Genomic DNA, 57,449 nt, shown 5'->3' with positions numbered 1-57,449 from the left:
CGGATGATGTCCAGGGCATTGCGCGGACCGCCCAGCGGCGCAGCCTTGACCACGATCAAGTCGGCCGCCCCCTCCTCCGCAACCCTCAACGGGTCTGATTCTTTACGCACGGATTCGTCCGCCGCGATCCGTACGCCAAGACCTTCGTGAGCAATCGCCCGGCGTAATCTCGCGAGGCCGTCGATCGTGGGCACGGGTTGTTCGATGTATGCAGGAGCGAATTCCGCGAGCGCGCGGATGGCATCCAACGCGGACTCGTGGTTCCATCCGCCATTCGCATCCATCTTCAGAACGGCCCCGGGAACGGCTCGGTGGACCGCACGCACTCGGGCGACATCGTCGTCAAGAGACTGTCCTCGCTCGGCCACTTTGATTTTGACTTCACGCACGTGACCGCGGGACCGAGAGAGCACCTCGGGGACGCGTTCCGGCCCGATCGCGGGAACGGTTGCATTGACGGGCACCTTGTTCCGGCGCGCGACGGGGAATGGTTCCCACGCGGACTCTATGGCGGATGCCAGCCAACGGGAAGCCTCGGTCGGTCCGTACTCGAGAAAAGGACAGAATTCGCCCCAGCCTTCCGGCCCCTGGAAAAGCAGAGCTTCCCGGTGATCGACGCCGCGGAACCGCACGTTGAGCGGCACGGAAACTACCGTTGCTGTGTCTTCCAATTGTTCAAGGCTGGGCCAGTCTCGCTCGGTCATGCCTCCACTGTGCACCTTTTCCTCGCGCAAGACTATGCAATGACATGGCGCTCAGGAAACGTTCAGGGAAATTCCGACGAATGGGCAGGTGATGCTGGCATCCTGAACTGAAATGGGGTGGATTGATGAGCAGAAAGGGGGCCCGAGCCGTATGAGTACCGAGCCAACGCGACAATTGGGCAACGGCCCTGAACGCGATTGGCCGTCGACGCATCGGAGACCGTTTCAGCCACCGACTTTCGGAATCGTCTTCAAACACCTGGTCGTGGTCGCGGTCATGATCGCAGGTTTGTGCGCGACGATCTGGACTTTCCTCTACAGCTATTCGGGCCAGTGGATCGACCAAACCGCACTCTCGGAGGTCAGCAACAACTTCCGTCAGTACAGCAAAGGTTCGGACGATCTTCTCAGCGCCCTACCGGTGATCTCCGGAGTGCTCGCGGTGATCGGCATCGTCCTGGTTCTCGTGCGCCGACACCGGTTCCTTCCGGCGTTGATCGGCCTTCTGATGGCGGTCGGGGCGAATGCCACCACGCAAGTTCTGAAATCTTTAATCCTGGACAAGCCCAATTTGGGGGTCCAGGAAGCGACCATGAATTCCCTGCCTTCGGGTCACACGACGTTCGCCGCCGCGGCCGGGGCCGCGCTTTTCCTGGCCGCGCCCAAGAAGTGGCGGCCGTTCCTCTCGCTGATCATGTTCCTGTTCGGCACACTCACCGGCGTTGCGACTGTCATCAATGAGTGGCACCGCCCGGCCGATGTGGTGGCCGCGCTCTTCGTGGTGGGCGCGTGGACGGGACTCGGCTTGCTGGTTCTGCGATTCATCCCGGCCGAGGACCACGACACGTCGAGTACACGCCACACGGGGATGCTCATCATCCCCCTCATGGTCATCTCGGGCCTTTTCCTGGCTTTCTGTGCAATGGCTACCTACATGATCGCCGCCCAGCAACACTTCACAGGAGCAGCCCTCTTGGGAAGCTTGTGCCTGATCTTTTCCGTAGGATTGCTGACCACCGCGCTGAACGTTTGGCTCCTGCGCCGCAAGCAACCCGCGGACGAACGCCCCTATACCAAGGTCTGGACCTACTAGAGGCATGTTCGTGCAGACAACATGACGAAAAAGCGGCGGGCCCCGTGCCCGCCGCTTTTTCGTCGTGGAACCACAAACCTACTGGGCGTGCTCTCCCGTGGTGATGGGACCGGTAACTCCGGTGGGTGTGTCCTCCACGGACAGGTCCTCACCCATCATTCCCTTTTCCTCCAGCCATGCCAGCCGGTCCAGGAGGATACGCGTGACCCCTGCATCGTATGGCAGCTTGTACATGGCCGCCGTCGTCGGGCCAGCCTCCGGGTTGGAGGTGGAAGCCGCGATGCGATCGATAGCCTCACGCATGGTCTCCGACTGGCGCTGCACGAATGTTCGTTCGACCGGAGTACCGTGCCCCGGGACGAATACGTGGTACCGGTCCAGGCCGGCAACTGTTGCCAGGGTTTGGACCCACACCTCGGGGAAGGAGTCGTCGAATGCGGGGTCCGCACCCTGTTCGACGATATCGCCCGTGAACAGGATTTCGTCCACACCTGCCAGGACATCGTTGTCGGTGTGCCCCAAGCCCAGGTAGAACAGCGTCACGGCGCGCTCTCCGAGATCGACTCTTGTGAAAGAGGCACGCCCGCCATCCCCCGGGAGCAAACGCGTCGGCGGGACGATGTCGGTGTTGGGACCCTGGTGATGAGCCATCTCCGGCTCGAGAGTCTCTACATAACCGCGCTGACGGTCCGCGTAACGTTCCATCGCCCTTTCCGCGTTCGGATGCGCCCAGAAATCGGTGGCCCCATCCGCCGCAAACACGGCGTTACCGAAGAAGTGGTCGTAGTGCGCGTGGGTGTTGACGACCACGAAGGGAAGGTCCGTAATCTTGCGGGCAGCACGGAAGATTTCTGCGCCTTGCCGCGGTCCCGCACCGGTATCGATGACCATGGCCTTGTCCGCGCCAAGGATCAATCCGGTGTTCAAACGGTAGTCATCCGTCGTTATGACATAGATCCCGTCGGCAATTTCCTGTGTTCGAGCCATATACATACGGTACTTGATCCGGAGTGATTCGCGAGGCATCCTGGCGGGAAACTCGTCAGCTCGACGCGATCGACTACTTGCCCCTCTCGTTACTATGGGAGCATGTTCACCCCATCCGGCCAGCACATTTCCGCCCAAGGAACGGGGCGTTACGCACCGTCGCCTTCCGGAGATTTGCATCTCGGCAACCTCCGGACCGCCCTATACGCGTGGCTCCTTGCGCGGTCGACCGGTCGCCGCTTCGTCCTGCGCATCGAAGACTTGGATCGCGTGCAAGAAGGATCCGCGCGGCGCCAGTTGGACGATCTGGCGTCCCTCGGCATCGATTGGGATGATGAACCGCTCGTGCAGTCGAAGCGCACACATGCCTATGACGAGGCTGTTCGTGAACTTCGTGCCAAGGGTTTGGTCTACGAATGCTTCTGCACGCGTCGGGAGATCCAGGAAGCGGCCTCGGCGCCACACGGGGCTCCGGGTGCCTACCCCGGAACTTGTAGGCAACTGACGGACGAGCAACGAGCCGAAAAAGCACTGGACCGGCCCGCCGCTTTGCGCCTCCGGGCCGAAGTCAGCCAGTGGACGGTATGCGACCTCTTCGCCGGTCGGTACACTGATGCCGTCGACGACATGGTGCTTGTTCGCAACGACGGACGGGCGGCATACAATCTCGCGGTGGTCGTCGACGATGCGCACCAGGGCATCGACCAGGTCGTCAGAGGCGACGACCTTCTTTCATCGACGCCTCGGCAATCTTATCTTGCCCATTTGCTCGGCCTCGGCGACATCGAGTATGCCCATGTTCCGCTCGCCCTCAACCGCGACGGCAAACGGCTGGCCAAACGCGACGGCGCCGTTACGATGGCCAGACTTCGGGATGCAGGGCTTTCCTGCGCCGATATCGCGCGGTTGATCGCCCAGTCGATGCCGCTCCGACCCGTACGCACCTCCACCGGGCCGCACCTGCCGGAAACAGCGCAACAGATGCTCGAGGTCTTCTCGCCGGATGCGATATCCCATGACCCCTGGACCGTCCTCGATCCCTTGATGGAGTCTTCCTGTGCCGCTTGTTGACCGCATCTCGCCTCGTCACAAAGGCACCACGGCGTTGCTCGCGGTGCTCGTGGGTTCGACCGGCATCCAGATCACAGCCGCCGTCGCTTCGACGCTCTTCGAAAAGTTCAACCCCGTTTCGGTCTCGGGCCTGCGCATGACGACGGCCGCGGTCGTTCTCCTCGCGATAGCCCGGCCCCGCTTCTGGCGGTTCACCCGGAAAGACTGGCTATCGGTCGTGGCCTACGGAGTCGTTTCCTCTTTGATGAATGTGTTCTTCTACCTTGCGGTCGATCGCATTCCGCTGGGCGTCGCCGTCACCATCGAATATCTGGGTGCATTCACCGTGGCCATGTTGGGCGTCCGCAAGATCAAGGACGGTCTGTTCGCCCTCGGAGCCCTCGCTGGTGTCGTTCTCATCGCCGGGCCGACTTTCGGCAACACCGATTTGCTGGGCTACGCCTTTGCTTTCATGGCCGCCGCATCCATGACCGGATACACCTTCCTGTCGGGCAAGATCGGCAACGGCACCGAGGCGACCTCCGGGATCCGCGGACTCTCAGTGTCCATCGCCATCGGAGCGATCCTGTGGGCGCCGGCCACCGCGCTCGCCGTGCCGAGAATGAACCTGGGAGATTGGGGAATCGCAATATTCATCGGTGCCGTGGGGCTTGCATTGGCTTTCTCTTGCGATGCCTTCGCCGCGACGCTCACCAATCCCGCCGTTGTGGGCGTATTCTTCTCCCTGGACCCAGTGGTTTCCTCACTGGTTGGTCTTGTGCTGCTCGGTGAGTTGCTGACCATTCCGGCCTACGTCGGTATTGCGCTGATCGTCATTTCGGGCGCGGCCGTGACCTGGCGAGCTAACCGCTCCGCGGCGATAATCACGACGCATACCGAAGCCCTCCAGGTTCTGCATACCTCTCAAATGCCCAAGGCTACCCGGAAATAGCGCTGACGCCCGTAACGTAATGCCGCGCGCTCATCTATCTCATATTTAATACAGACCTTGTGATCTGGCATACTAAACGAGTCAAAGTCCACCCCGAATCCCTTGGGGGCGGACTGCGATACTTATCAATCCAGTCGCACCGGAGATTTTTGATGTCAGACCAGACATTTCAGTACATAGCCTTGGGGATATATTTTCTGGGGATGATCGTGATCGGCCTCTGGGCCAGCACCAAGAACACTGACAACGAAGACTACATGCTCGGCGGTCGTTCCCTCAGACCAGGGGTCGCCGCCTTGTCCGCAGGTGCGTCCGATATGTCCGGCTGGCTCGTGATGGGCCTTCCCGGGGCGATCTACGTCTCCGGCTTGCTGGACGCATGGATCGCTGTTGGCCTGACCGTCGGGGCGTGGGTCAATTGGAAGCTCGTCGCCCCACGCCTGCGCGCCTATTCGGAGGTCGCAGGCAATGCGATTACCATTCCGTCCTTTTTCGACAACCGCCTCAAAGCCGACGGTCTTTCAAGCCGCGTGCTGCGCGTAACGTGCGGAATCATTATTCTCGTATTCTTCATTTTCTACGTCTCCTCCGGCATGGTGGCCGGAGGAAAGTTTTACCAGACCACGTTCGGCGGAAACTATCTGCTGGGCATGATCGTCATTGCCGCGATCACGGTACTTTACACGTTCTTCGGCGGATTCCTCGGGGCTACATTCACGGACGTGGCGCAAGGTTTGCTGATGCTGATCGCGCTCATCATGGTCCCGGTCGTCGCCGTCATTCAGTTCGGCGGCCCGTCGAATGTTCTCCATGCCGTCTCGGAGGCGAATCCGAACGCTCTGTCGCTCGTCAGCGGGGCCACAGCCATCGGTGTCGTCTCCTCGTTGGCCTGGGGTCTCGGATACTTTGGTCAGCCCCACATCGTGATCCGTTTCATGGCCCTCCGGGCACCCAAGGACGCACCGACCGCCCGACGTATCGGAATTTCCTGGATGGTCCTCTCCGTGTTGGGCACCATCGCCACGGCGCTGACAGGTATCGCGTATTTCTCGACGCACCCGGAGGCGAGTCTCACGGACACCAAGTCCGCCGAAACCGTGTTCTTGGATCTGTCCCAAATCCTGTTCCACCCTCTGGCAGCAGGATTCGTCCTGGCGGCGGTGCTCGCCGCGATCATGTCCACGGTTTCCTCTCAGCTCGTGGTTTCGTCGTCGGCCGCGGTCGAAGACCTGGCCATGTTGATCATCAAGCGCAAGCCCTCCCCCAAGGTCCAGCTGTGGATGTCCCGAGGCGCTGTCCTGACGGTTTCGGTCATCGCGGCCCTGATCGCTCTCGACTCGGATTCCGCTGTGCTCGAACTTGTGGCCTTCGCCTGGGCCGGCTTCGGTGCGGCCTTCGGACCGCTGATGCTGATGTCCCTGTTCTGGAAGAAGCTCACCGCAACTGGTGGGCTGTGCTCGATGATTGTGGGCGCCGTCGTGACGATCGTGTGGCGGTATGTGTTCCAGGACCCCGAGTCCACGGGCATCCTCGCACTGTACGAAATCGTCCCCGGTTTCTTGGCCGCGCTCGTCGTCGGCATCGTCGTGTCCTTGATGACCCACAAGCAGTCTGAACGCGTCGAGCATGAATTCGAGGAGGCCAAGGAACTGGCCTCGGCTCGCTGACCTGCACCGCATCCGACGTCCTGCCCGCTCGGTCATCCCGGCGGGCAGGACGCGTCGAACACGATTAGAATCGCAGAGATGACTACGCCCGAGAACTTCCCAGTGCCCCAGTCCGTATCCGACACCTTCGATCCTCACCGGTGGCGTGCGGTCGAAGGCTTCGACGACTTCCAGGACATCACGTATCACCGTCAGGTCGAGCGGGACGCCTCGGGCCGCGTGGTTCGGGATCTCCCTTGCGTCCGCATCGCCTTCGACCGACCCGAAGTTCGCAATGCTTTCCGACCCGGAACCGTGGACGAGCTGTACCGGGCCCTGGACCACGCACGCATGACCAGTGACGTGGGAACCGTATTGCTGACGGGCAACGGCCCTTCGCCAAAGGACGGCGGCTGGGCCTTCTGCTCGGGCGGTGACCAGCGCATCCGGGGACGCGACGGATACCGTTACGCCGAAGGCGACACCGCCGACTCCATCGACCCGGCCAGAGCGGGGCGTCTCCACATCCTGGAGGTTCAGCGGCTGATTCGCACCATGCCCAAAGTCGTCGTTGCAGTGGTCTCGGGCTGGGCGGCCGGGGGCGGGCACTCTCTCCACGTGGTATGCGATCTGACCATCGCTTCTCGCGAATTCGGCAAGTTCAAACAGACCGATGCAACGGTCGGCTCCTTCGACGCCGGTTACGGTTCGGCCCTTCTGGCTCGCCAGGTCGGTCAGAAGGCTGCGCGCGAAATTTTCTTCCTGGCCAGGGAATACGATGCCCAGCGCATGTACGAGATGGGCGCGGTCAATGAGGTCGTTGCCCACGCCGACTTGGAAGAGACCGCGCTTCGATACGCCGCCGACATTGCGGGCCAATCACCACAAGCGATACGTATGCTGAAATTCGCGTTCAACCTGCCCGACGACGGAATGGTCGGCCAGCAGGTCTTCGCGGGCGAGGCAACCCGCATGGGGTACATGACGGATGAGGCAGTGGAAGGGCGAGACGCCTTCTTGGGCAAGCGTGATCCCGACTGGTCGGCCTTCCCGTACTACTTCTAGCCACGAGGTGCCCCCCCCCGGCGCGCAGGACTAGGCTGGAGGGGTCATGGATTTTTCTTCGCTCTCCCCTGTGCCCTCACCCTCTGCGGTCTCCGATGCCGCTCTCCACCTCGACGGCCCCGGATCCATCGGTCCGGAAGAGTTGTACAGAGGCCTCGGTGCGACCATCACCCGAGAGACCCGAGTCGGTGAAGAGGTCGCCGCGTTGGTCGTCGGCACCTCGGGCTCCACGGGACGCCCCAAAAAGACCGTGCTGAGCGCCCGGGCTCTGCGCTCCTCCGGACTTGCGACCGAAGTGGCCACGAGAACCGATGGTGGGGCCCACTGGTTGCTTGCGCTTCCGGTTCACTACGTGGCCGGGGCACAGGTCGTGGCCCGTTCGATTCTGGCGGGAACACGACCGGTAACGACCGAATCCATAGTTTCCGGAGGCCATTTCACCGCCCGGGACTTCCTCGACGCGGTTGACCGTCTCGGTGCGGGCCGCCGAATGACCTCATTGGTACCCACACAAGTTCATGCTTTGCTCGAAGAGATAGAATCCGGGGCAATCCCGGAAGCAGACGTACTCGAAGCGCTACGCAGTTTTGATGCGATCCTGCTGGGCGGAGCCCCCGCGTCGTCCATGCTCCTGAACCGTTGCGACGAACTGCGGATTCCCCTCGTGCTGACCTACGGCAGCGCGGAGACGGCCGGCGGATGTGTCTACGATTCCCACCCACTGCCCGGAACCCGTATTGCCATCGAGCCCTCCGTAGATCAGAGCGGTGCCGGACGAATCTGGCTGGGTGGACCAACCTTGGCCTCCGGGTACCTGGAGGACAGCGAGCGCACGGCCGAGTCATTCCGTCGTGATCCGGAGGGGGTCTGGTGGTACCGGACCGACGATCTTGGAACGTACAACCCGGAGTCCGGCCTGCGCGTCATGGGTCGAGCGGACGACGTCATGATGACCGGTGGTGTCAAAGTCTCCGCTCGTGCAGTCGCGCGTGTCCTTGAGGACGATCCCGCGGTACGCGAGGCAATAGTCGTCGGGGTGGAGAGCCCCCAATGGGGCCAGGAGATTCGTGCCGCTGTCTCCCGCAGGCCGGGGCATGACCCCGACGCCAAAGAACTGATCGAACTCGTACGTCGACGATTGGGTCCTGCGGCGGCACCCAAGGAAATCGTCATACTGGACCAGTTGCCGCAGGCCAGTACCGGAAAGCCTGACCAAGCAGCGGTCCGGCGACTACTTGAGGGCTCCTCCGTCCAGTAACGATTCTCGCTCGGCTGGCGCGTTCCTGGCTCAGTGAGACAATGAATTGTCATCCCATGCATCCAGCCTGGCGCTTGTGTGCCCGGCTCGTCCGAGAGGAACCATCGTGGCAACCGTTGCACAATGGGTCGAAGGCGCTCGTATGCGCACTCTTCCCCTGGCCGTCGCCCCCGTGATCGCGGGGACCGCAGCCGCGATCGAGCTGAGAGAATTCCGCCCGGTCTGCGCCGTCTTGGCGTTGCTCGTGGCCTTCTTCCTGCAGATCGGCGTCAACTATGCCAATGATTACTCGGACGGCATCAAGGGCACCGACGATGCGCGGGTCGGACCAATGCGCCTGACCGGTTCAGGCGCGGCACCCGCCAACCACGTCAAATTCGCGGCCTTCGGATGTTTCGCCGCAGCCATGATTTCTGGGCTGGCCCTCGTCGTAATCACGGGTCAATGGTGGTTTCTGCTCATCGGGCTGTCGGCGGTCTTTGCCGCGTGGGGGTATACCGGCGGAAAACACCCGTATGGGTATATGGGGTTGGGCGATGTTTTCGTCTTCCTGTACTTCGGGCTCGTCGCGACGATGGGAACGACCTTCGTGCAGGCTTCGCAACTGTCCATGACAGCTGTGGTCGCCTCGGTCTCCATGGGTCTCATAGCCTGTGGTTTGCTGATGGCAAACAATATTCGGGATATTCCCACGGACGCCGAGGCAGGCAAACGTACCCTTGCAGTCCGACTGGGCGATTCCCGGGCACGGCTGGCCTACGCGATCGAACTCGGCTTGGCTTTTGCACTCATGCTCTTCACCATCCCTGAAAACCCGTGGAACCTTTTGGTTCTGCTGGCCATACCCCTAGTCTTGCCCGCCACGCGAACCGTCCTGTCCGCGACGGACATGAAAAAACTGATCCCTGTCCTCAAGCAGACTGGCTTGCTCAGCGTGCTTTTCGCGCTTCTGCTCCTGGTCGCTTCAACCATCGGAGCCTGACTCATTGACCAATACTCCCGAGAATTCTCCTTCGGAACCAAGTGACGGCGCCGACCTGTACGGCTCCGGTGCAATGGCGAGAATGCCTGGTGCTCACCGGGTCACGGCCGCCTGGTGCATCGTCGTCCTGCTGATCGCATCGTGCCTGAGGCCCGCGCTGACCACGGTTGGGCCGGTTCTGACACAGATCGGTGACGACACAGGCTTGGGCTCGGGCGGTTTGGGCCTCATCGGCGCGCTTCCTCTCTTGGCCTTCGCGGTTCTGTCCCCCATCATCTCGATACCGGCACAAAGAGTCGGCATTGAGAGGGTCGTGCTTGTCGCCCTCGTGGTTCTGAGCTTGGGGATTCTTCTGCGGTCAACGCCCGGTATTGCGTGGCTCTGGGTCGGGACCCTACTGGTGGGCGTCGGCATCGCCATAGGCAATGTTCTGGTGCCCGTCATCGTCAAGCGCGATTTTGCGAAGCACGTGTCGCTAATGACGGGACTGTACACGGCGGTTCTGTCGGTGGGTGCTGCTACGGCCTCGGGAATCACTGCTCCCCTGTCACACAGCCTTCCCGGTTCGTGGCGCTCGGCTTTGGCCCTCTGGGCTATCATTCCGGCAGTCTGCGCGGCATGGTGGTTCTACCTGACGCGGAAGGCTCGCAGGAGCGAATACGAGCGCTCGGGTTCGCTGGCCAAGGCGATCACGGGCTCGATACCCGCAGTGCCTTCCGCAGTCGAGCCCAACGCTTCGAGGAAGGTATCGCTCTGGAAGTCTCCCATCGCGTGGCAGGTCACGATGTTCATGGGATTCCAGTCGCTCATCTTCTACACGGCGGCGAATTGGCTCCCGACGGTCGAATCGACGATCGGCATCGGCCCGGCCACCGCAGGCTTCCATCTCTTCTTGCTGCAGCTCCTCGGGATCCTGGGCAATTTGAGCGTGAGCTTCCTGGCCGAACGCGGCGCGTCGCAGAGCTGGCTCGCGATGGTTCTCGCGGCATTCCTCATCGTCGCTTTGGCCGGAGCACTCGTTGCCCCTCAAGCGGCAGCGTTGTGGGCCAGCTTCATCGGCATCGGCTGCGGCGGCAGCTTCTCACTGTCCCTGGCCATGATCGGCCTCCGGACCAGCAGCTACGCCCAGACCATGAAACTCTCCGGAATGGCCCAGTGCTTGGGTTATCTGATGGCCGCTCTCGGTCCGTTGCTTGCGGGTTGGTTCGCCGAAGCCTTGGGCGGGTGGGAGGTCGTCCTGGTGATCCTATTGGTACTTATGGTCGTTCATTTCATCGCAGGGGCATTGGCCGGGCGCAACCGCAAGATCGGTACCGTCAAGAAATAACGCACGGGGCACCGGGACGTGTGCCGGTCGCTGACCGACGAACCTTGCGGCCCCGGTATTCTCTCGGGACTGTCACCTCCAATACGGGTTCTCTTCTGCACACGGTAGGGCCTCGCTCGAATCCATGGGACGTGGCTCCCCCGGTGGGGACAACCCGCCCGGCAGCAAACACAGACCACGCCATACGCTCGCGCAGGCACCCGGTAATCCCAGCTTTCTCAGGGGAATTCTCTCGTTGCGTTCAATGACGATCCAGCCGCATAAGAAGGCAACGACCAGGGCAAGAAGTACGAGAATCGCCGACACCCCCGGCGAGAATCAGTAATGCGATGAGCTGATCCATGATGGCCCTTGATTCTTCTCACAACGTTTGTCGGTATCAGCTTCCGATGTCCGCGCTCGGTGGACCATAGTCAATTCCCGCACAATCATTCGGATGGCCCGAACCATGACGCCCCGGCCAGCATACGGTCTCTTACAGTAAGGACCGTCCAACCGTTCGCGAGCACCTGGAGCATACAGATGAGCCTGTCGCCCGATCTCCACCGGCTGGGCCCATTTCTAACCGTGCTCGACTCAGGCTCCGTCACCCTGCCAGCCCGGAATCTGGGGTTCGCCCCGCCAACCGTGAGCGAGCAAATGCGTATTCTGAGCCGTGAAGCGGGAGGTGAGCTGTTTCGGCGAGACGGAACAGGCATTGTCGCGACCGAACTCGCACGGGTCCTGGAACCACATGCGCGGGCTCTGCTCGACCGTTTCACCCGAGCCAACGCCGAGCTCCGGGTTCATCACCAGCAGGCCACCTCGAGAGTCAGCGTCGAGTTCACATCCAGCGTGGGAAGCTCAATACTGAGCCCAGCTGCTGCGGCGTTTTCCCGGATTCATCCCGAGGTGAAGCTCGAACTCACTCTGCAGACGGGTGCTCTCGCGTCTGCGGACAAGGTTCGCCACGGAGAATTGGATCTGTCCTTCTCATTCGTCCGGTTAGAAGACCTTGGCCCCGGACTTGCCGCGCAGGAGGTTTTGTTTGATCCTTTTGTTGCGGTGGTTCCCGCGGACGATCCTTTGGCGGAAAGAAATGACGTCACCCTCGAAGAGCTCGGTTGCAGACCGTAGATAAGTCATGACCATCCGCTCGGCTCGTGCTCCCAAGGCCTCGTCGAACAGTGCCAACGCGCGGGCTTCGAGCTTCCCTACGAGATCGCAACCGACACGTTCGAAAACGGCCCTGGACCTCGTCGGCGCCGGACTCGGTATCGCGGTCATCCTGCCCTTGCGCTGGCCCGGCCGCGCGAGGACGTCCAACACATCATGATCAGAAGGAGCCATTCCGAGACCCAAGTCCCGGGACGTTGCATGGTGATCCTCCATCGGCCCGATGCGTCTCAGCACGCCATGGAATTACATGATCTACTGCTGCGCACGGGGCAAGAGTTCCTTACTGACCGGCATTATCTCTGAGGGCAGAAGTTCAGACGTCTCTGTCTTCCTGGCGGAGCCGCTCGTCGACGTACTGGTCCTCAACCTCGACGTCCTCGTCCCCAACCGTCTTCTTCGTGCGCTTGCCACGAATCTTCTTCCAGAACCGGCCGAAATCGCGACTGGCCGCATTATGAAGCTTGGGGAAGGCCAAATAGGACACGGCAAAGGCAATCAGAATTGCAAACACCCCGGCCAGGACCACACCGGTCTTCAGGAAAAGGCAGACCACGAAGACCACGGTCATCATACCGAAGCGAAGCAGGGTGTAGTACAAGAAATTCACGGTGTATAACTCTACTCTCCGGACCTGAAGGTCCGCTCGGTGTCACATGGTCCAGCCGCCGGTAAGCTGTATTCATGCGAGCAGTTCTGATCATCGTCGCGGCAGCCGTTGTCCTCGGCATGACCATTTACGCCCTTTTGGATATCTCCCGCACGGAGAAGCACCATATCGTGGCTTTGCCCAAGCCCATATGGTTCGTGATCGCGCTGGTGTTTCCGGTCCTTGGGCCCGGCCTCTGGTTGATATTCGGCTACAGACGGCGGCATCCGACACGCGGTGAGGGCCCGGCGCCCTCGGGCCCACGCCCTGGAGCCGCCCCGGATGACGACGAGGCCTACCTCCGATTCCTTGACCAGCAGACCGAGCGGCGCAAACGCGATGAAGACCGGCGCCGCCGTGAGCAAGGTCGCGAACAGGACGGCAACGAGGGCACCGGCTGAGACGGGTCCCTTACACATTCAAAAATAGCGCTGCGTGAAAAAGACCCCACAGTGGACGGTCTTTTTCACGCAGCACTGTTTTACGGACGGGTTCTACAGCCCCGAGTAGGAGTGCAACCCGTTGAAGACCACATTGACCGCAGTGAAGTTGAAAATAATGCACCCATAGCCGATGATCGACAGCCACGCAGAACGCGGGCCTGTCCAGCCACGGGTCGCACGCGCGTGCAGGTAAGCCGCGTAGACCACCCAGATGACGAACGTCCATACTTCCTTGGTGTCCCAGCCCCAGTAACGACCCCAGGCTTTGTTGGCCCAGATCGCACCCATCGCCAAAGTGAACGTCCACATCACGAAGCCCACGGTGTTGAGTCGGAAGGCAAAGTTCTCCAGGGCCTGAGAAGAGGGAACGAGGCGCATGAATCCGAGCCCGGTCTTCTCCCCTTCGATCAGTTTGCGTTCGCGCCGGGACTGGATGAGCTGGAGCACGGCCATGGCGAAGGTAATCGTGAACACTCCCGAAGCCATGACTGCAACAGACACGTGGATGACGAGCCAATAGGATTGGAGAGCAGGCTTGAGGTGCCCGACCGGTGTGGGGAAGCCGATGGTTGCCGCAACCATCATGATCAACGCGAGACCCGTAACCAGCGAACCGATAAAGCGAAGGTCACGGAAAATCAAGGCAATCAGGAAAACGATCGAGACCACGAGCGCGCCGGTGGTACAGAATTCGTACATATTTCCCCACGGCACGCGACCTGCCGCCAGGCCGCGCGTCACGACACCCACGACGTGGATCACACAGCCGATGATCATCACGGCCACCGCAACGTTTGCGGCTGGGCGACGCTCGCCCGTGTAGGTCATGGAATCGTCGGCGACGTGGGAACTCAACTTGGCCCGCGTCTGGGCGTTGTAGGCACGTCCGCGGCTTCCGCCACCGCCGCCTTCGATGAGAGCCGTCGAGACACCGGATTTGGAACCGGTACCCGATGGCACCGCCCCACTCGCGGTTGCACCCACGCCGGCTCCGGCCATGACCGGTGCCTCCTCAGGGGCTCGTAACGCCGCCGCCTCCGCCTTGCGTGTGGCCCTCGAGTGGGACGCCAGGTCCCATGTGAAGGCCACGAAAGACACCAGATAGGTCACCGCGGCCAGGAGCATGAACGTCTCGCTCCACTGGCCCAGGTTCTCGTTGATGGTCATGCTTCCCTTTCTGGGCCGGTATGTCGTGCCGAGCGCCGATACGGGTGCTCGCGCGGTTGTTCGGCCCGATGCGAGAAAATTACCCCTCGCTGAATTCTAGTCCCCATTCCTGGGCGAAAATCTCCGTCAATTTGTCGGCTTCTGATGCGAGCCTCGGGTCTTCACCGCGCGCCAGGAGTCCGTATTCGACGACGACGGCTTTGCTTCCGTCGTCGAGCTGTGTCTCATGGGCCTTGACCCACAGGCGGCGCCTTGCCACGAACAACGAGATGATCAGACCGCTGAAGGCCAAGAGGAACGACACCAGGACCACGGGCTTGCCCGGGTCGTAGTGGATGTCCAGTCCCGCATAGCGTTTGACGCCTTCGAATTCGATGCTGCCCTTTCCATCGGGAAGATCGAATTTGTTGTTGTCCTCGGTCAACACGATGCCACCGTGCTCCGACTTCATCGAGTTGAGCTCGTTCAATTTGTTCGTGTCGAGCACGTAGACGTTCTGCGGGTCGCCTTTGTCCAGTCCCAAGTCGCCGGAGTACGAGGACAGGACGAGCGCGGGATTCGCCGGAGCGGCGTCGGCAGAATACGGCATCTGACCTGATTGGATGACGGCGGTGGGCAGGAACATGCCCACGAATCCGAGTTGGTCGGGACCGGCGTCGGGAACCTTGAGGACCATGGACGAGGTGAAGACCTTGTCCGTGGGCAACGTGACCACTGGGCCTTCGTATGCGACCTCGCCGTTTCCACCGGTGACCTTGACGACCGGAGCGTATCCGTTGCCCGAGAGGTAAACGTTGTTGCCGTCGATATTGAGCGGCTCATTGACCTTGAGGGATTCCTTTTTCGCTTCCGCGTTCGGGCTGTCCTTGACGGTCATCTGGGCGTCGTAGCTGAGGTCCTGTCCGTAGGTCGACGATGTCTTGTCGCGGTCGTAGGTCACGTTCAATTTGTCCAACGAGACCGAGAAATTGCGGAGCCAGTCCGGGTTGTAGTTGGTTCCGGGTTTGAACGAGTCGTAGCTGATCAAGGTGTTCACATGGGAATCTCCCTCGGTCACGATCTTCTGCCCGCTGTAACCGAACTGGCCACCAATGGCGACGCCGACCAGGACGCCGATCATCGCGGCGTGAAAGATAAGGTTTCCGATTTCCCGGACGTAGCCCCGCTCGGCCCCGACGCTCGGGTAGGACCCATCCTCCCGAATTTCCGTGCGGTAGTGGCGCTTGCGAAGGATTTTGTTGGCCGTGCGAACCGCGGTGTCGGCGGTGAGTCCGCCTTCGACGGAGTCGACCGGGATCGTCAGAACACGGTGTTGAGGCAGTCGTTTCAGATTGCGTGGGGTTCTAGGCGGCTTCGCCCCATAGGCTTTGGCGTGCTTGATCGCGCGAGGTATTACGCACCCGATCAGCGAAATGAACAAAAGAATATAGATTGCCGAGAACCAAGCCGAGGAGAAGACGTCGAAGAGCTGGAGTTTCTCCGCGATGGGCCCCCACGTCTTGTGCGAATCCATGTACTCCTGGACCTTCTGAGGGTCCTGGATGTTCTGCGGGAACATTGATCCGGGCACCGCCGCAACCGCAAGCAGCAGCAAGAGGAACAACGCAGTGTTCATCTTGGTCAGCTGGGTCCACGCCCACCTGAGCATGCCAATGGGCCCCAGTACCGGAGCGTCTTTCTTGGCTGCCTTCTTCTTTTTACTCATGCCATCCATTTTCGGTAGCGGGTTTCTGCCGTAGTGAACTCGGGCCCTTCCCGAGTCCGCTCACACCGGGAGCTCATATCCGGGACTGGTTGCCTGGAGCCAGGACATCATGTCGGCCCACAAACCGGTCGCCATGAGCACCCCGACGACGACGAGCGCAAGGCCGCCGATCACCTGCAACGACCGGCGGTGCCGTTTCAGGAAGTCGAACATGTCCGCCGACTTCCGGAAGCCAAGGGCGATGACCAGGAACGGGATCCCGAGGCCCAGACAATACGACAGCGTGAGGCCGATGGCCTTCAGGCTGTTCGGACCTTCGATGAAGACCAGGGCCTGAACGGCCGCAAAGGTCGGCCCGATGCAGGGCGCCCAACCGAGTCCGAAGGTGATCCCGAGGATCGGGGCACCCCACAGCCCGGCAGGGGGTTTGGTATGAATTTTCCGGTCCCTCTGGAACCACGAGAAACCGCCCATAAAGACGATCCCCAGGACGATGACCATGAGCCCCAGAATCACCTGGATCCACGTTTGTCCGCGTAGCCACGGGGCCGCTCCCAGCTGCGCCAGGACCACTGACATCAGCACAAACACGGCGGAGAATCCCAGGATGAACAGCGCGGTTCCGGCGAACATGCGTCCGCGACGTTTCCGTTGCAGGTCGGTCCCGGTCAGGCCCGTGACGTAGGCCAGGTAGCCCGGAACCAGGGGAAGTACGCAGGGCGAGGCGAAAGAGATCAGTCCGGCGAGTGCGGCCAGCGGGATGGAGGCCCAGAGGGACCCCTCCAGCACGACGGAGCCAAAGGACGAGGATTCGGCGGCTAAATCCAATGCTCAACCTAAGAGTTCTTCGAGGACGAGGAGTCTTTTCCGTCGACCTGGTCCTGGAGCAAAGTACGGACCACGGATTCGTCGATCTGTCCGAGCACCCGGGCAGCGACTCGGCCCCGCGAGTCCAGGATGAGAGTCGTCGGAACGGCTTGCGCCGGAACGTACTGGGACAAAGCCATCAGAACGCCGCCCGAGCGGTCCTCCACCGACTGGTACTTCACTCCGAAATTGCGTTCAAAAGCTTCGGCAGTGCCTTGCTCGTCGCGCAGGTTGATGCCGTAGAAATTGGCCTTGTCACCGAACTGGTCGAACAATTTCTGCAGATGAGGCGCCTCGGCCCGGCAGGGCGCGCATCCGGCGTACCAAAAGTTCAGCAGACTCGGTTTGCCGGTCAGGTCCGAGCCTTTGAGGGTGGTGCCGCCGAAGAGCTTGCCTTCGAAGTCCACGGGATCGCCACGGTCCGCTTCTTTGAATTCCGTGACCGAACCATCGCCCGAAACATATCCCTTGCCGTCGGCCGAATTCGCTTGGTTCGCCAGATCGGAGTTGTCGTTGTTCGAACACGCGGTCAGGGCGGCCAGCCCAAGCACCGAGGCTGCCGACAGCAGGCCCCGGCGAGTCAGCGGGTTGGGATGAGAACTGGACATGGTGACTCTCTGAAAGATTGAGCGATGTTGTTATCGGCTCCGACCAACAGATCTGCCGGTCGGGCTCTGGACAGTTCGGACCTGCGCAAATTCACGCGACGAAGTACAAGTCCAACCGTTAGATTATGATCCGGGAAGCTGAACGACCCCTGAATACAGCTCCGAAGCCGGTTCGCAATACGCGATGCTCGGACGCCGCCCGACGCCGATGTCGTCGAAGGTGAAGGAGGTCAGAGAGGCGAGATTGCACTGTCGCGTTCGGGGGTCATGAGGCAGCATTCGTCCCTCAACGCTGGACCTTGCCATCCAGATGGGAAGCTGATGCGAAACGATGACCGCTTCCGCGCCGTCTCCTCCTCGGGCGACGGCTTGGACTGCGGCATCCTTCACCGCTGCGGACATCCGCTCAACTTGTTCCCGATACGGTTCTCCCCACGAGGGCCGCAGCGGATTCAACAATTTCGGCCAGTGTCGGGGGTTACGTATCAGTTCGGACTTGTTGACGTGCAGGCCCTCGAAATAATTTCCGGCTTCGATGACCCGCTCCTCCGGATGGATCGGCAGACCGAGCTTCTCCGAGATCGGGCGCGCCGTCTCCTGCGTCCGAGTCAAGGGTGACGCCGCCAAGTAAACGATCTCGGCACCGTTCTCGGCCCTGCGCGCGAGTTCGCGAGCCGCCAGTTCCGCCATGGCGCGGCCGGTTTCGGACAAGTGGAATTCCGGGAGGCAACCGTAGACGATGCGGTCCGGGTTGTGAACTTCACCGTGCCTCAATAGGTGAACAGTTGCGCTAGCACTCATGTCTTCAGTCTTGCAGATCCGGCATCCGGCGGCCATTCGATTGCGGGTTTGTGGAAGGAGCTTTCCCTCATATGTCTTCCGGATCGGATCCGGCAATCAGCCCGCGGAGAATGCGGTCAAGGCGCCGCTTGTCCACGCGCCAGAAATCACGCGGAATCCCGTTGACCCTGACAACAGGGATGTCCTGTGCATGTTGTTTGAGAAGATCCAAGTGCTCCTCGACGTTGATCTGCGTCCATTCGATGCCGAGCGGCTCGGTCACTTCCGTGAGGTCGGATTTCGCCGCCTCGCAAAGATGGCATCCAGGGCTCGTGAGGAGTTCAACCGAGATTTCCCGGGCGGCCTGCGCGGCGTCGTCGTGTTCTGCGGACATACGGTGACCTCCAGTCGTGTCGATGGGAGTGCCCGGATATGCATTCGGCCGCCCCTCACGCTATGGAGGTGGCGGCCGAAGATGCTGGGCACAAAAAGTGTCTACTTCTTGTTGCGGCGCTGGTGGCGGGTCTTGCGAAGCAGCTTACGGTGCTTCTTCTTCGCCATGCGCTTGCGGCGCTTCTTAATAACTGAACCCATAGGATCCCTACCTTGATAGTCGTACATCGATGGCAGACACGCTCAAGCGCGGCAAAGCCACCGGATGGCGTCCTTGTCCCCCGTACCGAGGACGGCGGAGGCTTGCGGTCAAAACGTTCGCTCACAAAGTTTCGTGCGGGCAAAGACAAGCCCAATTATGCGAAAACGTTCCTCCCATACCCTACAAGGTCGAGTCAAATTTCTTCGAATCGTCCGAACGCCTGCCGTTGACCGTCGGAGGACTAGAGGAGGAGCCTTCGTTCTGTCCGTTATTCTCGACCGGTTCCATGGAATTCAAGGTTTCCGCGACCGTCGGAGCGGTATCGGGCATATCCACGTCCCGTTCCTTGGTGTCCGCGACACTGTGCGCCAAAGTCGAAGAAGGCTCTAAAGGATGCACTTCCCCGTCTTCACCGGTCTCCGGCTGAACGAAAACTGAGCCCGAAGACCTTTGCTTACGGTCCGGGTCCACACCGGCCTCGAGGTAATGCCCCTCGATGTGTTCGGCGACCATTCGCGCGGCGAGTTCGTTGTCGCCCGCCTCGATTGCTGCGTAGATCGCCCGATGTTCCGCACACAGCCGTGTGGCGGTCGTCGACCACAACGGAACGTAGCCCACGAGCGACAACGTGTACTCGTAAATCGAGTCCCTCAACGAGGTGATGAGACCTGTTACCAACGAATTGCCGGCCAACCGGGTCAGTGCGACGTGAAAGGAGACTTCGAGATGATGAAAGTCCTTGAGCGACAGATCGTCTCGGGCCATCTCGTCCATGATCTTGACGAGTTCCCGCATTGCCGGGTGTTCTCGGTCCGCCCGGCGAAGGGCCCACGTCTCGAGTAGTACCCGAGTGTGAACGATGTCCCGCAAGGGGTATTCGGCCGTAGCCATGTGAAGTTTGAGGGCAGGACCTGCGCTTGCGGCGGGTTCACGAACCAGCTGAGCAATCATCTGGTGTCTCTTGCCTTCGTAAAGCCGGACGATGCCCATCGATTCGAGATTTTTCAGCGCCTCGTGCGTCGCGTTGCGGGAGGCCCCGACGGCATCAGAAATTCTGCGTTCGCTCGGCAGCTCTTGCCCAAGGACAAGGTTCCCGTCGAACAGCTCGTTCTCCAGCCATTGGAGGATCTTACGGTCGGTAGCCATGCGGTGATGAGTCTTTCACTGTCGTCAACGATGAGGTTCCAGGACGGAGAGGTCACCCCTCCTATCGCCCACGCTTTCTAGCAAACAGATTAGCCAAAAAACCTGATTGTTTGTTCTCTACGGCCACGTGTTGAGCGCTCGAGACCCCTTTGGTGCGGCGCACTTCGGGATCCAGGGGCTCCCACCTCGTGGATTGCGTCGGGTCCTCCGTTTCCTTCTCCGATGAGGGTTCGCCCCCGGGCAGTTCCGCGGTCGTCTCCTCGGTCTCGTGGTTGATAACGGCCGGTGCCAGGTCCGAAGTGAACTCCTCGATGTCGTCGCCGCCCGCGGGCTGAGCACTCCCACTCAGCGGCGCAAGAGGGGTAAAGACAACCCCGTGGCGCTTCCCGACAGCCGCAGGCTTTGCGGCCTCATGGGCGTCCACGGAGTCGGGTTCCGCCGGGGTGGCTTGCGAAGAAGTTCTTACGGGATCGAGGTCACGGTATTCCGGCACCTCGGAAGAAACATTCTCCGGTGCCTGCACTTCGGGATCTTCGGTGAGGGTCGATTCGGCGGTCGGCCCGGTGGCTTCGGTGCTGTGTTCTTCTTCTGTAGGTGCCTTGGTCTCCGGCCGCACGGCGTCGACCCCTTCAGCGATCAGCTCCTCGGTCCATTCGCAAAGGTCCCGAAGCGGCTCGGGGTTCAGCGAGTAAAGCCTCCTCTGCCCTTGCGCCTTCATCGTCACCAAACCCGCCTCCCGAAGGACTTTGAGGTGCTTCGACACGGTCGGTTGGCTCACACCCAGTTCCGTGACGACGTCGTTGACCGGGTGCGGCCCATTCTTCACGACTGTCAGAATCCGCCGGCGGGTAGGGTCTGCTACCACAGCAAACACGTCATTGCTCATGCCTCCACCATAACGGTGTATGCCCTATGACGTATGCATACACGCCCGCTTCGGTCGATTGCGAACTCTTGAGTCGGTTCGGGGACAGCCGATTCCTCAGTCAAACCAAGGGTCCAGTCCCCAGATCGGGAAGACTTCCTTGCGGGTCGCCATGACCGATCTGTCGAGGACATCGGCCGGGTCGAACCCGATCTCCCACGAACGCCACCAGATGTCAGCCTCGTCACCCATCATATGGGCCGCACGGACGCCGTACTTCCCCGTGATGTAGGACCGCCAGCTCTCCGGAGTAGGCGTCGTGGTCTCAACCGGATGATTGGCCACGATCCCGATCAGGTGCGCCCAAGCCCGGGGCACGGCGTCGAGGCAGTTGTATCCGCCGCCGCCGGTTGCGATCCACCGGTCTTCGCAGAGCTCATTCGCCAGGTCGGCAATCGACAAGGCCGCTTCACGCTGGGCATCGACGCTCAACCTCATATGCGTCATGTCGTCCTTGAAATGCGAATCGCAGCCGTGTTGCGACACGATGATTTCGGGGTCGAAAGCGCGTGCCAGCTGGGGCACGATCGCATGGAAAGCTCGCAGCCAGTCGGCATCGGCCACAGTCGTCGGCAGGGCCACGTTGACCGCGCTTCCCGTCGCCGGGCCGTCGGCCCCGATCTCTGCGGCGAAGCCCGTACCCGGGAACAGGGACATCCCAGTTTCATGCAGCGAGATGGTCAGCACGCGCGGGTCGTCCCAAAAGATGCTCTGGGTCCCGTCCCCGTGGTGCGCATCCACGTCGATGTAGAGAACACGCTGGACGCCGTGGTCCAGCAGGTACTGAATTCCCACGGCACAGTCGTTGTACACGCAGAACCCGCTCGCGTGATCACGGTGCGCGTGGTGCATTCCGCCGCCGAAATTGACGGCGCGCGTGACCTCTTGGGCCATCACCGCCGACGCCGACCGCAGCGTCCCGCCCACGAGCCTGGCCGCGGCCTCGTGGACGCCCGAGAACCCGGGCGTTTCTTCTCCGTCGAGCCCGCTCCCCGGAACCTTGAGAGCCGGGTCCGCGCTGACTGCCTTGACCGTGTCCACATACTCACGCGAGTGAGCAGTCAACAGTGCGGCGTCATCGGCGATCTCGGGTTTTTCGATGTGAAGATGAGGGAGGTCGAAAAGTCCCAGATCCTGGGCCAATCGCGCGGTCGCATCGAGGCGACAGGGGTTCATGGGATGATAATCGCCGAAGAAATACGAGATCATGGCGGGATCCCACGTCACCATCGCCGTCGGGTCCGCTCCTTGCCCACTTTCCTGAAAGTTTGTAAGTGACGTCACAAGGATATTGTGGCACGGGAGCAGGCACGTCACGTACTCGAGCCGGCCAGATATCATGCCTACCGCTACGCTAGGTAGGGTCAAACATTCGTCGTCAGGAGTTCGCGTGCTGAGCAAGGACACGACCCTGACCGCGGAGCCTCGCCGGCCCGTGGATCAGGTGAAAGACCTGGTCAACCGAATCTTCGGGACCACGCCCGCACGGATTTCGATCACGTTGTTCTTCCTCGTGATCGTGTTGTGCTCGCTTCTGCTCATGTTGCCCGTCTCGAGCACATCCGGCCATCCCCCGGCCCTGGAGCAGGCAACGTTCACGGCGACGTCAGCAGTCACGGTCACGGGCCTGACGACTCTCACGACCTCGTCCCAGTGGACCCTGTTCGGGCAGTTCGTCATTCTTCTCGGCGTTCAGATCGGCGGTTTGGGCACGCTCACCATGACGTCTTTGCTGTCGATGGCGCTGGGACGCAAGTTGGGTCTGCGCACGAAGCTATTTGCCCAAGAGGGACTCAGCATTACGAGCAAGCAAGGGAAGCTCGGAGAGGTCGGATCTCTCCTGCGCACCGTGGTCCTGACGTCGGCCAGCATCGAGGCGACGATTGCCGCCATCCTGACTCTGAGGCTGATGACCCTCGGGGAAAACCTTCAGCAGGCTCTGTGGCACGGAATCTTCTACGGTATTTCCTCGTTCAACAACGCCGGTTTCACACCGCACACAGATGGCCTCGTACCCTACGGCAACGACTGGTGGATTCTTCTTCCGCTCTGCGCGGGCGTCTGGGTCGGATCCCTCGGATTCCCCGTGATCCTCGTCGTCAGGATGTTCGGCCTGCGGTTGAGACACTGGAACCTCAATGCTCGCATCACGGTCTTCGGATCCCTGTTGCTCGTCGTCTTCGGGTCGATTCTCTGGGGTGCTTCGGAGTGGAACAACCGGGACACCATTGGCAACGAAGGCGTCGGCGAACGCCTCCTTCACTCGTTCTTTGCCTCGGTCATGACGCGTTCGGGCGGATTCAACCTCGTCGACATGGACCAGACGCACTCGATCACCAAACTCCTCAGCGACCTGTTGATGTTCGTCGGAGGCGGGTCGGGTTCGACCGCAGGCGGCGTCAAGATCACCACAATGGCCGTCATTTTCATCGCGATCGTCGCCGAAGCACGAGGAGACCAGCATGTGATCGCCTTCCGTCGCACTATTCCCGATACGGTTCTGCGTATTGCCATTTCGGTGGTCATGATGAGCGCGACGATCGTCATGCTCGGCACGGCGGCCCTGATGCTGATCTCGGATCATCCGCTGGACGAGATCCTCTTCGAGGTCATCTCTGCCTACGCAACATGCGGTCTGTCCGTAGGATTGTCCTCGGAGTTACCGGCCGCGGGATTGTACGTTCTGTCCATCCTGATGTTCATCGGCCGTCTCGGAACCATTACCGTGGCCACGGGTTTGGCGCTGAGGACTCGCAGCCGTCTGTACAAGTATCCGGAAGAGAGGCCCATCATTGGCTGATCGTTCACCTCACAACGCCCCGGTTCTGGTCATCGGGCTGGGACGTTTCGGCGCCGCTACGGCGCAGCAGCTCAGGCGTCAGAACAAAGAGGTTCTGGCCATCGAGCGGGACCCGGATATGGTCCAGCGCTGGTCCGGACTTCTTACCCACGTGATCCAGGCGGACGCCTCGGACATCGATGCTCTGCGTCAGGTCGGAGCCGGCGACTTCACCTCGGCCGTCGTGGGTGTAGGAACCTCGATCGAGTCGAGCGTTCTCATTACTGCGAACCTGGTGGACCTCGGTATAGAAAGAATCTGGGCCAAGGCCATCACCCCGGCTCACGGCAAGATCCTCTCCCGGATCGGAGCCCACTACGTGATTTTCCCCGAAGCCGACGCGGGTCGGCGTACCGCACACCTCGTGTCCGGCCGCTTGCTGGATTACATCGAATTCGACGACGATTTCGCGATCGTCAAAATGTACCCACCCAAGGAAACCCACGGATTCACGCTCCAGGAATCGGATGTCCGGAACCGTTACGGGGTGACCATTGTCGGCGTGAAATCGCCCGGCGAGGAATTCACGTATGCGACGGCACGCACCAAAGTCACATCGCGAGATGTGCTGATCGTCTCGGGCCAAGTCGATTTGATCGAACGCTTCGCGGCTCGCCCTTAGCTTCCCGTTCGATCCACGCCGCCCCGGCCCGTGAGACCAAGGCGGCCTGGGCATCAGAACGCGGAAGAGGTCATCGACGGAACTCCTCAACCATTTCGGCGTTTCGGTGTGCCGAGGCCTTTGCGGCCTTCTCCGTCAACTCGATCAGTCCTCCCTGCGCGAAGACATCGATGGCGCGCTCCGTGGTTCCGTTGGGGCTGCACACTGCCTTGCGGAGCACTTCGGGGTCGGCATCGTCGGCATGAAGCAATTCACCGGCACCGGAGACCGTCTCCTTGGCGAGGAGTCGAGCGGTTTCCGCGTCGAGACCCATCGCCTCACCGGCCTTCTGCATCGCTTCGGCGAGGAAGAAGGCGTAAGCCGGACCGGAACCCGAGACGCCGGTGACCGCGTCGATCTGGTCTTCCTCGACGTCGATCACGGTTCCGGAGTTCTTGAGAACTTCGTGGGCCAGATTGAGCTGCTCCGCGGTGCAGTGTGTGCCGGGGGCGAGGGCGATCACACCGCGTCCCACACGAGAAGGGGTGTTCGGCATGGAGCGGATGACCGGCTGGCCATCTCGCAACTGGCCTTCCAGCATCGACAGGTCGATGCCTCCCGCGACGGAGATGACCAAGGCCTCGTCTTTGAGGGCGTCCTTGATTTCGGCCGCCAGATCCAGAATGCCCTTCGGCTTGACGCCGAGCAGGACGACGTCGGCGTTCTCGACGGCGTCGAGGTTGGCGGAATCGCTGTCCTCACCCGAGTAGATGGCGACTGCCCTCTGATCTTCCGGAAGAGAATCCTCGAGCTTGCGAGCGCTCTCGGCGGAACGGGTGGTCGCACGGACCCGCTTCGGGTCGGTGCCACCGGCGAGCAACCCGGACATGATTGAGCCGTTCATGGATCCTGTTCCCAAGAAGGCGATGATGGGCTCGGACATTTGGTCCTCCTGTGAGGTTGCGGTCGTTCGTTCTTCCTCTACGTTAGCGAAGCGCGCCACAGACTTTCATTCCCAGGGGACCTTGAGACGCAACCAAGTCGGTGCACATCCGAGGCGTTTAACGTTGTCAGTACCTCATAGGTGCGAGTGATAAGCGGATTTCAGGGGTGAGGACCCCTACTTCCCCAAGTGCCGGTGAGCGAATTCGAGGGTTTCAGACAACCATTCGTCTCGCTCACCGGCATTTTTGGCTTTACGCGTGGAAACCTCGACCGCGACTACACCTTCCCAGCCGGTCTCGACCAAGTGATGCAGGGTCTGGGCGACAGGTTGAGTCCCATGGCCGGGTCGGGCGTGTTCGTCCATCACCGATTTGCCGGATCCATCGGTCAGGTGCACGTGCCCCAAGCGGTCACCCAGCATTCGAATAGCTTCCAGCGAATCCGTTCCAGACGCCGCGGCGTGGGAGAAGTCCCAGGTCACCCACTCGTAGTTCTGTCCGAGAGGGGACCAGTGCGGGGCGTACATCAGAACTTCTCGTCCCGCGAAGCGCCACGGATACATATTTTCGACCGCGATTTTCACGCCCTCGCTGTCCGAAATGCGACGTACTCCCTCCGGGAAACCCTTGGCGTATCTCCTCTGCCAGACGAACGGCGGATGGGCCACCATGACGTCCGCGCCAACGCGCCTGACCATCTTCGCGGCGAGACGAATCTTGTTCCACGCGTCGCCCCAGACGTGTTGCGTCAGCAAAAGTGTGGGCGCGTGGATTGCCGAGATGGGCAATTGGTATTCCTGCACGTAATCGAGGAGTTCGTCGGGATCACGGCTCAAGGGATTGCCGGTAATCATGATCTCCACGGAGTCGTATCCCAGGTCCCGGGCGATCGCGAAAGTGTCTTTGACCCCCAATGGAAAGACCGATGATGTCGACAGGGCCACGGGTCGCTGAGGCAGCTTCATCGCACCGTTCATGGCCTGACCGGAAACCGATTCCTCCACGGCACCTACTCCTTTTTGTTCGGCGTCAATGACTTCGGGTCAACCATAGCCGCCGAATCTTGGGAATTGAGTCGGTCCATTCGTCGCAGGATCAGGCCTTCTCGCAGTGCCCAGGGAACCGAACGCATGGTGTTGATCCCGTACATGTCCAATGCCGTCTCCGCGACGATTCCGCCCGCCAGGATTTGGGCTGCGCGCTTGGACGAGACTCCAGGCAGATCGGATCGTTCGCGGGGCGTCATGGCTTCCATCCGCCTGGTCCACAGACGAAGGTCTTCGAGATGGAATTCGCGTTTGACGTACGGGCCGGCCGCATAGGGTGCGGCGCCGCAGATACGGGCCAGCGATCTGAAGGTCTTGGATGTGCCCACGACCATATTCGGAGAACCGGCGTTCTTAACCGTCTCCACGGCCGGCTTGAGCGTCTCCTTGACGTGTTTGCGCAACGCTTTGATCTCTTTGGGTTTTGCCAAATCATGATGAATGAATTGTCGAGTCAAGCGACCAGCACCAAGCGGGGTGGACACCGCGACATCCGGCAAGGCATCGATGCCGAGGGCCATTTCGAAGGACCCTCCACCGATGTCCAAGTCGAGGATCCTGCCGGCACCCCACCCCTGCCAACGACGCACCGCGAAGTAAGTGATCGCGGCTTCCTGGTCACCGGAAATCTCCGTGAGGTTGACCCCGGTCGAGGACTTCACATGGTCCAGGACTTCTCCACCGTTGCCGGCTTCTCGGATGGCGGATGTCGCGAACGCCAAGAGGTCCTCGGCGTCGTGGTCGGCAGCGAAATCACGCGCCTCGGTGACGAATTTCGTCAGAGCGTCGCGTCCTGCGTCGGAGATATCGCCATTCTGATCCAAGTACTGGACCAGCTGAAGCGGCATTTTGTGGGACGCGTACGGTTCTGGACGTGAACCCGGGCGTACATCGAGCAGGAGCAGATGAACCGTATTCGACCCGACGTCGAGAACCGAGAGCCTCACCTCAGCTCTCCTCTGTTTTCGCCGTCTTGGACCCTGAACGGGAGGACGTCGACTTCTTCGCCGCGGAAGTCTTCTTGGTCGCCGTCGTTTTCTTGGCAGCCGGAGCTTTTTTCGACGTCGACTTCTTGGCGGTCGATTTCTTGGCGGTGGATTTTTTCGCCGGGCCCTTGGCTCGCTTCTCGGCGAGCAGTTCGACGGCTCGCGTATGTGTCATGGACTCGATGGTCTCCGATCGGGGAACCGTCACATTGGTCTCCCCGTCCGTTACATACGGCCCGAACCGTCCGTCCTTGATCACGATCGGCTTGTCGTTGCTCGGATCCTTGCCCAACTCGGCCAAAGGCGGCTTGGCGGCTGCGCGCCCACGCTGCTTCGGTTGCGCGTATATCGCAAGCGCCTCGTCGAGGGTGATCGAGAAGATCTGCTCCTCCGTGCTCAACGAACGCGAGTCCGTTCCCTTCTTGAGATAAGGACCGTACCGGCCGTTCTGGGCGGTGATTTCCGTGCCTTCCTCGTCCTTGCCCACGACACGCGGCAGGGAGAGCAATTTGAGCGCGTCCTCGAGTGTGACCGTCTGAAGAGACATGGACTTCAGCAGCGAAGCCGTCCGAGGCTTCTCCTTCTTGGGTTTCTTCGGCGGCTTCGGCTTGCCGTTCTTGTAGTACTCGACCGGTTGATTCGCCAGCTCTTCCTCGGTGAGTTCAGGAACGACCTCGGTGACGTACGGGCCGAACCGACCGTCCTTCGCCAAAATCGTGCGTCCGTTCTCGGGGTCTGTTCCCAGCTCACGTCCGTCGGCTTTGCCCTGTTCGATGAGCTCGGCAGCCTTCTGAGCGGTCAGTTCGTCCGGGGCAAGATCGGCCGGGACATTGGCGCGGATCGGATCCGTGACTTCACCAGTCTCTTCATCGACCGTGCCGCCGGTCTCCAGATACGGACCGTAACGGCCGACTCGCAAGGTCACACCGTCGGTGATCTCGATTGAGTTCACCGCACGGGCGTCGATCTCTCCGAGATTCTCCACGATCGGCTTGAGACCGCTTTCAGCGTCATTGCCGAAATAGAAACCCGTGAGCCAATCGACCCTTTGTTCCTCGCCCCGGGCGATTCTGTCCAGATCGTCTTCCATCTCGGCCGTGAATTCGTAGTCCACGTAACGCGAGAAATGTTCTTCGAGGAGTCGCACCACGGAGAACGCCGTCCACGATGGCACCAAGGAACCCGAGCGGTTGTTCACGTAACCGCGGTCCATGATCGTCGAGATCACAGCGGCATAAGTCGAGGGCCGACCGATTCCCAGCTCGTCCATGGCCTTGACCAGGGACGCTTCTGTGTATCGGGGAGGAGGAGAGGTCTCGTGTCCGTTGGCCTCGATATCGCGGCCGGTCAGCACGTCGCCCTCGGCCAGTTTGGGCAGGCGTTTGTCGTCGCCGTCCTTCGCATCGTCTGCGTCTCGGGCTGCATCCTTGCCTTCCTCGTAGGCGGCCATGAAGCCACGGAAGGTGATGACCGTACCGGAGGCGGAGAATTCCACCGTGCGCGAGTCGCTGGTCTGCGCTTCGAGCTTGATGGAAGCCGTCTGTCCCTTGGCATCCTCCATCTGAGATGCGACGGTCCGTTTCCAGATCAGCTCGTAGAGCTTGAACTCGTCCGGTGAAAGCTTGGACTTGACCGCCGACGGGGTGCGGAAGGAGTCCCCTGCCGGTCGAATGGCCTCGTGCGCCTCTTGGGCGTTCTTCGATTTGGAGGCGTACAGGCGCGGCTTCGACGGTACGTATTCTGAGCCGTAGAGTTCGGTGGCCTGATTGCGCGCCGCATTGATCGCCTGATCGGACAATGCTACCGAGTCGGTACGCATATATGTGATGTGCCCGTTCTCGTACAGGCGTTGGGCAACCTGCATCGTGGACCGCGAAGAGAAACGGAGCTTGCGGGCCGCTTCCTGCTGAAGGGTCGACGTCGTGAACGGCGCGGCCGGGCGGCGGGTATACGGTTTGGTCTCAACCGAGGAAACCGAGAATTCCGAGCCTTCCAATGCGGAAACCAACCCGCGGGCCGCATTTTCATCGAGGTGGGCAACCTTGGCGCGGGCAGCCGACTTCAAATCGCCGGAATCGGAGAAATCCTTGCCGGTTGCGACCCTCATCCCGTCGAGGGATGAGAGCTTCGCCTTGAAGCTCTCGGAGGCCTTGGTGTCGAAAACGCCGCCCAAATCCCAGTACTGCGCCGAACGGAACTTCATCCGTTCCCGCTCCCGCTCGACGACGAGCCTGGTCGCGACGGACTGAACACGTCCGGCGGACAGTCCCTGGGAAACTTTGCGCCACAACACTGGCGATAGTTCATAACCATAAATGCGATCGAGCACACGCCTCGTTTCCTGCGCGTCCACGAGAGAATCGTCGATGTCTCGCACGTTCTCGAATCCGCGTTCGACTGCTTCCCGAGTGATCTCGGGGAAAGTCACCCTGTGCACGGGAACCTTGGGTTTGAGCACTTCGAGGAGATGCCAGGCGATGGCCTCGCCTTCGCGGTCCGCATCGGTTGCGAGGTACAGAGCGTCGCACTCTTTGAGCAACCGTTTGAGCTCGGTAACCTTTTTCTTCTTGTCAGGGTTGACTACGTAATACGGCTCGAAGCCGTGATCGATGTCCACGGCGAATTTGCCGACCGGAGTCTTCTTCAGCTCGGCGGGCAGCTCGGAAGGCTGGGGCAAATCCCGGATGTGTCCCATTGAGGACTCGACGATATACGCGTCCCCTAGGTAACCTCCGATGGTTTTGACCTTGGAAGGAGACTCCACAATGAGGAGACTCTTACCGGTCGTCTTGCCCTTGGCCTGTGTTGGCACGTCGCTCCTTGTGTCCGATCTGGTGGATACGCCCCCACAATAGCCGAGGAAATGAGACGGCTCGTCACGTATCCACAGACACGGTGAGATACGCCTCTCTCCACCAGGGGTTCCCGGACCACGCTACCGGTTTGCGAACTGTACCGTCGCGCTCCCTCTCGGCTTGGTCACCCAACCCACTTTTCCTGGGGCGCGGAGGTCCACCCTGCATCGAGGAAGTCGAGGAACCCACCCTCGATCATTCCTCTGACATGAGACAAGAGGGCAGCTGAGGCGTCGGGCCCGTCCCATTCGAGCAAAGCCGCGAGTGCGTCGATGATCTGACCGGCCGCCAACTCGCCGTCACATGCCGAGACGAAACCGGCGGCCTCCGTCGAGAGAAGCTCGGTCCGGCGCAACCCGGCTCCCTGCCTGAGCAGAATCACTCCCGGATGCTCGGAACCGGGCCTTTGATGCCTCTCCTCGGTCACGTCGTCGGCAACCGCCAGGTGACTCGCACGAAGTGCGGTCTCGCTCAGCGGGGCCAGAGAGTCTTGGGTTTCGACGGCTCTAGTTACGAAGGGCGCGATCGGTTGCTGGATAGGGTGCTCTATTTTCTCGAATCGTAGAACCGACGGCGTTCCGGCCGGCCGTCGAAGCCAAATCATCCCAAACCCGATAGCGGCGACTCCCCTTGTCGAGAAGTCCCGCATATAGTCCAGATATGCTTCTTCGAATGCCCGCGGGTCGCGATTCTGACTCGCGTCGCGCAACCAAGTCTCCGCATACTGCTCCGGCGAGGTCTCTTCGCGCTGGATGAACCAGGCCTCGCAGCCCTCGGGCAGCCACTGCCTCGGGCGCAGGTCCCAGGGCTGTTTCCCAGTTTCATCGTGGGCATCCTCAAGAATTTCCCAGTTGCCCAGCATCTGCGCTCGTCCGCCGCGGTTCAGAACCTGCGGAATCCGCCGCACCAGGGTCGAGACGATGTCATCCCCCGGCAGGCCGCCGTCGCGGTAGGTGAAACGGTCGTTCTCTCCTTCGCTCTCGCTCCGAGGCGTGATGACGAACGGCGGGTTCGACACGACGAGGTCGAACCGATCCCCTTGGACTGGCTCGAGCAGACTTCCGAGGCGAAGGCTCACTCGCTGCTCCAGGTTATCCGGGTCAATACCCAAAGCCGGTGCGTTGAGGACGAGGTTGAAGCGTGTGATCCCCAGCGCCCGTGAGGAGATATCGGTCGCAGTCACGTGACGGCAGTGCCCCAGCAAATGGAACACCTGAATTCCGCACCCCGTGCCGAGGTCCAAGGCCTTGTCCACGGGTCGGCGCTCCGTGAACTGAGCCAGCGTGAGGGAAGCCTGTCCCACGCCCAGAACGTAGTCACGAGGCAACACCCCATCGGTCTGGTGCGCACCCAAATCGGAGACGACCCAGAGGTCGGTTCCATCGTCGGCCGAATGCGGTCGAAGGTCGAAGGCCGCGCGGAACATGGAGGAGCTTTGATCTGCCGGGGCGGATTCCGGGATCAGTAGATTGAGGCGATCGAGTACGTCGTAGGCCCCCTCGCCCAGGGACGCCTCGAGAGCCTCGGCGCTCGTGGCCCGTCCCAGCATGAAGAAATCGACGACACCAGCAAGTCTCCGCTGGCCTGGTTTCGCGCAGGCGCCTCCGCTCAGAATCTGCCGGATCCGGTGCTTGGCCGGAACCACCTGTTCCCTGACCATTGCTTCGAACGGCCCGTCCCCCAACAGGGAAAGGATCCCCTCGTACGAGAAATCGACCGCGGCCAACGCCTCAGCGAGGCATTCCACGGCCGTGCCGTCGTAGCTGTAAGGGGTTTCGGGCACGCGAGAGAATTCCGGAGGTGAAGTCACGCCTCTAGCATACGAGGTCCAGAATTGGTTTACGGAGCAACCATCCGGGGGCATAGTGGGACTATGGAACAGAACCAAGCGAACCAGTCCACTCGTGGGTCTTACGTCACCCAAGGAGAAGAATTCACCCGGGACACCAACTACATCGAGGACCGGATTCTCGATGGAACGGACGTGCCCGCGGGCACCAACGACCGCGACCATGGGGTTTGGCCGGTCGAAGCAGGGCGTTATCGCCTGATTGCGGCACGCGCGTGTCCGTGGGCCAACCGTACGATCATCGTCCGCAGGCTTCTCGGCCTGGAAGACGCGTTGTCAATCGGCATGCCCGGACCGACGCATGACGCCCGTTCCTGGACTTTTACACTGGACCCGGGCGGCAAGGATCCGGTGCTGGGAATCGAAAGGCTCCAACAAGCGTTCTTCGCGCGCTACCCGGGGTATCCCCGGGGAATCACGGTCCCCGCTATCGTGGACGTCCCGTCGGGCAAAGTGGTCACCAACGACTTCCCGCAGATCACCGAGGATTTTTCGAAACAGTGGACCGCGTTCCACCGCGAAGGTGCTCCGGATCTGTGGCCCGAAGAACTCGAGGAGGAGATGCGTGAGGTCATGCAACGCGTCTTCGGGGAAGTGAATAACGGCGTGTACCGTTGCGGCTTCGCGGGCTCGCAAGAAGCGTACGAGAAAGCCTATCGCAGGCTCTGGGCCGCGCTGGATTGGCTCGAAGAGCGTCTTTCCTCCCGGCGCTACCTCATGGGCGATCACATCACCGAGGCTGACGTCAGGTTGTTCACTACCCTGGCGCGATTCGACGTCGTCTATTTCTCGCATTTCAAGGCGAACCGGCAAATGCTCTCAACCCTGCCGAACCTGTGGGGGTATGCACGCGATCTCTTCCAAACGCCCGGCTTCGGAGACACGGTCGACTTCGAGCAGATCAAGGAGCATTACTACGGGGTGCAACGAGACATCAACCCGACGGGCATCGTGCCAGTAGGCCCCGACGTCGCCGGTTGGCTGACCGATCACGGACGGGAACGTCTCGGCGGAAGCCCATTCGACGCCGAGAACGGAGCGACGCCGCCCGGGCCTGTTCGCGCAAGCGAGAAGGTCGCAGCGGGTCACAACCCGCTCTATCCCGTCAACGCCTAGACGGAGGAGGTCTGCCGGTTCGGGCGTGCAGTGGCGCAGCCACTAGGACAGGTGAGGTTCTTCGCAGCACAGTCCGGGCACAAGAGAATAAGCTCGCGGCATTCCTGGTTGCTGCAGTTCTCGAACTTGTTCGAGGCCGATCCGCAGGCCTCGCAACGGCCGATCGTCACGGCCTCCGGGGAGAACTCGATGTGCATTCTCTGATCGAAAACGTAGAGGGACCCTTCCCACAACCCCGCGTCGCCGAATTTCTCGCCGTAGCGGACGATTCCGCCGTCGATCTGATAGACGTCCTCAAACCCTCGATTTTTCATAAGGGCCGAGAGGATCTCGCACCGGATCCCACCGGTGCAGTACGTGACAACTTTCTTGTCCTTGAGGTCATCGTATTTCCCAGATTCGAGCTCGGCCAGGAAGTCGTGCGTGGTTCGGGTGTCCGGAACCACCGCATCCTTGAACCGCCCGATGCGGGCTTCGAACGCGTTCCGGCCGTCGAAAAAGACGACCTCGTCCCCGTTCTGCTCGACGAGTTCGTTGACTTGCTCAGGGCTCAAGTGGGTTCCGCCCCCGACGACTCCGTTCTTGTCCACCTTGAGTTCGTCCGCGGCGCCGAACGCCACGATCTCTTCGCGCGCTTTGACGGAAAGCCGGGGGAAGTCCTCGGCACCACCATCGGACCATTTGAATTCCATGTCACGGAATCCGGAAAACTGCCGAGTGGTGCGGACATATTGTTTGACCGCGTTGATCTCACCGCCAACGGTTCCATTGATGCCGTGTTCGGATACGAGAATACGACCTCTCAGCCCCCATTTTTCGCAGAGAGCGCGTTGCCAGAGCACGACGGACTCGGGGTCCGCGACGGGAGTGAACTGGTAATAGAGAACGATGCGAGAAAGAGCCACGAAAGTATTTTAGGCGATGCCCGGCCCGCCGGGAGCGTGATCTTCGGCCCGATGGGCCGACGCCGGACTCAGTCGCCCAGCCGGAACCTGCGACCGGTGATCTTGGTCGGTGTAATCTCCACGAACTCGAGCTTCTCGGTGCGCACCCACGGGAACAGGGGCATCGCAGCCACCCGGTCTGTGTCCGCCGGATCGGTCAGCAGACGCGCGCTGCCTCGCACTACGACGCTGTGCGCGACCGCCCCTTCGATTTTGTCCGTTTCCAAGGCCACATTCGGGTTCAGCTGAAGCTTGGTGAGTTTGCTCCCGGGAGCGGTTCTGAAGTAGATCCGTCCGTCCGAGGCGAAGATGTTCAGCGGCGTGATGTCAATTTCGTCTTCGTCGACAGTGACGAACCGTGCGATTCGCGCCCGGGAGAGGACCTGCCAGCTCTCATCATGGGTCAGGTCCCGGACCCGGGGCCCATCATCCGGACGCTTCTCATCTGAGATATTCATCGGCATGTTCATGGCTTCAGTTTGCCACGAACAGTTGATTTTGTGGCCCGTTCCCCGCCTGAATATTCGGGCTGCGGACGAAGCCGAGATGCGGATCTGCGCCGCGATGACAAGGGTGTCACAATGGTCTAGTGCCGCAGCCCAATCACCTCCTCCGAGCGCTCAACCGGGGCGATAACCCACCGGAGGTCGTCCATACGCGCATCCTTCCCGAACGCGATGCTGTGACTTCGTCCTGGCCGGAGTGGCTTCATCCGAACGTCGTCGACGCGTTTCAGGGCCTCGGCGTGCCAGAGCCGTACCGCCACCAGGTTCTCGCGGCCGACGCCGCCCATTCGGCTCAGGCTCGATCCGTCGAATATGCAACGGAGTGCAGATCCTCCGGAAGGCAGGTCTCGACGGGAAGAGGGGACCACGTGATCGTCGCGACCGGGACCGCCTCTGGAAAATCCTTGGCGTACCAGATGCCGACGCTGGATGCGATCGTCCGAGGCGGGGTGGAGCCTGGTTCGAGTCTGCATTCGAGGGAAGCCACGGTACTTTATCTCGCGCCGACCAAGGCTCTCGCGGCCGACCAGCTGGCCTCGGTGCGATCCTTGGAAGTTCCTCACGTGCGTGCGGACACGTACGACGGAGATACGGAGTTCGGCGAACGTTCCTGGATTCGCGATCACTCGAACTTCGTGCTGTGCAATCCGGACATGTTGCACGCCGGGGTTCTGCCGAACCACGAACGCTGGGCGAGGTTCCTCCGCCAGTTGCGTTACGTGATCGTCGACGAGGCTCATGGATATCGTGGTGTGTTCGGCGCTCATGTCTCGATGGTCTTGCGACGGCTGAGGCGTATCTGCGCACTCCATGGTTCTTCCCCGACTTTCATCGGGGCTTCGGCGACCTCAGCCGATCCGCAGCGCTCATTCTCAAGGCTCTTGGGAGTCGAGGAACCTAGGGTCTCTTCTTTTGTCCACGATGATTCGCCGCATGGGTCCGTCACGGTGCTTCTCTGGGAACCGCTTTTGGAGGAGACGGTCTCCCACGACGGACTTGCCCCGAGTGCGTCTGGGGTGCCCGAAACAACCAGTGCACTTCCGGCGCCTTCCTCCCCGACCTCTCCCGTGCACACGCGCGGGTTCAACGGTGCGGGTCCGACGGGCGCTGGAGAAAACGGCGCTCCGCGTCGTCGCTCGGCGTTGTCCGAGGCGGCTGAGATGCTCACCGATTTGGTCGCGGAACGCATTCGGACCATCGCATTCATCAAGTCCAGGCGCGGGGCCGAAACAATGGCCGGGCAGGCTCAGGACTATCTTCAGGATATAGATCCCTCGGTGGCCCACAGGGTCTGCGCGTATCGATCGGGATATCTTCCTGAGGAGCGGCGCGAACTCGAGCGCCAAGTCCGTTCGGGGGAAATGCTGGGTGTAGCCTCGACTCCTGCCCTCGAGCTGGGGATCGACGTCGCCGGCCTCGATGCGGTTCTGGTCGCGGGTTGGCCAGGAACGCGGGCCTCGTTCTTCCAACAAATCGGCCGTGCCGGCCGCGCCGGCCAGGAGTCCCTCGCGGTGTTCGTCGCAAGCGATGACCCCCTTGATACCTATTTGGCGCATCACCCTCGGGATATTTTCGACACGACCGTCGAGTCGACGGTTTTCGACCCGAGCAACCCTTATGTTCTTGCACCTCATCTCTGTTCGGCCGCCGCCGAGAGGCCGCTGCGCCTGGAGGAGTTGAGCTTGTTCGGGCCGACGACCGAGTCCGTGCTCGATACTTTGGTCCGCGATGGCTACCTCCGTCGACGCCCGACCGGTTGGTTTTGGACGCATCCCGAGTCTGCCGCTGAAATGGTGGACATCCGGAGCGGCGGTGGTCATCGGTTACAAATCATTGACGCCGAGACCGGCGGAATCATCGGGACGATGGAATCCGGCCAGTCGCACTATCAGGCACACCCCGGGGCCATTTATGTGCATCAGGGGAAGACCTGGCACGTCGAAGAGCTGGACGAGGAGTCAAGAGCGGTCGTCGTCAGCCGGGCACACCCCAACTTCTATACCCAGGCCCGGGACGTCACGGAGGTGAGCGTCCTCGAGACCGAAGACAGCAGGAGTTGGGGGCCCGTGACTCTCAACCGCGGCCTTGTTCGAGTCCGAACTCAGGTGGTCTCTTTTCAAAGGAAAGCATTGTCGAGCAATGACCTCATCGACGAGGAGCCTCTGGACCTCGATGCGCAGGAGCTCGTAACACGAGCCGTCTGGTGGACCATTCCCCCGACTCTCATGACCACCGCCGGCGTGGTCGAATCCGACGTGCCCGGGGCCTTGCACGCGGCCGAGCACGCTTCGATCGGTCTGCTTCCGCTCGTGGCAACCTGTGACAGATGGGATATCGGAGGTCTCTCCACCGCACTGCACGTCGATACCGAAATGCCCACGATCTTTGTCTACGACGGGTATCCGGGTGGAGCGGGCTTCACCGAGCATGGTTTTTTCGTCGCGCGCTCCTGGCTCGAGGCGACCCTCGAAGCGATTGTCTCGTGCGAATGCGAGAACGGGTGCCCCTCGTGCGTCCAGTCTCCGAAGTGCGGGAACAAGAACAATCCCTTGAGCAAATCGGGTGCCGTTGCCTTGCTGCGGGGCATGCTCGCTGAGGCGGCACCTGATCTCCTTGGGTGACGGTCAAGAGGCTTCCTTTTCTTCGGAGGGAGGAGGTCCGGCACGAGAGATCCCCCGCGCCGGACCCAGGATCGCGAGCATGGGGTGCAGCGAGACTTCGACTTCGACATCGACGACATCGCTTCTTTCCGGTGCTAGCGCGCAGTGAACGAGCCTGGCCCCGTTTTCAACGGCCAACGAATGCGCGATGTCGCATGGTTCCCCTGGGGTGATCCCTCGAGCCGCGTCGGCTGCGGCAAGGACTGCGAGATCGGCAGACTTGGCCGCGCGATGGTTCATCAGAGCCACGTGGCTCACCCCGGAGACCAGCATCAGAAGACTGATGACCATCATGACGAGGACGATACCCATAACGGCCGCCGATCCTTGGTCGTCATCGCAGCCACGGTCTTGCCGCGCATCGGATCGGATGACGCTCACGACTCGGTACCGGTTTCCCGCTGAGCGTGCGCGTGCGAAGCGAGAACGAGGTTTCCCCAGGTCCCGAGGATTCCGGGGGCCCGAGCTGAAACGCTGATGTCAATGTCTTGTCCGGACCGCTTGATGTCGATGCGAGCATCATCTCCCGCTATACTCCGAGCCACGTGTGACGTTTCTTCCCACGATTCACCTCGCGCGGCTGACCTGGCCGACATCCGTGCGGCTTCTTCGACTTTGATGGCGCGTGCTCCGACGGCTCCGGCTCCGAGGACAAATGCAACCAGAATGATGACGACCGGCATGACCACAGCGAACTCTGCCGTTATCGTTCCGGATTCGCCGTCTTGATTCAGGGAAACACCCGCTCGTGGGCAAGAGCCCGATACATTTTTTCGGCGGCGACCAACTGCCGAATGCAACGGGCTACATGATTCCGCGTCTTTTCGTCCCTTCTCCACTCGGTGTCCTTCCTCCACGTGCGGCGTTTGACGCGTGGTTTACTGATTACGGCATGATCGACGAGGGCGCCGAGAAATCTTTGAACGGCTTCACGGCGCCCTGCTGAGGCCCCTATCCGGTAGAGAGCGCCGTTCGAATCACACCGAGCAGGAGTTCCTTGACTTCTCCACTCTTGAGGATCATCACGAGGAGGCCGGCAAAGCCGACGGCCGCAAGCATCACGATTCCGTACTCGGCTGTCGTTGCGCCGAGATCCGGGTCGTCGGGCTCTCCCGCCGGCGCGAGAACAGTGTCCGCGAGTGCTCGTTCCGGATTGCCCGGAGCATTCTCCTCAATGAATCCGGTTTGGTCGGTCAACTGGTCGTGCATCTTTTCTTTCCTTTCTCAGCCGGCTTGTCGGTCGCCGGAGTCCAACCGTTCGCAAGATCTAGTCATCGCCAAGTAGTCGGTATGAGACCAATCAATACGGGTACTACTCCCAAACAGATGAATGCGGGCAATGAGCACAGGCCCAAAGGAAGCACGAGCCTGACGCCGAGTGCCGCGGCCAGTTTCTCCGCTTCGCGATGTTCCGAACGACGCATTTGCTCGGATCTCGCCCGGAGCAAGGCCGACGACGGCGCACCGGTACGGGCCGCGAACCCCAGAACCTCATGGAACACCGATACGGTGTCCTTGGCCCGCCCGGTCGCGGCCGCACTCCACGCGTTGTCCCATGAGATTCCGAGCCGGAGCCGCTCAGCGGCAGAAACGAGAGCTGGGGACCCCTCCATCCGGGCAACGATGCCAACCGCTTCGGTCAGCGGCAGCCCTGCGTCGAGAATGGTTGCGACCAGTTCGAGACATACCCGGGGGCTCAACTCATGGGCTGTCTGGCGTGCAGAAGCGAGAGCACCCTGGTTCAATCGCGATGATCGGACCCCGCCCAGTCGATAGAGTACGCAACCTACACACAGCACGAGCAGAATCGTCACGGATTCCGCCTTCGGGGTTCCAGCATTTCTCTAGCGGATCTTGCAAGGGCTCCAGGTTTCCATGCAAGAAATCCGAAGAGTTGCGCCAGGAACGACTGCTGGCTGTGTTCTCCCTGGGCCATGAGGACTAAGCGTCTGCTCCAGGCCATGCCGATGAAACCCAGGGTGATCCCCGCGGCCAAGGCCGCCTGGCCCCAAATGTGGCCGATGAGAATGCCAAGAGGATCGGTGCCCATCAGGGTACCCAACCCCAGTCCCACCAGGGGTAATGCGGAAAGAATTCTGGCCGTGGCACGCGGTCCTGCTAGTGCCGACTCCCTGGCCGCCAGGGCATCCAAATCGTCCTCAACAGCCTCGGCGATCCTCTCCAGGACCTCTGCGAGCGACGCTCCCGTCTGTTGGGAAACCGTCCAAGCAGCCACGAGGGTATCGATGATCGGCCGCGATGCGGAGGAGCCGAGTTTCACCGACTCGAGAGCCCTCATCGGGTTCATCCCTGCCCCTGCCGCCCGGGCGGTCTGTTCCACAACGGAAGTTATATCTCTTTGCACCAGACCGGAATGCCGGTCAACGAAACCAACCGGTCCGGCAGCCCGCGATTCTGCCAATTCCAGCCAAACCCGCTGTGTCGATGCCCCGGCCCTGAGCAGTGCGGCGAGTTGTCGGATGATCTCCGGCCAGAGCACCAGTTCCGCTTCCATCGAACGGGGCCAAAAGATTTCACTCACCGGAGAGAATATTCTGCTCTTCGCCTTATTCCCTGGGCTCGAGATCCACGCCCACCTCGAGTTTCGCCGGAGGGGTTTGCGTCCCATCCAATACAGGCCACACGCGCAGGCAATCGTCATCAAATCGTTCATCATCTGCCACACTCGTCTCGCCTCACGGTGTCGGATTTCTCCGTCTCATGACCTGCCGTGTGCCGGCGTGGTTCCGCGCTCTGATCCACCAACGTGAGCAGCTCAGACCAGGCCCGATCGTGCTTCGCCCCGCCACGATCGTCGAACTCTACGGCGCTTGCTATCGCCAATTCACTGCCGTGGCCCGTCAGCACTCCGATGTGCCGAATCCACCGCTTCGACGCTGAACGGGACACGTGGACGACGACGTCGATCGCGTTGGCGGCTTGGCGTCCAACCGCATCCGGGCTGAGTCCGGCCAAGGCCCCGAGCGCCAGAAGCCGAGAGGGGACAGAGGAAGCAGAATTGGCGTGAAGAGTTACTCCGCCGCCTTCGTGGCCCGTATTCATAGCGAGAAAGAAATCTTTGATTTCAGGACCACGGCATTCCCCGAGGACCAACCGGTCGGGCCCCATCCGCAACGCCTCGCGGATGAGGTCGGTGAGCGACACCGCGCCTTGACCTTCTGCATTGCAATGCCTGGTCCGGAGCGAAATGACATGAGGATGCGCCGGGGAGAGCTCCGCTGAATCTTCCAAGAGGATCAGCCGCTCCTCCGCCGGACACAATTCCAGTAAAGAATTCAAGAACGTGGTCTTGCCGCTTCCGGTCGACCCGCTGATCAGAATTGATCGCTTTTGGGCCACGAGCGCCCTGAGCAGCTCCCCGGTTTCGGCAGTAAACATCCCATTGCGTTGCAACGACTCGAAACTTGGGCGGTTTGCGGGCTGGACCCTGATCGACAGATGCGTATGGCTGGGCACGATAGGAGGTAGGACCGCGTGAATCCTGTAGCCGTTCGGGGACTGCACATCGGCACACGGATGGCTTGCGTCCAACCGCCGGCCCTCGGCCGAAATCACTCTCATTGCGAGTGCACGAACCGTCTCCTCGTCGGGAAAACGCAGATCTCTCCTCTCGAGCCCATCAACACCATCCGTCCAGATCTCATCGGGGGCGTTGACGTATATGTCCGTCAGACCAGGTTCTTCGAGCAAAGGCTCCAAGACCCCCAGTCCTTGGAATTCGGCCCGTTTCGCTTCCCACAAGGCAAGCTTTTCCCCTGCCGCAACCATCGAAATCACGCCCTATTTCTCTGCGGCGAGCGCTCACGAGGCAGGTAGGACTCTTGGCTTCCTCGGGTCGGGACAAGATCACGGCCGGGTCGTCGCCCTGAACACCCCTCAAAACGTTGTCGAGCAGGAAGGGCAATTGACGCGAACTGCTCGCCTGTCGAGGGAACGACAGGCCTTGCCACGTTTGAAAAATCCTTGATCGAGTCCTTGAGGGCATCCACGATCTCTCCAAGAGTCCGGCGCAAGGGGCGCTTGTAAGCGATTTCGAGGAGGTGGCCTGATTCAGAGGCATCGTGCACCGCGATCACGTGAGGTATCGCGGTGGCCAGTGGCATTCCGATGGCCTGAGCCACGTCCGAGTCAGAAACGTCGCACCATCGTGGGCCGGTTCCGACAGGAACAATCGGCACAAGACCAGACCAACGCTGGCAAGCGGCTTTGGCCTGGCACAATCCACGAAGCGTGAAGGGAACCAGGAGCAAGAGAGCCGAGCATCGAAGAACAGCGGTCGTCTCCAGGTAAGACCAGGACAACGGAACGGCACCGAGGTCAACTACCGGGACGGCCTCTTGAGCCAAGTCCTCGACCGTCTCCCACAGCTCCGCGTCGGAAACGCCGCCCTCGTCCGGCCCGTCAGGATCACCCGAAAGAATCGGTAACCCATGCGGGCTGGGAACGGTTGCCACAATTCCAGCAGGGTCGGGACGTTTCGGAAGCCTCCGGAGGTCCTGCCATCTCAATCCGCGGAGAGGATCCGGCGTTACACAAGCCTCAAGCGCCGTGCTCCCGGGCACTGCGTCGACAATGATCGGCGAATCGCCGTCTTCCAACAAACGCGAGCCGATCCACAGCGAGGTGGTCGAGGTTCCGATGCCGCCGCACGTCCCGAGGAGGCCGATCGTCGGGTACTGACGATCAGTGCGTTGGGCGCTCGCGAGCCGATCAGCGAGCCAAGCTCTCCCTTGCGGAAGCATCACAACATCTGGCTGACGCCAAAAACGAGCGATTTTTCGGGCGGCGTCCCACGGATCTTCTCCCCTATCAAAGCCGGCCACAACCACGGGACCTTGCGGCCCTGGAGACGAGGAGAGGTCTCTTTCGGAGCGTCCAGAGAATCTCAACGCTTGTTCCGCTTCCATGACCATCGCATCCAGCGGTCCGACCAGCGGGTTCTCGCTCGGGCCCACTCGGCGGAGACTTATGTCTGCCGCTCGGGCCACGTCCTCGGTAATACGCATGAAGATCCGACGATCCCCCCAAGCGACAAGTGTGCGAGTTACGCCATTCGAAGGGCCTTTGTCTGGAGCCCGATTGACCAGTTCGTGAACAAAGGCTTCCGAGTCCTGGATGGAAGTAGGGCAATCAGATCGGTGGTTTTTGCTGTCCATGACGACATCCTGGCGCAGTTCAGATGCGCCGCCTCCACCAAATAGCTGGTAAAAACCCTCGTTGTGGGTTCTGGCCGCAGAGCCTCCGCCAATTACTGTGCTGTGGACGGGTTGAGCCGCGCAGCAACGCTCCCCTGGATGTCCAGCTACTCGACCTCGAAATACAAGTGATAGTGCAAGGCACAGCGTTCGTTGAAATTCGAATCACACCGAGTACAGCGACTCGCAAACATGTAATTGTGAATCGTCAATTCGGCGTTGCAAGCCCCGCACAGAATCGCTGCCGTCTGACGCTCGTCGACACTCCACTGACTGGCTTCGTGGGATTCGGCCTCCGCGTGGCAGAGATGGCATGGGTAATACCGATCGCAGCACTTGAAACGAATCGCGATGATGTCTTCTGGCTGGTGATAGTGCACGCAACGCGTCATACGGTCTACGGTCCGACCATAAACCATGGGGTGTATCGAACCATTGGAACTATTTCTCGCGGCATCCACAGGCTTAAACCTACGCCTCGTGGAGAGCGGGATAATAGTTGACATGCTCATCGTGATTGGCCCCGAAGACCCCAGTACTGCTCCGGATACGGACGCAGCCACCTGGCGCGCCATCACGGTCGAAGACGGAAAAAGCGGTTCTACTCGACGCTTCGGACGGGAACAATTGCCACAATTCGTCCGAGCGGTTCTTCAAAACTCTCACCGCCCGGAACGAATGCGATGGGTCTGGTCTTCCACTGCTGCCGTGTATCCGGCTTTGCTCCGGGCCGGTGTCTCGGTGTCGAGGTGCTGGGATCTGGCGTTGGGCCAAGAGATCTTGAGCAATGCCGCGACTCTGCCCAGTAACGGCATTGACTACGCTCCGGTCGTCGATATCAGCAAGGACTCCGGTCCCCTACCTACCGACCGCTTGCCGGTCCCTCGCGTCGACCCGCATCAGATCTCGCTCTTTGACGCGCCTTCTCCTTCCCACACCCCGCAAGAAGCCACCGTTGACGATCTCCTCGCGGAGTTCCAGGCACAATATCGAGCAGTCGAGGAAGCGCCGGAGCGACGGCGCCTTCGGCTCCTGCTCGCAGCAGAATCACAAGGTTCTCTGATTGCCGCGGAGATGTATCAGGAAGGCTTACCGTGGAACGCCGAGATACACCGGCAAATCCTGGACGACCGTCTGGGACCGATGCCACCGGAGGGCAAGCGTCCGGCCCGGATGCAGGAGCTCGCAGAAAGCATAGGAATAATGCTCGGGTCGAGCCATCTCAATCCTGATTCGCCCCAAGAGCTCCTGCGCGCGCTCAATTCGGCGGGGGTCGAGGTGGCCTCAACCCGGAAATGGGATCTCGTGGCTTGGGCGGAGCACGGTGGAACACGTGCGGAATCCCGCAAAGAACTCATTGCCCCGCTACTCAAATACAAACAGCTGTACCGGCTCTGGACCGCAAACGGTTGGCATTGGCTGGATGAATGGGTTCAGGACGGCAGATTCCATGCAGCCTACGTGGTAGGAGGCGTCGTCACTGGTCGCTGGGCCGCACACGGCGGCGGGGCCATGCAAATTCCGCAGACAGTCAGAGATGCCGTCCGGGCTGATCCCGATCACGTTCTAACCGTTGCGGATGCGTCCCAGGTCGAACCTCGTATCCTTGCGGCCATGTCGGGTGATGGCGCTCTGGCCGTCGCAGGACAAGGTAAGGACCTGTATGTAGGAATCACAGAAATCGGTCGTAGGACAGGTTCGGCCCTCAAGGACAGGCCAGCGGCCAAGGTAGCCCTTCTGGGCGCGATGTACGGAGCCACCTCCGGGGAAGCCGGCGCGCTCGTCCCCCATCTCAAGCGCTTGTTCCCCGAAGCAATCGACCTTGTCGAGGCAGCCGCCGCTGTGGGCGAACGGGGCGGTCAAGTAACCACGTGGCTCGGTCGTACTTCTCCGCTGCCGGACCAACGGTGGTTCGACGCCGTCCGAGACGTCAGTACCGCATCTTCGGAATCGCGTTCCCGAGCCATGTCGCGGTCGCAGGGCCGATTCACACGTAACTTCGTCGTTCAGGGGACTGCGGCCGAGTGGGCCATGTGCTGGATGGGTGAAATCCGACGACGGTTGCGGTCCGGAGGAGAAGGAGGCTCGCCGCTGCGAACCTCGCTGGTCTTTTTCGTTCACGACGAAGTAGTCCTCCACGGCCCGGCCTCCGAGGCCGACAGCGTGGCACAAATCGTCACCGAGGCCGCGGGCGCGGCCGGCAGGTTGTTGTTCGGCAATGCTCCGGTCGATTTCCCTCTCACGGTCGCGACCGTCGGTTCCTATGCGGACGCGAAATGACCCAGGCCGGTCGACTCTTCCGGCATTGCAGGCTCTTGGGTCCGCCATCGACACCGCAGCTGTCACATGGGCGCCGGCACCATTCGGGTTCGGTCCCAATCCTGGTCCCAGCCGAGTTCGTGAAGAACGCGATCCAGAACCACTCCGGTGAACCCCCAGATCGTGACGGGCCGCGAGGCCTGGACTATGTCAAAGGCCGGTGACCTGTATGTTTTCGGACCCCGGGTCACGGTGGCGTAATGCCGATTCTGCGGATCGATCAAGTCGCGCACTGGCACACGGAAAACCTGTGAAGACTCCGCATTGTCCACTACCGCAACACGAGACGGTTCCTTCCACCAGCCCAGCACCGGCGTAACCATGAAATTACTGACGGGCAACGGTACCGGAGCCAGTTTCCCCAAAACCTCGACCCCGTCACGGTCCAGCCCTGTCTCCTCGACGGCTTCCCGCAACGCCGCTTCAACGAACGAGTCCTCTGCTCGATGGTCTTCCGGGTCGACTTTTCCCCCGGGGAAGGCAGGCTGTCCCGCATGTTGGCGCAGGGAACCTGCCCGGACCACAATGAGGACGTCGAGGTCGGCGCCAACACCGGCGGAGGCGCCCGTGGTGGAGGTCGCCGGTGCGTCGTCAAGCACGCCGAAAAGGATGAGAACGGCAGCGTCCTTGGCGGTTTCTGGATCCATGCCCCCGATTCGCCACGGTTCTCTGTCCTCCATAATGATGCCCTGACCTCGCGCACCCAGACGCCGGAGGGCGTCGAGAGCGAATGCCTGAGTCGAACGTAAAGGGTCATACGCCAAGGCTGTATCCTTCCTCACGCAGTTGGCGCCGCGTCGCGCCTTCCAGGAACCGGCGATGAAGTTCTTCGCGCCCGGGCGCAAATTCGTACTGGAGCAATTCCACGGCGGCGTCTTCATCGGTTTCGCCCGAGCCGTAGGACGGGCACAGGTCCGCGATCGGACACACTCCACAGGCAGGCACACGGGAGTGACAGATCCGTCGACCGTGATAGATCAACCGGTGGGACAGCATTGTCCAGTCCCGCGGTTCGAACAATTCGGAAATATCGTGCTCGACCTTGGCCGGGTCCTTCTGGTCGGTAAATCCAAGTCGTCGGGCCAGACGCCCGAAGTGCGTGTCGACTGTCAGACCGGGAAGATCAAAAGCATTGCCCATGACCACGAATGCAGTCTTCCGCCCTACGCCGGCGAGTTTGGTGAGCTCCTCAAGGGTTCCGGGGACCTCTCCGTCGTAATCGTCGACGATCTGCCCCGCAAGTTTGATGATCGAACGCGCCTTGGCCCGGTAGAAACCCAATGAATGCACGATTTCCTCGATAGCCTCATGGTCGGCCGCCGCGAGCGCTTGTGCATCCGGATACGCTGCGAACAGCTTCTGCGTCACCATGTTGACCTTGATGTCCGTGGTTTGTGCAGACAGGACCGTCGCGACCACGAGTTCGAAGGGGTTCTCGAAATCCAATTCGGCGACCGCGTAGGGGTAGGTCTGCCCCAGAATCCGATTAATTTTTCGTGCCCTGCGCACCAATCCCAGCTGCGTCTCCTGTTTGCCGAGTCTACGTCGTCGAGCCGCGCCTGCCCTCGCCTTGTCCTCAGGTACGTGTCGAATTTCAAGGCTGGGACGGGCATGGTCGTGTGCAGTGGTCATATTGGTCAAGCCTACCCAGAGCAGTGAGGCGCTGCGAAGCGGGGCAACGATCTGGAGGCCTGGCTGACCAGGGGATTTTCCTGCCTGCGAAACGCGGTCGCTCCAGTGATCCCAGTCACGAGATCTCTATTACAGTGGTTGCAAGGAACTTTCGCGGTTTTCCTGACCGCTTCGACCAGAAAGGAAGAAAAGTGAGCGAGACTCCTCAGACTTTTCCGCCCAACCAGGACTTCGCCGCACAAGCCAACGCTGGGGCTGACCTCTATGACCAGGCTTCTTCGCAAGGCACCGAGTTCTGGGCCGAGCAGGCGAAGCGATTCCTGCACTGGGACAAAGAATTCACGCAGACCCTGGACTGGTCCAATCCTCCATTCGCCAAGTGGTTCGGGGATGGCGAGCTCAACGCCGCATATAACGCAGTCGACCGGCACGTCGAGGCCGGTAACGGGGACCGGGTGGCGATTTATTTCGAAGGCGAGCCGGGCGACAGCCGCACCTACACTTACCAAGATCTCAAGGACGAGGTCTCGCGGGCGGCCAACGCGTTCCAGGAACTCGGGATAGAGAAAGGGGACCGCGTCGCCGTTTACCTCCCGATGATTCCGGAGGCCGTCATCACAATGCTCGCGTGCGCACGCATCGGCGCGGTACATTCGGTGATCTTCGGAGGGTTCTCGGCCGACGCCATTCGCTCGCGTGTTGAGGACGGTGAAGCGAAACTCGTGGTCACCGCGGACGGGTCCTTCCGCCGGGGCCAGCCGACACAGCTTAAATCCACCGTGGACAAGGCCCTGGCGAAGGGCGGAGGCAGCGTAGAGCATGTCCTCGTGGTCAAGCGCAACAGCGAGGACGTCGATTGGTCCGAAGGACGTGACGTCTGGTGGCACGAGACGGTGGAGAAGGCCTCCGCAGAACACCAGCCGGTGCCGAATAACGCCGAGGATCCGCTCTTCATCCTCTACACCTCCGGCACGACCGGCAAGCCCAAGGGAATTCTGCACACCACAGGCGGATATTTGGCCCATGCCGCGTACACGCATTACAACGTATTCGACATCAAGCCCGAGACTGATGTCTACTGGTGCACCGCCGACGTCGGGTGGGTCACCGGGCACACCTACATCACCTATGGGCCTCTGCTCAACGGCTCGACCCAGGTCATTTACGAAGGAACCCCGAATTCTCCGCACCGTGGACGTTTCTGGGAAATTGTCGACAAGTATGGGGTCACGATCATGTACACCTCCCCCACGGCGATCCGGACCATGATGAAGTGGGGCGAGGAAATTCCGGAACAGTACAAGCTCGATTCATTGCGACTCCTCGGAACCGTCGGCGAGGCTATCAACCCCGAGGCCTGGCTGTGGTTCCATCGCGTGATCGGCAAGGAACGTTGCCCCATCGTCGACACCTGGTGGCAGACCGAGACGGGAGGCATCATGATCTCTCAGCTTCCCGGCATCACGGAAGCCAAGCCCGGTTCGGCTCAGCGGCCGTTGCCAGGCGTAAGCGCCGAAGTTGTGGACGAATCCGGGCAGAAGCTCGAGAACGGCAGGTCGGGTCTGCTCGTCCTGACCGAACCCTGGCCGTCGATGTTGCGGACCATTTGGGGCGACGACCAGCGGTTCGTCGACACGTACTGGTCACGCTTCGACGAAAAAACCTACTTCGCCGGTGACGGCGCCAAACGTGACGAAGACGGCGACATCTGGGTTCTTGGCCGTGTGGACGATGTCATGAACGTTTCCGGTCATCGACTTTCGACACCGGAGATCGAGTCGGCACTTGTTTCTCATCATTCTGTTGCCGAGGCAGCAGTGGTCGGAGCCACCGACGAGACGACCGGACAAGCCGTGATCGCCTTTGTTATTCTCTCGGACGAAGCCGCCGCGGAGGGCCGCGATACCGAAGAGCTTGCAGCGGAGATCCGCGCTCACGTCGGCGAAGAGATTTCCCCTATCGCCAAGCCGAAAAAGGTTCTGATTGTTCCCGAGCTGCCGAAGACCCGTTCGGGCAAGATCATGCGCCGCCTTCTGAAGGACGTGGCAGAAGACCGCCCGGTCGGAGACGTCTCGACGCTCGCCGATCAGACGGTCATGGACCAGATCACCCAGACGCTCAGCAAATAGAGGAGAACAGCTCCGGTGCCAGGCGGCCGTACCTCGTTATAACGAGGCACGGCCGCCTGGCTGTGTGACAACGTGAAAGAATGACGGCATGAACAAACCGATCTTCGTGCTCAATGGCCCCAACCTGAATCTCCTTGGCGTACGCAAACCGGAGATCTATGGATCCACGACGCTTTCGGATATCGAGTCCACCGTTCGACAGCGAGCGCAGGAGCTGGGCCTCGGGATCGAATTCATGCAGTCAAACCACGAGGGCACTCTGGTCGACGAGATCCAGCGGGCGCGTTCCGAGGCGGCCAGCATTATCATCAACCCGGCCGCATTCACGCATTACTCCGTCGCGATTCATGATGCCTTGGAAGCCGCGGAGCTCCCGGTCGTCGAGGTGCACCTTTCGAACGTTCACCGACGAGAGGAATTCCGCCACCGCTCCTTCGTCTCGTTACAGGCCGAGACCGTGATCGCTGGGGCCGGCGCCTTCGGATACATCATGGCGTTGGAGTATCTGGCACAGCGTTAGCCTCGTAGTCTGCTTGCCCCGCAACCGCCCTGCTCTGAATCAGCCGGTCGTGCACTGCCCCGTCGGGACCGGTTCGGTCAGGGAATCAATACTGTCCAGGACCGGAGCGAGTTCCGTCATGGACAGCGCATAACCGGTTTCGCCCTGCGTGGCCTTGGCAAAGATGACTCCGATGACTTGGCCCTGACTGTTCAGAAGGGGCCCGCCCGAGTTGCCCTGCTCGACGTTGGCGGCCAGTTGGTAAATCTCACGGGGCTTGCTGGTCGACCCGTCTTCGCCCGTCGTGGCGTTGTAACCCAGGCCCTGGATCGAGGCGGAGCGCGACGTAAAAGGCCCACCCAAGGGGTATCCCATGAAATTCGCCAGTTCCCCGGCCTGCCCGTTGTCTCCGGCTTTCAGCGGGGAAGCTTCGAGGCCGGGAACGTCGAGAACTGCCAGGTCCGTCGAAGCATCGTAGTAGACGGTCTTGCCTTCGAAGCTCTGCCCCTGGCGGGTCTGAACCAAGGGGTTGTTCACGCCGGCGACAACGTGTGCGTTAGTCACGACTTTGTTCGGGGCGGCCACAAAACCTGAGCCGGACTGGTTCTGCGCGCAAGCCTCGGCGGTTCCATTGATTTTGAGGACCGAATCCGATGCACTGCGCAAAGAATCGGAATCAGGCGTTTCTGAAGGGGCGGCCTGTTGCGGGAAGAGCTGCTCGTCGAGACGAGGTATCCCCGACTGTTGCAGAACGGCGGCTCTTGCCTGCGCGATAGCCTGCTGAACTGGTGTGGGTGTCGCGGATTCCAGTCCGGAGACCACCTTGGAATTTCCGATCGTCGTGGTGATCGCCGAGACTCCCAGTTGGGCTGCGGAGAAGCTGAGTACAACAATCACCAGCGCGCATGTCAGAACGTTGAGGAAGGCACCGCCGATTCGATCGATGATGCCGAGGCCCGTTTTCTCGGTGAGCCTCCGCAGCGGACGGCCGATGGCCAGCCCCAATGCCTGCCCGATGAGGATCAGCAAGCCGATGCTGGCGATCGCGACGACGATTCTCCAACCTCCGTGGACGTGCCCCACCAGCAACGGAGTCACGTAGAAAGCTGCAACTGCGCCGAAGACGAATCCGATCACGGACCCCAACGTCATGAAGAAGCCGCGTGAATAACCCGCGATGAAGTAGGCCAGCAGGATCAGGATGAGGATCCAGTCCAGAATCGTGAGGTCGGTCAGCATGATCACCAATCGTCGCGGTCACACCCCGAGGATCACAGCGGTCGGGGTGGCTCACAATGTTAGTCGCCGCTCCTGGAAAGAACCTAAGCCAATTCGACGTTCAGCAACCTTTATGCGAGGATGTGGGCTCGTCTGTGGCGGATTCGACACACAACTTATACAGTGGATTTTGGATACGTTGAATTTGTCACACGAGTAGCCGACGTCGCGCCCATCCCGATTGACCATACGAGATGGAGTGGACGCGTGCGGCGGGCATTAAAGACCCGGATCAATGAGGAGAATTATGGATATCGAGGTTCTGCGCAGGGCGCCCCTTTTCGCAACACTGGATGATGAAGCTTTCGCCGCGCTAACCGAGGAATTGACCGAGGTGGACTTGTCCCGCGGTGCGACGTTGTTCTACGAGGGCGATCCGGGCGACCAGCTCTACTTCGTCGTCTCCGGCAAGATCAAATTGGGTCGCACGGCCTCCGACGGCCGCGAAAACCTCGTAGCGATCATGGGTCCGGGCGAGATTTTCGGCGAGATGGCTCTGTTCGATCCGGGCCCTCGCTCGACCTCGGCAACCGCGGTCTCCGAGTCCCGCTTGGCCGGCGTCAAGCACTCCAGCCTCAAGAAGGCCATGGACCGCAGCCCGTCCATCTCGGGCCAGGTCCTGCAGGCTCTCGCCCGTCGTCTCCGCCGCACCAACGAGAACCTTGCCGATCTGGTCTTCTCAGACGTCCCCGGCCGCGTCTCCAAGGCGCTCCTGGACCTCGCCGATCGATTCGGTCGTCCGGCAACTGACGGCATCCTGGTCGCTCACGAGCTCACGCAGGAAGAGCTCGCACAGCTCGTCGGGGCTTCCCGCGAGACCGTCAACAAGGCCTTGGCCGAATTCGTGCAGCGCGGTTGGATCCGGCTCGAAGCCCGCGCCGTCGTCATCCTCGACCTCCAGCGCCTGCGTCAGCGGAGCCGCTAGACGTTCCACGGAACGTGCTTGCGTACTGTGGTGCTGAAAGGGGCCGGGCATGTGCACCCGGCCCCTTTTTTATGCGCACATGCAGTCTACGAGCCCTTTGCCCTGGTCTTGACGGCCTCTCGCGGCGGGGTGAAGGCCAACATGAGCTGGCCGCCCTTTTCGACGAGTGCCGGTTTCTTGACGTGGACCTGACGTTTCTTCGTCAGAAAAGCAATAGTCGTTTGACAGGTCGCGACGGATTCGAGAACGCACAGGGTCCCCGGCGTCATCAACTCTTCAAGTGATTTCCCGCGGGTGTCCTCCAGGTCGATCTCGTCCCCCAGAACCGTCGACGTTCTGTCCGCGACCAATTCGCGTGCGGGAACCCAACGTCCCCAAACACCTTTCGACGCCAGAAGTTTCGGGCGTTGACCCACGGGAACGACGGAGGCAAAGAAATGCGTGTCGAATCGCCGATGGGAGAAGTCAGGCGTCTGCCACCGGCCGAGGGGCTTCAGGAGATCCGTCCGGACTTTGAGTCCCCCGCGCTTGAGATAAGCGATGAAGCCCAGCTCGTGCCCGGCAATATCTTCCCGCGAGGCCATCGTTTCGCTGGCTTCCGTGTATTCGACGGTGTCTTGCTCATTCGGCCCGGCAAGCAGGACACCGACTTCCTCGAAGCTTTCGCGAATAGCCGTAACGACCGCACTCCTGGCCTCGACGACGTCGTCGTGCCCCAGTTTCTGTGCCCACTGCGCGGGTGTAGGCCCGTACCACCCCACGGGATCGTGGTCCTCCGGTTCCACTGCACCGCCGGGAAAACAGACACGACCCAGAGGGGACGCCGGTGTCGTCCTGTAGGTGAGAAACGTCTCAAGCCCGTCTTTTCCCTCGCGGATATAGACGACCGACGCAGCCGTTTTCGCCTGGCAGCAAGCAGACCTATCTTCTTCCGCCATCCACGCTCGTGCGGCGGTGGCCTCACGCGAAGTCAGCGGAAAATAATAGTCACCGGCGGGCCGAGGGCAGGATGCTGGGCCGGTTTTCGCGGTTACCCGGTTGACGGGCAGTGCGAGAGGGTTAGGCAAATTCAACGATGAGTTCCACTTCAACGGGTACGTCGAGAGGAAGGACGGCGACGCCGACAGCTGACCGGGCGTGAACCCCGGCTTCCTCGAAGGCCTTACCATACAACTCCGACGCGCCATTGAGAACCTGAGCCTGACCCGTGAATTCCGGAACGGAACTGACGAAACCCGTGACCTTGACGATTCGGCGCACTCGGTCGAGATCACCGATCACAGACTTCACGGCGGCCAAGGTGTTGAGCGCGCACACTCGAGCTTGGGCCTGAGCGTCTTCAAGGCTGACCGTTCCCGGCTCGCCGCCGTCGGAGACCTTGCCTTTGAACGCGAAGTCACCGTTCTGGACCGGGATCTGACCGGAAGTGTAGACGTAGTTCCCCGACACCACGGCGGGCACATAGGACGCTACGGGGACGGCAACGTCCGGAACCACAAGCCCTTCGGCCGCCAATCGCTCCTCAACCTTCGACATGGCCATGGTCTTAACCCTCCTTGGGGCGCTTGAAGTAGGCGATGGGGTTCGCCTGGGTCGGCGCGACCATGTTGCCCGACGGCGCATCGCCTGCCGGCGCAGCCCCCGGGAGGACCGTAACGAGCTCCCACCCGTCCTGGCCCCAGTTGTCGAGGATCTGTTTGGTTGCGTGGATCATGAGCGGCACTGTCGCGTATTCCCATTGAGTCATGGTCCCAGCCTATCCACCCCCGCAACGCCGCGCTATTCCTGAGCTTCGGCGCCCTGAAAGGCAGATTGCCCAGCCCAGCACAAAGTAGACTTTGGGTGCTCTCCCAGCGCTCATTCAGCGCAGTCTTGGACACGGAGTGATTTGTCCCCAGAGGGGCCCAGAGGCGCACGTTTTCCTATATCGACTTGTATGCTGTTGGAATGGCTTCACCCAAGAAATCCGCTCGGCAGCGTGACCGACGAACTCCGAGCGACTTCATTCAGTTCCTTGCCCTCAGTATTGTTGCGGGGTTCGTAACCGCTGGCCTCCTGATTCCGCCGGCGGCCACAGCCGGTTTGACCGCGAGCGCCTCAATCAACTGGTTCAAAGGACTCCCTGATGACCTCTCCGCAGGCCCACTGTCTAAACCGTCGACGATTCTGACGAGTGACGGGCAGAAGATCGCGACGTTCTATTCAGAGAATCGCAGCGAAGTCCCGCTGGACCAGATCTCCGACAACATGGTCAACGCCCAGCTGTCCATCGAGGATGACAGCTTCTATGACCATGGAGGTGTGGACGCATTCGGTATCGGACGTGCCCTGTTGAATAACGTCGTCCACCCTGGCTCGCGCCAGGGCGCTTCTACGATCACCCAGCAATACGTGAATAACCTGCTGATTGATCAGGCGACCCAGAGCGGTGAGGACGCCACCACAACCATGGGCGCCAATAAGGGCATGCTGGACAAGATCAAGGAAATGAAGCTCTCCATCTCGATGGAGCAGAACAAGTCGAAGGACGAGATCCTCAACGGCTATTTGAACCTGGTCAATTACGGCGGAAGCAATTACGGCGTCCAGGCCGCCGCGAAGTATTACTGGGGCATCGATGCGAAGGATCTCAACGTCCAGCAATCAGCATTGTTGGCCGGAATGGTTCAGTCCCCTGCCTATTACGATCCTCAAGCCAATCCCAAGGCCGCCACGGATCGGCGCAATACCGTGCTGCACACTATGCTCCAGCACGGAAAGATTTCGCAGGACCAATACGATCAGGCCAAGGACGCTCCGCTGGACTTGGACATTCACACCACGGAGTCGGGCTGTGAAGCCGCAACCGACGCCCCGTACTTCTGTGATTACGTCCGCAATGAGTTCTTGCAGGACAAACGGTTCGGCGACAACAGTGACGAACGTCGGGCACTGTTGACGCGTGGTGGTTTGACCATCAAGACGACCTTGAAGAGCAAGGACCAGAAGACTGCCCAGGACCAGGTGAACCAGACCCAGCCCACGGACGACAACCCGGATTCTGTGAGCACCTCGCTCGTCTCGGTCCAGCCGGGTACGGGGAACATCCTTTCGATGGCCCAGAACTCCAACTACAACAATGGCGAGGGAGTCGGGAACACGGTGTACAACTACAACGTGGACTCTGCCATGGGCGGCACACCAGGGTTCCAGCCCGGTTCGACTTTCAAGGCCTTCTCCCTGACCGAGTGGATCAAGGAAGGCAACGGCGTGAACTCGACGATCGATGCTTCCAAGTTGAGCTATCCAGCGGGAACCAAATGGAGAGCCAGCTGCAAACCCGGCGGATCGGTGGAGAACCCAGGCGCCAATGGGGCTTGGTCGTTCCAAAACGCTGAGGAAGGGTACAACAAGTCCATGACGGTCAATGAGGGCCTCTACAACTCGATCAACTCGGCCCTCTACGCGATGGACAACTATCTGGATCTCTGCAACATCGGCAAGACCGCTCAGGACCTTGGCGTGGTCAAGGGTGACGGCTCCGGAGACCAAATCCAAACCCAGGATTCCCTGGCCTCGCTCATTGGTACGGAGAATGTTGCTCCTATGGCCATGGCCAATGCTTTCGCGACCTACGCCTCGGAAGGCAAGTACTGCTCACCGCGTTCGATTGAGAGCATTACCGACCGCAAGGGCCAGGCCATGGACGTTTCTCCGGTTTCTTGTAACCAGGCCATCGACCCTGACGTCGCCCGAGGTGTGAGCTTCGTTTTGAAGAACGTTTTGACCAAGGGTTCTGCCTACCAACGAGGGATCGGGTTGGAGAACGCTTCGGCAGCCAAGACGGGTACCACGGACGATTCCACGCAAACCTGGACCGTAGGTTACACCCGCGGCGTTGCTACGGCATCGTGGGTGGGCAACGTGGACCTCGGTTCACGTTCCCTCAACGGGCTTCGGATCGGCGGTCAGACCAAGGATTACGTGGACGGTGCGACGTACGCGGGTCGGCAGTGGCAGGACTACATGAAGGCTGTATCCCGCGACTACAACACGGATCCCTTCACCAATCCTTCGGACCAGGTCCAGAGTGACGAGATCAAGTCACAGAAGGCGGAGTAGCCAACGGTGAACCGATTTCACCATTCGGCGGCCTCCGGCACAGCTTCGATCCTCACCGCGGCTTTCAGGAGCGCGGGAATCGGGGTTGCGTCGGGGGCCGCCGTCGTTGCGTACGGTCATTGTGTCGAATTGAACCGATTCCACGTCAGGGAGGAAACCTTGCAGGTACTCCCTGCCGGTGCCCCTTCCCTCCGGGTTCTGCATATATCGGATATGCATATGATTCCGGGACAGCGGCGCAAGACCGAGTTCATGCACTCGCTGGCCGACCTGAATCCCGACTTGGTCATCAATACGGGAGACAATCTCAGCCATCTCGACGGACTGGCACCGTTGTTGACCGCACTGGATCCGCTGTTGGAGTTCCCGGGAGTCTACGTGCCCGGTTCCAACTGCTATTTCGCTCCCATGCTCAAGAATCCGGCCCGTTACCTGTGGAAGCACACGGGGGATGAAAAGAGGGATGAGCGTGCTCCAGACGTCTTGCCTTTTGCGCAGATGCACCAGGCCTTTGACGACCACGGCTGGGTAGGTCTGATCAACCGTGCCCGCAGTCTTCGCGTCCAGGGGATTCGCCTGGATTTCTCCGGCGTCGACGACCCCCATTTGGGTTACGACAGTCATCCGGGATTCCCTCCCCCTGATGGAGCACGCGAGGAACCCTCGTTACGCATTGGGGTGATGCACGCCCCTTATATGCGCACGATTCGGCGTTTTGTCGATGACGGCGCGGAGCTCATGATGGCTGGCCACACCCATGGGGGCCAAATCTGTCTTCCAGGGGGGCGTGCCATCGTCTCCAACTGTGATCTCGATCCTTCACGGGCCAAAGGAATCTCTTACGATGAGGGCGTCCCCCTCGAGGTGACGGCGGGTCTCGGCACCTCGAGATACGCGGCCGTCCGGTTGTTCTGCCCTCCGGAGGCGGTGCTGCTTCATCTGACCGCCCGACCCGCCTAGCGACTGCCCCCTCGACTCCGGGTTCCCCCGAGGCGAACCCAGGTCTAACCGGCAAAAACGAAGAGTATCGTTTGCTTCGTGCAGCGCAGTCAGACCCCGGGAGCCCAGCAGTTGTTGTCCGGGTACATCGCACCTATTCGCACCAAGCTCGTCTTGGGCATCATTTCTGCCGTGGCGGCGACTTTGATGGGGCTGGCGATTCCTCAAGCGCTCCGCTTCGTGGTCGAGTCGATCCAGAGCCCCAGCTCCGGGGCGGCCTCGGTGTGGGGCGGTGGGGCGCTCGTGGCCGCCCTAGGCTTCTTGCAAGTCGTGTTCATCTGGCTGCGTCGCTACCTCATCATGGACCAAGCACTCCACATGGAGATGCGCATGCGCGAGGCGCTCTTCGAGAAACTTGCCCGCCTCCCAGTCTCTTTTCACGATCAGTGGTCTTCCGGCCAGCTGCTCTCCCGGTCTACGTCGGATCTCGGGCTCATTCGTCGCTGGTTCAGCTTCGGAATCCCCAATTTGACGTTGATCGTCGTCACCGTCGTCGTCGGCGTTGGGCTCATGGCGTTCGATGCCTGGCCGCTCGCGCTCATCTACCTGCTTTGCGTCCTTCCTGTGCTCGTGATCATCGCTCGGTCCATGAAACGTGTCCGCGCACTGACTCGGGAAGTCCAGCAACGGGCAGGGGATCTCGCGACGTCCGTCGAGGAATCCGTGCACGGCATCCGGGTGCTCAAGGCACATGGAAGAGGCGAGCATTCCCTGAAGGAATTCTCCGATCAGGCACAGGAACTGCGGCTCACTGAGATCTCCCGAACCAGAGCAATGGCGTCCCTCTCGGCTCGGACATGGCTCGTTCCCGAAATCATGATGGCAATATCCCTGCTCGTCGCGGGCTGGATCTACATGAACGGCCTGCTGAGCGTCGGTGACGCGGTGGCTTTCCTCGGGA

At 61.0% G+C, this 57,449-nt stretch carries 55 protein-coding genes (2 of these 55 running past the window's edge); 21 read left to right on the top strand and 34 right to left on the bottom strand.

Annotation, left to right across the window (positions count from 1 at the left end; all coding sequences use genetic code 11):
• On the bottom strand, window positions 1–704 hold the 5' portion of the coding sequence (locus EWV35_RS01320; protein ID WP_129657461.1) for an o-succinylbenzoate synthase. 337 nt of this gene lie to the left of the window's left edge; 704 of the gene's 1,041 nt are visible here — the first part of the coding sequence; the start codon lies at window positions 702–704; the stop codon falls past the left edge of the window.
• 151 nt (window positions 705–855) lie between these two features.
• Here EWV35_RS01320 and EWV35_RS01315 point away from each other — a divergent pair, with 151 nt between their 5' ends.
• Window positions 856–1,797: a phosphatase PAP2 family protein gene (locus EWV35_RS01315; protein WP_165168274.1), complete on the top strand. Its 942-nt coding sequence runs from the start codon at window positions 856–858 to the stop codon at window positions 1,795–1,797.
• Between the two features lie 78 nt (window positions 1,798–1,875).
• Here the strand turns inward: EWV35_RS01315 and EWV35_RS01310 are convergent, their stop codons facing one another.
• Window positions 1,876–2,784 (bottom strand): MBL fold metallo-hydrolase, encoded by a 909-nt coding sequence (locus tag EWV35_RS01310; protein ID WP_129657457.1) that lies wholly within the window; start codon window positions 2,782–2,784, stop codon window positions 1,876–1,878.
• Window positions 2,785–2,886: 102 nt separating this feature from the next.
• On the opposite strand from EWV35_RS01310, the gene gluQRS reads away from it, so the two are divergent.
• The 8 genes from gluQRS (at window position 2,887) to EWV35_RS01270 (ending at window position 12,180) form a co-directional block, all read left to right on the top strand.
• Window positions 2,887–3,855: a tRNA glutamyl-Q(34) synthetase GluQRS gene (gluQRS, locus tag EWV35_RS01305; RefSeq protein ID WP_129657455.1), complete on the top strand. Its 969-nt coding sequence runs from the start codon at window positions 2,887–2,889 to the stop codon at window positions 3,853–3,855.
• Window positions 3,842–4,786 carry an EamA family transporter gene (locus tag EWV35_RS01300; protein WP_129657453.1) on the top strand — a complete coding sequence of 315 codons (945 nt, stop codon included), beginning with the start codon at window positions 3,842–3,844 and terminating at the stop codon, window positions 4,784–4,786. The genes gluQRS and EWV35_RS01300 overlap by 14 nt, the downstream gene beginning before the upstream one ends.
• A gap of 152 nt (window positions 4,787–4,938) precedes the next feature.
• The gene (gene putP / locus EWV35_RS01295) at window positions 4,939–6,453 is read left to right on the top strand and encodes a sodium/proline symporter PutP (RefSeq protein ID WP_129657451.1); all 1,515 of its coding nucleotides are present in this window, start codon (window positions 4,939–4,941) and stop codon (window positions 6,451–6,453) included.
• A 78-nt stretch (window positions 6,454–6,531) separates the two neighbouring features.
• Window positions 6,532–7,497, top strand: coding sequence for a 1,4-dihydroxy-2-naphthoyl-CoA synthase (locus tag EWV35_RS01290; protein ID WP_129657449.1), 966 nt, complete (start codon window positions 6,532–6,534; stop codon window positions 7,495–7,497).
• Window positions 7,498–7,543: 46 nt separating this feature from the next.
• Complete coding sequence (locus EWV35_RS01285; protein WP_129657447.1) at window positions 7,544–8,755, top strand: AMP-binding protein; 1,212 nt, start codon at window positions 7,544–7,546, stop codon at window positions 8,753–8,755.
• A gap of 106 nt (window positions 8,756–8,861) precedes the next feature.
• The gene (locus tag EWV35_RS01280; protein ID WP_129657445.1) at window positions 8,862–9,737 is read left to right on the top strand and encodes a 1,4-dihydroxy-2-naphthoate polyprenyltransferase; all 876 of its coding nucleotides are present in this window, start codon (window positions 8,862–8,864) and stop codon (window positions 9,735–9,737) included.
• A 4-nt stretch (window positions 9,738–9,741) separates the two neighbouring features.
• A complete protein-coding gene (locus EWV35_RS01275; RefSeq protein WP_202976011.1) occupies window positions 9,742–11,064 on the top strand; it encodes an MFS transporter in 1,323 nt (440 codons plus the stop codon).
• A 522-nt stretch (window positions 11,065–11,586) separates the two neighbouring features.
• A complete protein-coding gene (locus tag EWV35_RS01270) occupies window positions 11,587–12,180 on the top strand; it encodes a LysR family transcriptional regulator (RefSeq protein ID WP_129657443.1) in 594 nt (197 codons plus the stop codon).
• A 355-nt stretch (window positions 12,181–12,535) separates the two neighbouring features.
• On the opposite strand, the gene EWV35_RS01265 is transcribed toward EWV35_RS01270, so the two are convergent.
• Window positions 12,536–12,829 carry a DUF4229 domain-containing protein gene (locus tag EWV35_RS01265; RefSeq protein WP_129657441.1) on the bottom strand — a complete coding sequence of 98 codons (294 nt, stop codon included), beginning with the start codon at window positions 12,827–12,829 and terminating at the stop codon, window positions 12,536–12,538.
• Between the two features lie 74 nt (window positions 12,830–12,903).
• Between EWV35_RS01265 and EWV35_RS01260 the strand changes: the two genes are divergently transcribed.
• Window positions 12,904–13,269, top strand: coding sequence for a PLD nuclease N-terminal domain-containing protein (locus EWV35_RS01260; RefSeq protein WP_129657439.1), 366 nt, complete (start codon window positions 12,904–12,906; stop codon window positions 13,267–13,269).
• 93 nt (window positions 13,270–13,362) lie between these two features.
• Here the strand turns inward: EWV35_RS01260 and ccsB are convergent, their stop codons facing one another.
• The 10 genes from ccsB to EWV35_RS01210 form a co-directional block, all read right to left on the bottom strand.
• Window positions 13,363–14,478, bottom strand: coding sequence for a c-type cytochrome biogenesis protein CcsB (ccsB, locus tag EWV35_RS01255; protein WP_129657438.1), 1,116 nt, complete (start codon window positions 14,476–14,478; stop codon window positions 13,363–13,365).
• Between the two features lie 79 nt (window positions 14,479–14,557).
• Window positions 14,558–16,183: a cytochrome c biogenesis protein ResB gene (gene resB / locus EWV35_RS01250; RefSeq protein ID WP_238654005.1), complete on the bottom strand. Its 1,626-nt coding sequence runs from the start codon at window positions 16,181–16,183 to the stop codon at window positions 14,558–14,560.
• A 60-nt stretch (window positions 16,184–16,243) separates the two neighbouring features.
• Window positions 16,244–17,011 carry a cytochrome c biogenesis CcdA family protein gene (locus tag EWV35_RS01245; protein ID WP_129657434.1) on the bottom strand — a complete coding sequence of 256 codons (768 nt, stop codon included), beginning with the start codon at window positions 17,009–17,011 and terminating at the stop codon, window positions 16,244–16,246.
• Window positions 17,012–17,019: 8 nt separating this feature from the next.
• Window positions 17,020–17,658: a TlpA family protein disulfide reductase gene (locus tag EWV35_RS01240; protein WP_129657432.1), complete on the bottom strand. Its 639-nt coding sequence runs from the start codon at window positions 17,656–17,658 to the stop codon at window positions 17,020–17,022.
• Between the two features lie 123 nt (window positions 17,659–17,781).
• The gene (locus EWV35_RS01235) at window positions 17,782–18,459 is read right to left on the bottom strand and encodes a histidine phosphatase family protein (RefSeq protein ID WP_129657430.1); all 678 of its coding nucleotides are present in this window, start codon (window positions 18,457–18,459) and stop codon (window positions 17,782–17,784) included.
• 67 nt (window positions 18,460–18,526) lie between these two features.
• A complete protein-coding gene (locus tag EWV35_RS01230) occupies window positions 18,527–18,832 on the bottom strand; it encodes a glutaredoxin family protein (RefSeq protein ID WP_129657428.1) in 306 nt (101 codons plus the stop codon).
• Window positions 18,833–18,933: 101 nt separating this feature from the next.
• Window positions 18,934–19,032, bottom strand: a complete 99-nt coding sequence (locus EWV35_RS01225; RefSeq protein WP_003792170.1) for a 30S ribosomal protein bS22 — start codon at window positions 19,030–19,032, stop codon at window positions 18,934–18,936.
• A 181-nt stretch (window positions 19,033–19,213) separates the two neighbouring features.
• Complete coding sequence (locus tag EWV35_RS01220) at window positions 19,214–20,179, bottom strand: FadR/GntR family transcriptional regulator (RefSeq protein WP_129657426.1); 966 nt, start codon at window positions 20,177–20,179, stop codon at window positions 19,214–19,216.
• 61 nt (window positions 20,180–20,240) lie between these two features.
• Window positions 20,241–21,065: an ArsR/SmtB family transcription factor gene (locus tag EWV35_RS01215; RefSeq protein ID WP_129657424.1), complete on the bottom strand. Its 825-nt coding sequence runs from the start codon at window positions 21,063–21,065 to the stop codon at window positions 20,241–20,243.
• A 96-nt stretch (window positions 21,066–21,161) separates the two neighbouring features.
• On the bottom strand, window positions 21,162–22,334 hold the full coding sequence (locus tag EWV35_RS01210; RefSeq protein ID WP_238654003.1) for an acetoin utilization protein AcuC: 1,173 nt from the start codon (window positions 22,332–22,334) through the stop codon (window positions 21,162–21,164).
• Window positions 22,335–22,494: 160 nt separating this feature from the next.
• On the opposite strand from EWV35_RS01210, the gene EWV35_RS01205 reads away from it, so the two are divergent.
• Window positions 22,495–23,904 carry a TrkH family potassium uptake protein gene (locus EWV35_RS01205; RefSeq protein WP_238654001.1) on the top strand — a complete coding sequence of 470 codons (1,410 nt, stop codon included), beginning with the start codon at window positions 22,495–22,497 and terminating at the stop codon, window positions 23,902–23,904.
• A complete protein-coding gene (locus EWV35_RS01200; protein ID WP_129359090.1) occupies window positions 23,897–24,565 on the top strand; it encodes a potassium channel family protein in 669 nt (222 codons plus the stop codon). The genes EWV35_RS01205 and EWV35_RS01200 overlap by 8 nt, the downstream gene beginning before the upstream one ends.
• Window positions 24,566–24,635: 70 nt before the next feature.
• Here the strand turns inward: EWV35_RS01200 and proC are convergent, their stop codons facing one another.
• The 5 genes from proC to EWV35_RS01175 form a co-directional block, all read right to left on the bottom strand.
• Complete coding sequence (proC, locus tag EWV35_RS01195) at window positions 24,636–25,487, bottom strand: pyrroline-5-carboxylate reductase (RefSeq protein ID WP_129657421.1); 852 nt, start codon at window positions 25,485–25,487, stop codon at window positions 24,636–24,638.
• Window positions 25,488–25,664: 177 nt separating this feature from the next.
• Window positions 25,665–26,465: a sugar phosphate isomerase/epimerase family protein gene (locus EWV35_RS01190; RefSeq protein ID WP_129658220.1), complete on the bottom strand. Its 801-nt coding sequence runs from the start codon at window positions 26,463–26,465 to the stop codon at window positions 25,665–25,667.
• A 32-nt stretch (window positions 26,466–26,497) separates the two neighbouring features.
• Entirely contained in the window at window positions 26,498–27,481 is a 984-nt protein-coding gene (locus tag EWV35_RS01185; RefSeq protein ID WP_129657419.1) for a Ppx/GppA phosphatase family protein, read from the bottom strand.
• 1 nt (window position 27,482) lies between these two features.
• Window positions 27,483–30,332: a type I DNA topoisomerase gene (gene topA / locus EWV35_RS01180; protein WP_129657418.1), complete on the bottom strand. Its 2,850-nt coding sequence runs from the start codon at window positions 30,330–30,332 to the stop codon at window positions 27,483–27,485.
• Window positions 30,333–30,499: 167 nt separating this feature from the next.
• Entirely contained in the window at window positions 30,500–32,239 is a 1,740-nt protein-coding gene (locus EWV35_RS01175) for a DUF7059 domain-containing protein (RefSeq protein ID WP_129657417.1), read from the bottom strand.
• Between the two features lie 9 nt (window positions 32,240–32,248).
• Here EWV35_RS01175 and EWV35_RS01170 point away from each other — a divergent pair, with 9 nt between their 5' ends.
• Entirely contained in the window at window positions 32,249–33,340 is a 1,092-nt protein-coding gene (locus EWV35_RS01170; protein ID WP_129657415.1) for a glutathione S-transferase C-terminal domain-containing protein, read from the top strand.
• Here EWV35_RS01170 and trhO read toward each other — a convergent pair.
• Both trhO and EWV35_RS01160 read right to left on the bottom strand, forming a co-directional pair.
• Entirely contained in the window at window positions 33,337–34,245 is a 909-nt protein-coding gene (gene trhO, locus EWV35_RS01165; protein WP_129657413.1) for an oxygen-dependent tRNA uridine(34) hydroxylase TrhO, read from the bottom strand. The genes EWV35_RS01170 and trhO overlap by 4 nt on opposite strands.
• A 68-nt stretch (window positions 34,246–34,313) precedes the next feature.
• Complete coding sequence (locus EWV35_RS01160) at window positions 34,314–34,754, bottom strand: pyridoxamine 5'-phosphate oxidase family protein (protein ID WP_238653997.1); 441 nt, start codon at window positions 34,752–34,754, stop codon at window positions 34,314–34,316.
• A 119-nt stretch (window positions 34,755–34,873) separates the two neighbouring features.
• Between EWV35_RS01160 and EWV35_RS01155 the strand changes: the two genes are divergently transcribed.
• A complete protein-coding gene (locus EWV35_RS01155) occupies window positions 34,874–37,411 on the top strand; it encodes a Zn-binding domain-containing protein (RefSeq protein ID WP_129657409.1) in 2,538 nt (845 codons plus the stop codon).
• A gap of 3 nt (window positions 37,412–37,414) precedes the next feature.
• Here EWV35_RS01155 and EWV35_RS01150 read toward each other — a convergent pair whose 3' ends face one another.
• The 8 genes from EWV35_RS01150 to EWV35_RS01115 form a co-directional block, all read right to left on the bottom strand.
• Entirely contained in the window at window positions 37,415–37,831 is a 417-nt protein-coding gene (locus tag EWV35_RS01150; protein ID WP_238653995.1) for an Rv3654c family TadE-like protein, read from the bottom strand.
• On the bottom strand, window positions 37,828–38,289 hold the full coding sequence (locus tag EWV35_RS01145; RefSeq protein ID WP_274542930.1) for a TadE family type IV pilus minor pilin: 462 nt from the start codon (window positions 38,287–38,289) through the stop codon (window positions 37,828–37,830). Before EWV35_RS01145 ends, EWV35_RS01150 begins: the two co-directional genes overlap by 4 nt.
• Before the next feature lie 112 nt (window positions 38,290–38,401).
• Entirely contained in the window at window positions 38,402–38,659 is a 258-nt protein-coding gene (locus tag EWV35_RS01140; RefSeq protein ID WP_129657405.1) for a DUF4244 domain-containing protein, read from the bottom strand.
• Window positions 38,660–38,721: 62 nt separating this feature from the next.
• Window positions 38,722–39,264, bottom strand: coding sequence for a type II secretion system F family protein (locus EWV35_RS01135; RefSeq protein WP_129657403.1), 543 nt, complete (start codon window positions 39,262–39,264; stop codon window positions 38,722–38,724).
• Window positions 39,261–39,992, bottom strand: a complete 732-nt coding sequence (locus EWV35_RS01130) for a type II secretion system F family protein (protein ID WP_165168272.1) — start codon at window positions 39,990–39,992, stop codon at window positions 39,261–39,263. Before EWV35_RS01130 ends, EWV35_RS01135 begins: the two co-directional genes overlap by 4 nt.
• A 131-nt stretch (window positions 39,993–40,123) precedes the next feature.
• Window positions 40,124–41,239: a TadA family conjugal transfer-associated ATPase gene (locus EWV35_RS01125; protein ID WP_238654096.1), complete on the bottom strand. Its 1,116-nt coding sequence runs from the start codon at window positions 41,237–41,239 to the stop codon at window positions 40,124–40,126.
• Window positions 41,240–41,244: 5 nt separating this feature from the next.
• A complete protein-coding gene (locus EWV35_RS01120) occupies window positions 41,245–42,627 on the bottom strand; it encodes a hypothetical protein (protein WP_165168270.1) in 1,383 nt (460 codons plus the stop codon).
• Between the two features lie 146 nt (window positions 42,628–42,773).
• Window positions 42,774–43,058 carry a CHY zinc finger protein gene (locus EWV35_RS01115; RefSeq protein ID WP_238653993.1) on the bottom strand — a complete coding sequence of 95 codons (285 nt, stop codon included), beginning with the start codon at window positions 43,056–43,058 and terminating at the stop codon, window positions 42,774–42,776.
• A 112-nt stretch (window positions 43,059–43,170) separates the two neighbouring features.
• Between EWV35_RS01115 and EWV35_RS01110 the strand changes: the two genes are divergently transcribed.
• Window positions 43,171–44,946: a bifunctional 3'-5' exonuclease/DNA polymerase gene (locus tag EWV35_RS01110; RefSeq protein WP_129657395.1), complete on the top strand. Its 1,776-nt coding sequence runs from the start codon at window positions 43,171–43,173 to the stop codon at window positions 44,944–44,946.
• A 62-nt stretch (window positions 44,947–45,008) separates the two neighbouring features.
• Here EWV35_RS01110 and EWV35_RS01105 read toward each other — a convergent pair whose 3' ends face one another.
• Both EWV35_RS01105 and nth read right to left on the bottom strand, forming a co-directional pair.
• On the bottom strand, window positions 45,009–45,749 hold the full coding sequence (locus tag EWV35_RS01105) for an NUDIX hydrolase (RefSeq protein WP_342210822.1): 741 nt from the start codon (window positions 45,747–45,749) through the stop codon (window positions 45,009–45,011).
• On the bottom strand, window positions 45,739–46,617 hold the full coding sequence (nth, locus tag EWV35_RS01100) for an endonuclease III (protein ID WP_129657393.1): 879 nt from the start codon (window positions 46,615–46,617) through the stop codon (window positions 45,739–45,741). Before nth ends, EWV35_RS01105 begins: the two co-directional genes overlap by 11 nt.
• Before the next feature lie 191 nt (window positions 46,618–46,808).
• On the opposite strand from nth, the gene acs reads away from it, so the two are divergent.
• Together acs and aroQ are read left to right on the top strand one after the other, a co-directional pair.
• Window positions 46,809–48,746 (top strand): acetate--CoA ligase, encoded by a 1,938-nt coding sequence (acs, locus tag EWV35_RS01095; RefSeq protein WP_238653991.1) that lies wholly within the window; start codon window positions 46,809–46,811, stop codon window positions 48,744–48,746.
• Window positions 48,747–48,834: 88 nt separating this feature from the next.
• Window positions 48,835–49,266: a type II 3-dehydroquinate dehydratase gene (gene aroQ / locus EWV35_RS01090; protein WP_129657391.1), complete on the top strand. Its 432-nt coding sequence runs from the start codon at window positions 48,835–48,837 to the stop codon at window positions 49,264–49,266.
• Between the two features lie 39 nt (window positions 49,267–49,305).
• Here aroQ and EWV35_RS01085 read toward each other — a convergent pair whose 3' ends face one another.
• Window positions 49,306–50,484, bottom strand: coding sequence for a MarP family serine protease (locus EWV35_RS01085; RefSeq protein WP_129657389.1), 1,179 nt, complete (start codon window positions 50,482–50,484; stop codon window positions 49,306–49,308).
• Window positions 50,485–50,770: 286 nt separating this feature from the next.
• Here EWV35_RS01085 and EWV35_RS01080 point away from each other — a divergent pair, with 286 nt between their 5' ends.
• The gene (locus tag EWV35_RS01080) at window positions 50,771–51,448 is read left to right on the top strand and encodes a Crp/Fnr family transcriptional regulator (RefSeq protein ID WP_129359050.1); all 678 of its coding nucleotides are present in this window, start codon (window positions 50,771–50,773) and stop codon (window positions 51,446–51,448) included.
• 86 nt (window positions 51,449–51,534) lie between these two features.
• Here the strand turns inward: EWV35_RS01080 and EWV35_RS01075 are convergent, their stop codons facing one another.
• From EWV35_RS01075 to EWV35_RS01065, 3 genes are all read right to left on the bottom strand, one after another.
• Window positions 51,535–52,233 (bottom strand): NUDIX hydrolase, encoded by a 699-nt coding sequence (locus tag EWV35_RS01075; protein ID WP_238653989.1) that lies wholly within the window; start codon window positions 52,231–52,233, stop codon window positions 51,535–51,537.
• Between the two features lie 274 nt (window positions 52,234–52,507).
• Window positions 52,508–52,984, bottom strand: a complete 477-nt coding sequence (locus EWV35_RS01070) for a RidA family protein (protein WP_129658208.1) — start codon at window positions 52,982–52,984, stop codon at window positions 52,508–52,510.
• A gap of 10 nt (window positions 52,985–52,994) precedes the next feature.
• Window positions 52,995–53,195, bottom strand: coding sequence for a hypothetical protein (locus EWV35_RS01065; protein WP_129359046.1), 201 nt, complete (start codon window positions 53,193–53,195; stop codon window positions 52,995–52,997).
• Window positions 53,196–53,395: 200 nt separating this feature from the next.
• Here EWV35_RS01065 and EWV35_RS01060 point away from each other — a divergent pair, with 200 nt between their 5' ends.
• The 3 genes from EWV35_RS01060 to EWV35_RS01050 form a co-directional block, all read left to right on the top strand.
• Window positions 53,396–55,549 (top strand): transglycosylase domain-containing protein, encoded by a 2,154-nt coding sequence (locus tag EWV35_RS01060; protein WP_129657387.1) that lies wholly within the window; start codon window positions 53,396–53,398, stop codon window positions 55,547–55,549.
• 6 nt (window positions 55,550–55,555) lie between these two features.
• Window positions 55,556–56,509 (top strand): metallophosphoesterase, encoded by a 954-nt coding sequence (locus EWV35_RS01055; RefSeq protein ID WP_129657385.1) that lies wholly within the window; start codon window positions 55,556–55,558, stop codon window positions 56,507–56,509.
• A 78-nt stretch (window positions 56,510–56,587) separates the two neighbouring features.
• Window positions 56,588–57,449 carry the 5' end (the start) of an ABC transporter ATP-binding protein gene (locus EWV35_RS01050; RefSeq protein WP_129657383.1) on the top strand. 1,067 nt of this gene lie beyond the right edge of the window, so the window shows 862 of its 1,929 coding nt (coding positions 1–862); it begins with the start codon at window positions 56,588–56,590; its stop codon lies beyond the right edge, outside the window.

Source organism: Rothia uropygialis, from assembly GCF_004137765.1.
Classification (GTDB): domain Bacteria; phylum Actinomycetota; class Actinomycetes; order Actinomycetales; family Micrococcaceae; genus Rothia.
Note: the sequence above shows the minus strand (reverse complement) of the source record. Positions and strands in the feature narration are given on the sequence as shown.

Excerpts from the sequence above, each read along its gene's own strand:
- resB (WP_238654005.1), bottom strand. The coding sequence starts at position 16,183 with ATGAGTAAAAAGAAGAAGGCAGCCAAGAAAGACGCTCCGGTACTGGGG.
- EWV35_RS01310 (WP_129657457.1), bottom strand. The coding sequence starts at position 2,784 with ATGGCTCGAACACAGGAAATTGCCGACGGGATCTATGTCATAACGACG.
- EWV35_RS01085 (WP_129657389.1), bottom strand. The coding sequence starts at position 50,484 with ATGCTGACCGACCTCACGATTCTGGACTGGATCCTCATCCTGATCCTG.
- EWV35_RS01260 (WP_129657439.1), top strand. The coding sequence starts at position 12,904 with ATGCGAGCAGTTCTGATCATCGTCGCGGCAGCCGTTGTCCTCGGCATG.
- EWV35_RS01125 (WP_238654096.1), bottom strand. The coding sequence starts at position 41,239 with ATGGTTGCGGCAGGGGAAAAGCTTGCCTTGTGGGAAGCGAAACGGGCC.
- EWV35_RS01070 (WP_129658208.1), bottom strand. The coding sequence starts at position 52,984 with ATGTCGAAGGTTGAGGAGCGATTGGCGGCCGAAGGGCTTGTGGTTCCG.
- EWV35_RS01230 (WP_129657428.1), bottom strand. The coding sequence starts at position 18,832 with ATGTCCGCAGAACACGACGACGCCGCGCAGGCCGCCCGGGAAATCTCG.
- ccsB (WP_129657438.1), bottom strand. The coding sequence starts at position 14,478 with ATGACCATCAACGAGAACCTGGGCCAGTGGAGCGAGACGTTCATGCTC.
- EWV35_RS01220 (WP_129657426.1), bottom strand. The coding sequence starts at position 20,179 with ATGGCTACCGACCGTAAGATCCTCCAATGGCTGGAGAACGAGCTGTTC.
- proC (WP_129657421.1), bottom strand. The coding sequence starts at position 25,487 with ATGTCCGAGCCCATCATCGCCTTCTTGGGAACAGGATCCATGAACGGC.
- EWV35_RS01060 (WP_129657387.1), top strand. The coding sequence starts at position 53,396 with ATGGCTTCACCCAAGAAATCCGCTCGGCAGCGTGACCGACGAACTCCG.
- EWV35_RS01210 (WP_238654003.1), bottom strand. The coding sequence starts at position 22,334 with ATGGTGACGTGGGATCCCGCCATGATCTCGTATTTCTTCGGCGATTAT.
- EWV35_RS01120 (WP_165168270.1), bottom strand. The coding sequence starts at position 42,627 with ATGGACAGCAAAAACCACCGATCTGATTGCCCTACTTCCATCCAGGAC.
- EWV35_RS01175 (WP_129657417.1), bottom strand. The coding sequence starts at position 32,239 with ATGCCCCCGGATGGTTGCTCCGTAAACCAATTCTGGACCTCGTATGCT.
- EWV35_RS01160 (WP_238653997.1), bottom strand. The coding sequence starts at position 34,754 with ATGAACATGCCGATGAATATCTCAGATGAGAAGCGTCCGGATGATGGG.
- EWV35_RS01290 (WP_129657449.1), top strand. The coding sequence starts at position 6,532 with ATGACTACGCCCGAGAACTTCCCAGTGCCCCAGTCCGTATCCGACACC.
- gluQRS (WP_129657455.1), top strand. The coding sequence starts at position 2,887 with ATGTTCACCCCATCCGGCCAGCACATTTCCGCCCAAGGAACGGGGCGT.
- EWV35_RS01225 (WP_003792170.1), bottom strand. The coding sequence starts at position 19,032 with ATGGGTTCAGTTATTAAGAAGCGCCGCAAGCGCATGGCGAAGAAGAAG.
- EWV35_RS01215 (WP_129657424.1), bottom strand. The coding sequence starts at position 21,065 with ATGAGCAATGACGTGTTTGCTGTGGTAGCAGACCCTACCCGCCGGCGG.
- aroQ (WP_129657391.1), top strand. The coding sequence starts at position 48,835 with ATGAACAAACCGATCTTCGTGCTCAATGGCCCCAACCTGAATCTCCTT.
- EWV35_RS01240 (WP_129657432.1), bottom strand. The coding sequence starts at position 17,658 with ATGTCCAGTTCTCATCCCAACCCGCTGACTCGCCGGGGCCTGCTGTCG.
- EWV35_RS01270 (WP_129657443.1), top strand. The coding sequence starts at position 11,587 with ATGAGCCTGTCGCCCGATCTCCACCGGCTGGGCCCATTTCTAACCGTG.
- EWV35_RS01190 (WP_129658220.1), bottom strand. The coding sequence starts at position 26,465 with ATGAACGGTGCGATGAAGCTGCCTCAGCGACCCGTGGCCCTGTCGACA.
- EWV35_RS01080 (WP_129359050.1), top strand. The coding sequence starts at position 50,771 with ATGGATATCGAGGTTCTGCGCAGGGCGCCCCTTTTCGCAACACTGGAT.
- EWV35_RS01065 (WP_129359046.1), bottom strand. The coding sequence starts at position 53,195 with ATGACTCAATGGGAATACGCGACAGTGCCGCTCATGATCCACGCAACC.
- EWV35_RS01315 (WP_165168274.1), top strand. The coding sequence starts at position 856 with ATGAGTACCGAGCCAACGCGACAATTGGGCAACGGCCCTGAACGCGAT.
- EWV35_RS01115 (WP_238653993.1), bottom strand. The coding sequence starts at position 43,058 with ATGACGCGTTGCGTGCACTATCACCAGCCAGAAGACATCATCGCGATT.
- EWV35_RS01285 (WP_129657447.1), top strand. The coding sequence starts at position 7,544 with ATGGATTTTTCTTCGCTCTCCCCTGTGCCCTCACCCTCTGCGGTCTCC.
- EWV35_RS01140 (WP_129657405.1), bottom strand. The coding sequence starts at position 38,659 with ATGCACGACCAGTTGACCGACCAAACCGGATTCATTGAGGAGAATGCT.
- putP (WP_129657451.1), top strand. The coding sequence starts at position 4,939 with ATGTCAGACCAGACATTTCAGTACATAGCCTTGGGGATATATTTTCTG.
- nth (WP_129657393.1), bottom strand. The coding sequence starts at position 46,617 with ATGACCACTGCACACGACCATGCCCGTCCCAGCCTTGAAATTCGACAC.
- EWV35_RS01110 (WP_129657395.1), top strand. The coding sequence starts at position 43,171 with ATGCTCATCGTGATTGGCCCCGAAGACCCCAGTACTGCTCCGGATACG.
- EWV35_RS01170 (WP_129657415.1), top strand. The coding sequence starts at position 32,249 with ATGGAACAGAACCAAGCGAACCAGTCCACTCGTGGGTCTTACGTCACC.
- EWV35_RS01235 (WP_129657430.1), bottom strand. The coding sequence starts at position 18,459 with ATGAGTGCTAGCGCAACTGTTCACCTATTGAGGCACGGTGAAGTTCAC.